This window comes from Chloroflexota bacterium (genome assembly GCA_014360825.1).
Lineage (GTDB): Bacteria > Chloroflexota > Anaerolineae > UBA2200 > JACIWT01 > JACIWT01.
This window is the reverse complement of sequence record JACIWT010000005.1, coordinates 114,443-159,590: the sequence shown is the minus strand read 5'-3', so window position 1 is coordinate 159,590 and position 45,148 is coordinate 114,443. Positions and strand designations below refer to the sequence as shown.

Annotated in this window: 34 protein-coding genes (1 of these 34 only partly in view); all 34 read right to left on the bottom strand. The window is 59.5% G+C overall.

Going from position 1 to position 45,148, the window contains the following annotated elements:
- A partial coding sequence (locus tag H5T64_05190; protein MBC7263738.1) for a CoB--CoM heterodisulfide reductase iron-sulfur subunit A family protein occupies window positions 1–1,582 on the bottom strand: 1,582 nt, incomplete at its 3' end.
- Window positions 1,579–2,715 carry a (Fe-S)-binding protein gene (locus H5T64_05185; GenBank protein MBC7263737.1) on the bottom strand — a complete coding sequence of 379 codons (1,137 nt, stop codon included), beginning with the start codon at window positions 2,713–2,715 and terminating at the stop codon, window positions 1,579–1,581. The genes H5T64_05185 and H5T64_05190, both read right to left, overlap by 4 nt.
- Window positions 2,712–3,101, bottom strand: coding sequence for a hydrogenase iron-sulfur subunit (locus H5T64_05180; GenBank protein ID MBC7263736.1), 390 nt, complete (start codon window positions 3,099–3,101; stop codon window positions 2,712–2,714). Before H5T64_05180 ends, H5T64_05185 begins: the two co-directional genes overlap by 4 nt.
- Entirely contained in the window at window positions 3,098–6,229 is a 3,132-nt protein-coding gene (locus H5T64_05175) for an FAD-dependent oxidoreductase (GenBank protein MBC7263735.1), read from the bottom strand. The genes H5T64_05180 and H5T64_05175 overlap by 4 nt, the downstream gene beginning before the upstream one ends.
- Window positions 6,229–6,771, bottom strand: coding sequence for a transposase (locus H5T64_05170; GenBank protein ID MBC7263734.1), 543 nt, complete (start codon window positions 6,769–6,771; stop codon window positions 6,229–6,231). Before H5T64_05170 ends, H5T64_05175 begins: the two co-directional genes overlap by 1 nt.
- Window positions 6,772–6,790: 19 nt before the next feature.
- Window positions 6,791–7,363, bottom strand: a complete 573-nt coding sequence (locus H5T64_05165; protein MBC7263733.1) for a 2-oxoacid:acceptor oxidoreductase family protein — start codon at window positions 7,361–7,363, stop codon at window positions 6,791–6,793.
- Window positions 7,364–7,429: 66 nt separating this feature from the next.
- Window positions 7,430–7,573 (bottom strand): GxxExxY protein, encoded by a 144-nt coding sequence (locus H5T64_05160; GenBank protein MBC7263732.1) that lies wholly within the window; start codon window positions 7,571–7,573, stop codon window positions 7,430–7,432.
- A gap of 10 nt (window positions 7,574–7,583) precedes the next feature.
- Window positions 7,584–8,441, bottom strand: a complete 858-nt coding sequence (locus H5T64_05155) for a 2-oxoacid:ferredoxin oxidoreductase subunit beta (protein ID MBC7263731.1) — start codon at window positions 8,439–8,441, stop codon at window positions 7,584–7,586.
- Between the two features lie 132 nt (window positions 8,442–8,573).
- Complete coding sequence (locus tag H5T64_05150) at window positions 8,574–9,005, bottom strand: GNAT family N-acetyltransferase (protein MBC7263730.1); 432 nt, start codon at window positions 9,003–9,005, stop codon at window positions 8,574–8,576.
- Window positions 9,006–9,128: 123 nt separating this feature from the next.
- The gene (locus H5T64_05145) at window positions 9,129–10,298 is read right to left on the bottom strand and encodes a 2-oxoacid:acceptor oxidoreductase subunit alpha (protein ID MBC7263729.1); all 1,170 of its coding nucleotides are present in this window, start codon (window positions 10,296–10,298) and stop codon (window positions 9,129–9,131) included.
- Window positions 10,295–10,576 carry a 4Fe-4S binding protein gene (locus H5T64_05140; protein MBC7263728.1) on the bottom strand — a complete coding sequence of 94 codons (282 nt, stop codon included), beginning with the start codon at window positions 10,574–10,576 and terminating at the stop codon, window positions 10,295–10,297. Before H5T64_05140 ends, H5T64_05145 begins: the two co-directional genes overlap by 4 nt.
- Window positions 10,577–10,696: 120 nt before the next feature.
- Window positions 10,697–11,560, bottom strand: a complete 864-nt coding sequence (gene sucD, locus H5T64_05135) for a succinate--CoA ligase subunit alpha (protein MBC7263727.1) — start codon at window positions 11,558–11,560, stop codon at window positions 10,697–10,699.
- Window positions 11,557–12,738: an ADP-forming succinate--CoA ligase subunit beta gene (gene sucC / locus H5T64_05130; protein ID MBC7263726.1), complete on the bottom strand. Its 1,182-nt coding sequence runs from the start codon at window positions 12,736–12,738 to the stop codon at window positions 11,557–11,559. Before sucC ends, sucD begins: the two co-directional genes overlap by 4 nt.
- Window positions 12,739–12,993: 255 nt before the next feature.
- Window positions 12,994–13,872, bottom strand: coding sequence for a carbohydrate ABC transporter permease (locus H5T64_05125; GenBank protein MBC7263725.1), 879 nt, complete (start codon window positions 13,870–13,872; stop codon window positions 12,994–12,996).
- A 23-nt stretch (window positions 13,873–13,895) separates the two neighbouring features.
- The gene (locus tag H5T64_05120; protein MBC7263724.1) at window positions 13,896–14,885 is read right to left on the bottom strand and encodes a sugar ABC transporter permease; all 990 of its coding nucleotides are present in this window, start codon (window positions 14,883–14,885) and stop codon (window positions 13,896–13,898) included.
- Between the two features lie 70 nt (window positions 14,886–14,955).
- A complete protein-coding gene (locus H5T64_05115; protein MBC7263723.1) occupies window positions 14,956–16,296 on the bottom strand; it encodes a carbohydrate ABC transporter substrate-binding protein in 1,341 nt (446 codons plus the stop codon).
- Between the two features lie 198 nt (window positions 16,297–16,494).
- Window positions 16,495–16,833: a type II toxin-antitoxin system HicB family antitoxin gene (locus H5T64_05110; protein MBC7263722.1), complete on the bottom strand. Its 339-nt coding sequence runs from the start codon at window positions 16,831–16,833 to the stop codon at window positions 16,495–16,497.
- Window positions 16,834–16,879: 46 nt separating this feature from the next.
- Window positions 16,880–17,809 carry a formylglycine-generating enzyme family protein gene (locus H5T64_05105; GenBank protein ID MBC7263721.1) on the bottom strand — a complete coding sequence of 310 codons (930 nt, stop codon included), beginning with the start codon at window positions 17,807–17,809 and terminating at the stop codon, window positions 16,880–16,882.
- Between the two features lie 116 nt (window positions 17,810–17,925).
- Window positions 17,926–21,012, bottom strand: a complete 3,087-nt coding sequence (locus tag H5T64_05100) for a TIGR03663 family protein (protein ID MBC7263720.1) — start codon at window positions 21,010–21,012, stop codon at window positions 17,926–17,928.
- Window positions 21,013–21,024: 12 nt separating this feature from the next.
- The gene (locus tag H5T64_05095; GenBank protein ID MBC7263719.1) at window positions 21,025–22,764 is read right to left on the bottom strand and encodes a glycosyltransferase family 39 protein; all 1,740 of its coding nucleotides are present in this window, start codon (window positions 22,762–22,764) and stop codon (window positions 21,025–21,027) included.
- A 25-nt stretch (window positions 22,765–22,789) separates the two neighbouring features.
- Window positions 22,790–23,041 (bottom strand): TdeIII family type II restriction endonuclease, encoded by a 252-nt coding sequence (locus tag H5T64_05090; protein ID MBC7263718.1) that lies wholly within the window; start codon window positions 23,039–23,041, stop codon window positions 22,790–22,792.
- 38 nt (window positions 23,042–23,079) lie between these two features.
- Window positions 23,080–23,331 carry a hypothetical protein gene (locus H5T64_05085; GenBank protein MBC7263717.1) on the bottom strand — a complete coding sequence of 84 codons (252 nt, stop codon included), beginning with the start codon at window positions 23,329–23,331 and terminating at the stop codon, window positions 23,080–23,082.
- A 91-nt stretch (window positions 23,332–23,422) separates the two neighbouring features.
- Complete coding sequence (locus H5T64_05080; protein MBC7263716.1) at window positions 23,423–24,289, bottom strand: EVE domain-containing protein; 867 nt, start codon at window positions 24,287–24,289, stop codon at window positions 23,423–23,425.
- A gap of 318 nt (window positions 24,290–24,607) precedes the next feature.
- On the bottom strand, window positions 24,608–24,850 hold the full coding sequence (locus tag H5T64_05075) for a type II toxin-antitoxin system HicB family antitoxin (protein MBC7263715.1): 243 nt from the start codon (window positions 24,848–24,850) through the stop codon (window positions 24,608–24,610).
- Window positions 24,851–24,909: 59 nt separating this feature from the next.
- Entirely contained in the window at window positions 24,910–27,339 is a 2,430-nt protein-coding gene (locus H5T64_05070; protein ID MBC7263714.1) for a hypothetical protein, read from the bottom strand.
- 5 nt (window positions 27,340–27,344) lie between these two features.
- Window positions 27,345–31,952 carry a glycosyltransferase family 39 protein gene (locus H5T64_05065; protein ID MBC7263713.1) on the bottom strand — a complete coding sequence of 1,536 codons (4,608 nt, stop codon included), beginning with the start codon at window positions 31,950–31,952 and terminating at the stop codon, window positions 27,345–27,347.
- Window positions 31,953–31,954: 2 nt separating this feature from the next.
- On the bottom strand, window positions 31,955–33,928 hold the full coding sequence (locus H5T64_05060; protein MBC7263712.1) for a glycosyltransferase family 39 protein: 1,974 nt from the start codon (window positions 33,926–33,928) through the stop codon (window positions 31,955–31,957).
- 9 nt (window positions 33,929–33,937) lie between these two features.
- Window positions 33,938–38,539: a glycosyltransferase family 39 protein gene (locus H5T64_05055; protein ID MBC7263711.1), complete on the bottom strand. Its 4,602-nt coding sequence runs from the start codon at window positions 38,537–38,539 to the stop codon at window positions 33,938–33,940.
- Between the two features lie 34 nt (window positions 38,540–38,573).
- Window positions 38,574–40,604, bottom strand: a complete 2,031-nt coding sequence (locus H5T64_05050; protein ID MBC7263710.1) for a glycosyltransferase family 39 protein — start codon at window positions 40,602–40,604, stop codon at window positions 38,574–38,576.
- 19 nt (window positions 40,605–40,623) lie between these two features.
- Window positions 40,624–41,424: a class I SAM-dependent methyltransferase gene (locus tag H5T64_05045; protein ID MBC7263709.1), complete on the bottom strand. Its 801-nt coding sequence runs from the start codon at window positions 41,422–41,424 to the stop codon at window positions 40,624–40,626.
- Window positions 41,417–42,583 carry a glycosyltransferase family 4 protein gene (locus H5T64_05040; protein MBC7263708.1) on the bottom strand — a complete coding sequence of 389 codons (1,167 nt, stop codon included), beginning with the start codon at window positions 42,581–42,583 and terminating at the stop codon, window positions 41,417–41,419. The genes H5T64_05045 and H5T64_05040 overlap by 8 nt, the downstream gene beginning before the upstream one ends.
- Window positions 42,580–43,620 (bottom strand): GDP-mannose 4,6-dehydratase, encoded by a 1,041-nt coding sequence (locus tag H5T64_05035; GenBank protein ID MBC7263707.1) that lies wholly within the window; start codon window positions 43,618–43,620, stop codon window positions 42,580–42,582. Before H5T64_05035 ends, H5T64_05040 begins: the two co-directional genes overlap by 4 nt.
- Window positions 43,621–43,662: 42 nt before the next feature.
- Window positions 43,663–44,643, bottom strand: a complete 981-nt coding sequence (locus H5T64_05030; GenBank protein ID MBC7263706.1) for a flippase-like domain-containing protein — start codon at window positions 44,641–44,643, stop codon at window positions 43,663–43,665.
- 136 nt (window positions 44,644–44,779) lie between these two features.
- Window positions 44,780–45,148, bottom strand: the final stretch of a protein-coding gene (lepA, locus tag H5T64_05025; protein MBC7263705.1) for an elongation factor 4. Its footprint extends 1,431 nt past the window's final position; 369 of the gene's 1,800 nt are visible here — the last part of the coding sequence; its start codon lies off the right edge, out of view; the stop codon is at window positions 44,780–44,782.

The following is a 45,148-nucleotide window of genomic DNA, read 5'->3' as shown; positions in this document are numbered from 1 at the left end:
CATCTCTGGCCCGCGAGAGGGTGAGCAGTTTGCGCACCGTCTCGCTGTCACGCCGCGGGATGGCCCCGATAGAGAGCACCACCAGGTCGAACTCGTGCGTCTCCAATCGGCCAGTGGTGGTGTTTTCCACCACCAGGCGCAGGTCGCCAGAGCCGTTGATCTCCGTTACCTCGCCGGGCAGGCCGCGGATGTAGCGCACACCCGCCTCCTTGCTGCGGCGGTAAAGGTCCTCGAAGCCTTTGCCGAAAGCGCGAATATCCAGGTAGAAGACCGTGATCTCGGTGTCCGGGTAATGGTCTTTGAGGAGAAGGCTGTCTTTGACCGTGTTCATGCAGCAGATATTAGAACAGTAGGGATTGCCGCGCACCTCAGAGCGAGAGCCCACGCACTGGATGAAGCCGATGCGTCGCGGGCGCACCTGGTCTTTGGGGCGCACGAAATGCCCTCCCGTCGGGCCACCGGCGGAGATGAGCCGCTCGAACTCCAGACTGGTGATGACGTTCTCGTAGCGGGTGTAGCCGTACTCGTCGAGTTCAGTGGGGTCGTAGGTGTCCATGCCTGTGGCCACGATGATGGCGCCGACCTGCAATTCTAATATCTCATCGCGCATGTCGAAGTCAATGCATTTCTTCTCGCAGGCATCCAGACATTTGCCGCAGGCGATGGGGTTATAACCCAGGCATTCCTGCATATTGATCACATAGGCGGACGGCACCGCCTGGGGGAAGGGGATGTAGATGGCGCGGCGCGTAGACAGGCCGGTCTGAAACTCATCTACGCTCACGACCGGGCACACTTTGGCGCAATCGCCACAGGCCGTGCACTCATTCTCCTTCACATAGCGGGCTTTGCGGCGCACGCGAGCGCGGAAATTGCCCACATAGCCGGAGACTTCCTCCACCTCGCTGTAGGCCAGGAGTTTGATCCGCGGATGCCGACCGGCATCCATCATCTTGGGCCCGAGGATTCAGATGCTACAGTCCATGGTGGGGAAGGTCTTATCCAACTGAGCCATCACCCCACCGATAGAGGGCTCCCTCTCCACCAGATAGACCTGGTGACCGGCATCGGCTAGGTCGAGAGCCGCCTGAATGCCCGCCACTCCACCACCGATCACTAGGACGGCATCGGTGACGGGCAGTTTGACCTCGGGTTGCGCCTGCAGCCAGCGCGCTCGGGCCACCGCAATGCGCACGATGTCCTTGGCTTTAGCCGTCGCCGCCTCACGATCGTACAGGTGCACCCAGGAGCACTGCTCGCGGATGTTGGCCATCTCCAGCAGATAAGGGTTCAATCCCACGGCACTGACGCACTCCCGAAAAGTCGGCTCGTGCAGGCGTGGCGAACAGGAGGCCACCACCACCCGGTTCAGATTGTGCTCCACAATGTGGCGCTTGATCTCATTCTGACCCGGGTCAGCGCAAGTGTATTTGTTGCGCACGGCCACCACTACATCGGGCAACGTGGCAGCATAGTCTTTGACCGCCTCGGTGTCTACGCTGCCAGCGATGTTCAGCCCGCAGTCGCAGACGAAGACCCCGATCCTCAACTCCTCAGAGTTCACAGACACCTCCCCTCTCATCCGCCTAACGCCTCCGCCAACAGCGTCGTCAGATCACGCACCGGCATCCTCAGGCCCGCCGCGTCCTCGTCGGCCAGGGCGCATCGAAAATGGATCTGGCATTTGACGCAGGCCGTCACCAGTAGGTCTGCGCCGGTGTTTCGTGCCTCGGTCAGGCGGTTGACCTGCATAGCCTTCGACACCGCGCCGCAATGAATCCAAGCACTGGTGCCGCAGCAAAGGGCACTCTGGCCACTGTGAGCCATCTCCACCAGCCGCACGCCCATCGCATTCAGCACCTGTCGCGGCGCATCATAGACGCCCATGAAACGCCCCAGGCGGCAGGGATCCTGATAGGTAACCGTGAAGTCCAATGGGCGGAGGGATAACTCCCCCAGCCGCGGGGCAACGAACTCCGAAAGATGCATCACCTTCGCCCGCAACGGCGCTACGTGAGCCGGATAGTCCACGGCCAGCGTACGGTAGCACTCCGGGCAGGTGGTAACGATCACTTCCGCGCCACTGTCATTCAACATCTCTATGTTATGTCGAGCAAGGCGCTGGAAGGTCTGCGGATCGCCTGTCCACAAGGCGTCGTGGCCACAGCAGCGTTCATCAGGCAGGAGAACCGGCCTCACCCCCAGACGATTCAGCACCCGCACCGCCGCTCTGGCGATGTTCACCCCCTCGGCTCCTAAATCCGAGAAAAGCACCTCGTAGTAAGGCAGGCAGCCGGTGAAATACAGCACCGGACCCCGCTCTGCCGTCTCCAGCGCCCCATCCAACCAATCCAGGCGGTTCTGGCGGAGGTTTGCGCTCATGATGTGGCTCAAGGCCTCCATGACGCCCCCGTGGGTGCAACCTCCCTCGCGCCCTTCCTCTCGCGCTCCCACCCGCAACTCGCGGATGAAGTCCACGTAGCCCACATCGGATGGGCAGCGGTGGCTGCACAGGCCACAGGTCAGGCAAGCCCAGATGGCATCGCCGGCCACCACCTCGTCGCCCTGTCCGAGCAAAACTCGCTCCACGGTGAGCCGGGGCGAGAACCCAGAATCCAGCCATGCCACCGGGCAGACCGAGGTGCACTTGCCGCACTCCAGGCAAAGGTAGGCTTTGTAAGCCCGCACGATCCTCTGCACGGCCTCGCGGTTCATTGCCCCACCTCCAGCGTCGCTTTCAGCCCGGCCACAAAGTCCTCCACCTGGCTGGCGAGATCCACCCCTTGCCCAACACCGACGCGCACGAAGCGCAAACGCGACTCGCCCAGGCCCAACAGATTTGCCAGAGCACGCATCTGGGCGAAGAAATCGGTGGCTCGGTCGCTGCCAGTGCGATAGTGGCATTCCCCTTCCGGGCAGCCAACCAGCAGGACCCCATCGGCTCCGTACTCGAAAGCGCGCAGCACTAAGCCGGGATGAAGCCGCCCCAGGCAGGGCATCTTCAGGAAATGCAAACCGTCTGGTAGGCTCAATCGCTCCCGCCCTGCTGCCTCCAACGCGCTGTACGCTCCCCAATTGCAGATAAACACCGCGACTTTCAACTCAGAACCGCCTTCAGCATCCCTTCCAATTGCCGATCCGAGATGTATCCCGCGCTCACTGCGCCCGATGGGCACCAAGCCGCGCATACCCCACACCCCTGGCAGAGCAACGAGTTCACCACGGCATGGTATCTCCCCTTCTCGTCTTCACCCAGGGCAATGGCCGCGAAGGGACACACTTGCGCGCACGTCCCACAGGCCCGACATCGCGCCGGATCTACGACTGCCCTCACGGGCGACACTGGGGCAGCCGATAGCAGGGACAGGACCTCTACCGCCGTCGCCGCACCAGCCACCTCGGGCGATTCGGTGGGATTTAGGACGAAGACCGGCGGCAGACCATTCGCGTGCTCTCCGTCACTGGTAATTACTGCGGCGTAGATCACCTCGCCCACGCGCACGCCGTAGGGAGTTGCCTTAGGCTGACTCGATAACTTGGCGATGCGCTTTACAGCCAGGCCCCGCCCGCGCAATATCTGCGCACACACATCCGCCGCCTGACCCACTCCCGCGATCAAGACCTCTTGTGAAGGCCAAGTGCCCGTGGCTACCGGAACAGTCAGACCCCTGAGCCGCGCCACAGCAGCCGCCACAATCGCCTTGGCGCTGGCAGTGGCCTCCTCAGATTCCCGGTGCACCCAGGCGCACTGCTCGCGCACGTTCACGAACTCTAATCTCCCGGCCAGGGGACCAAAAGAGCCCAGGTTGCCCTTACACCGCAGTCGCTGCGATGTGCAACTGTAGCACACCTGGTCCAGGGCGCAGCAAGAGCACGCTGCCAGCACCGCCCGATCCACTCTCTCCGTGAGGACCTGGCGGATGATCTCCGCCCCTTCCGTGTGGCAGGCAAATGGTAGGATCTCCACGTGAGCCACGCCAGGCAGACCGGCGGCATAGGCGCTCACCGCGTCCAGGTCCACCACGCCCGCGATCTCATCTCCACACTGGCAGAGGAAGACACCCAGCCGTTCGCCCCTCATAGGCGGGGACTGGGCCGGGGTAGAAATAAACCTCCCCAGCCTGGCCAGTGCCAGACCCACGACTGCATCGGCCGCCCGCGGGTCGTCAGCGATCTGATAGAGGCCATTGCCCTGTAGGGGCGCACGGCTGTGCACCCCTACATCGTCGGCCACGATCACCACGGTCGGCTCCAGTTCGCGGTACATCTCCTGGGCATCGTGCTCGATGGCAGCAGGCCGGCAGACGCGGACGCAGGCCAGGCACTCGGAGCAGGGTCCGCAGCGCAGGCAGCGATTGGCCTCGGCCACTGCTGTCTCGGGGTCATAGCCCAGTTCGACCTCAGCGTAGGTTGTCACCCGCTTAGCCATAGGGATGGTGGGCACGGCGTGGCGGGGGATGGACACGCGGTCTTCAGCGCTCAACTCCCGTCGGGCGATAGGCACCTCCGGCATCCTCACAGCCGGGGCAACGGCCTCGCCGCGCAGATAGGCGTCTATCGCCGCAGCCGCCCCTTTCCCCGAGGCAATGGCATCGATCACAGAAACTGGCTGGGTGATAGCGTCACCAGCGGCGAACACACCGGGCCGGCTGGTCATACAGGTCGCCCGATCCACGTCAACTGTGCCTTCTTGTGTGATAGCAATGCCGTGACCCTCGCCCAAGAACGAGAGGTCCGGCGACTGACCAATGGCCGGGATGACCAAGTCGGCGTCCAACGTGAACTCGCTCCCAGCGATAGGCACCGGCCGACGGCGGCCGCTTGCGTCTGGCTCGCCCAATTCCATGCGCACGCATTCCAGTCCCACCACTCGTCCGTCTTCGGCCAAAACGCGCGTCGGCGCTACCAGAAAATCGATGGGCACGCCCTCGTGTTCGGCCTCCTCCACCTCCTCGGGGATAGCGGGCATCTCTGCCCGAGACCGGCGGTAGAGGACGCGCACCTCCCGCAAGCCCAAGCGGATCAGCGAACGAGCCACGTCCATCGCCGTGTTGCCGCCGCCGATGATCACCGCCTTCGTGGCCCGGCCCTTCGGGATGAGAGCCGTCAATTCGGCCCCCCACTTCCGCCTGGTAGGGGCCACGCGCTCCGATACCCCCGCTGGAGAGAGCGCGATGGCTCGCAAAAGTCGCAGGCCGTGCACCACTCCGGCAGCATCTTCTCCGGGGATATTCAGGCGATGGCTGGAATGAGCGCCGACGCCGATGAAGACAGCGTGATAGCCCTGGGCAAATAGGTCGTCTATGGTCAAGCCGGGGCCGATGGGCGTGTTGAGGCGGATCTCTACACCCAGTCGCTCGATGCGGGCGATTTCCTCGCGGATGATGTGGCGCGGCAGGCGATAGGAGGGGATGCCCACCGCGAGCATTCCGCCGGGCACAGGCTGGGCCTCAAAGACAGTAACTGTATGGCCCAGTCGGGCCAGGCGTTCGGCCACAGTCAGACCCGCCGGCCCGGCGCCGATGACGGCCACGCGGTAACCCGTCGGTGGTGGCAACTCGACCTGTTCGTCGTGGCCGGCCGCGATGCGCTCCCAATCGGCCACGAAGCGCTTGAGAGCGCGGATGGAGATCGCTGAATCTACCTCGGTGCGGCGGCAGTTGGCCTCACAGGGGTGATGGCACACCCGCCCGCAGATGCCCGGGAAGGGAATGGCTTCGCGGATGAGAGCCAACGCTTCGGCGAAGCGCCCTTCGGCGATGAGATTGACGTAGCCCTGCACGTGGATGCCTCCGGGACAGGCGTTGGCGCATGGCGACTGACCCTCCTTGGCGATGGCGAGGATGCTGGGCACAGCGTCCGCAGTGGGACGATAGATCGCGCGGTGGTCGGTTCCCGGGACCGTCACCGGGCAGACGGGCAGGCAATCGCCGCACGCCGTGCAACGGTCCAGCCGGACGTAACGAGGGCGAAGATGCAGGGTCACGCGGTAGAACCCGTCTCTCTGGTCTAACTGCGTTACTTCGGCGTTGGTCAGCACCTCGGCGTTCGGGTGAGCGGTGAGGGCCAAAGCGTCGGCACGTTCGTCTGGCGTCGCGCCGTCTGTTTGCAGGAATGGCGCGCGCTCGACGAGCGTGACGGGCACGCCCAGGCGGGCCAGGCGCAACGCCGCCCGCACCCCAGCCCGGGTGCCACCGATCACCAATGCCCCGTTCGTCTTCCCCTGCATCAATGTCTTTGTCTCCGCCCAATGTGCACCGGGTTGTTCCCGTCCCATTGCCATTGCCATGGGTTGGCGGCAATATACCGGCGGATGCGGTTCAATTCGGCCTCGGATCGGATGACGTGTTCGTAATAATTGCGCTGCCAAACCGGCGCACCGGGCGTGCCATTCATTTCGTTTATCCGTTTGGTGGACACCGTCTTAAACGCCCCGATCAAACGACCCAACGGTTTGCGTTTCATCGTAGGGGCAGTTCGCGAACTGCCCCTACCGGGATCATCCACAATCCAAATGATGCCGTGCACATGGTTGGGCATGATCACCCATTCGTCCAATGCGACGTATTCATATTGTTCCGCCAGCCATTTCCACGATTCCTCTACGGCGGCGCCGAATTCATTCAACCGCATTTCCCCATCCACCACATCGCCAAACAGACATTCCCGGTTGCGCGTGCACAGGGTGACGAAATACGCCCCGGCCTGCGAATAATCGTAATCGCGCAGACGAATGGAACGGCGATGATGTTTCTGGGGGTCGTAGGGCATGGGTGTTTCTCCCCTGCCTTCAGGTCGCTGCTCCCGCCAGCAATTCCCTGCCATATTCATACCCCCGCTCGAAGGCGCGGGTATTCAGGTCCTCGGTGCCCTTCTTCACCGAGTCCAGGACGGCTCTCAATAGCGCCTCCTTCGACACCACATCGGTTACCGCGGCGAAGAAGCCTAACATCACCACATTGGACACGATACGCCGTCCCAACTCCTCAGCGAAACGGGTCGCCGGTATGCCCAAGAGCCGTACCCCCGGCGGCAGGTCATCCGTATGCACCAGATCAGAATCAATGAGCACTGTAACCCCGTCCACCATCTCGTCGCGGTACTTGTGATAGGCCTCCTGCGACATCATCACCAGGATTTGCGGTTGGATCAGGCGCGGGTACAGGATAGGCTCGTCGCCGAGTATGAGTTGGGCGCTGCAAGCCCCGCCCCGCGACTCTGGGCCGTAACTCTGGGTCAGTGTAGCGTACCGACCCTCGTAGATGGTAACCGCCTTGCCAATGATGTGCCCGGCCAGGATGATGCCCTGCCCGCCGAAGCCACTCAGCCGGATCTCCTCGCGTTTCACGCCCCACCTCGGCATTTCGCTGTGCTACTTGCGCTTGTTTATCACGTCTTCATCTACCACAAAGGCACAAAGACACGAAGATCACAAAATCACTCGCTTGATGCCATGTTTGATCAATGGCACGTTGAAGTTGATCAGAAAGCCAAGTCGCTTTCCAGTCAATTTCAACTGAGTCAGGAGTTGAGCCAAGAATACCGGATTTATCGTTTCCACCGCGTGCATCATTACAATCTACTCATCTCCTTGGTGCCTTCGTGTCTTGGTGGTTAGACGCAACGCTATGTGAAGCCAAAGAGACTTTCTCCCTTAGCACACGCTCGCGGCATTGGACAAAAGTCGGCTTCTCGATGTTCAGGAAGACGCCGACGATGAAATCCCCGCCCAGTTTGATGTCCGCATCGCGCGGGTCTGCGCCGTGCTGGATGATGCTGTGCTCGCGATAGTAGATCAACTCGTCCAGCCCAGTGCCCAGCCTGTTGGCTCGGCCATACTGGGTCGGACACGGGGCGATGACCTCCACCACACTGAAGCCATCCTTTGCCAGCGCCTCGCCGATGGAGCGCTCCAGCCGGCGGACGTGCAGGGTTGTCCAGCGGGCTACATACACCGCGCCGCTCGCCGCTGCCAGGTACGGGATGTTGAACGGATGCTCGTAGTTACCGTAGGGGGAGGTGGAAGTGATAGCCTCCACCGGGGTAGTGGGCCCCACCTGGCCGCCAGTCATACCGTAGTTGAAATTGTTCACGCAGATGACAGTCATGTTGACGTTACGCCGGGCAGCGTGGATGAAATGATTGCCGCCGATGGCGATCAGGTCACCATCGCCGGAAATCACCACCACCTTGAGGGCCGGGTTGGCCAGTGCCAGCCCGGTGGCGAAGGGGATCGCCCGGCCGTGGGTGGTGTGGAAAGAATCGAGGCGCAAATAACCCGCCGCCCGCCCGGTACAGCCTATGCCCGATACAACGGCCACCTTATCCAGGTCGAGCCTCGACTTGCTCAGTGCACTGATGAAACAGCCAAGCATGGTGCCCAAACCACAGCCCGGACACCAGATATGGGGCAGGCGGTCCTGGCGCAAGAGTGTGTCCATCGGATGCTGCTCAATCACCGCCACCTCATCGCGAAGTGTACTGTTCAAGGGAACTCCTTTTACCGTTCTCTCATCAGAACTTCCTTCACCGCAGAGGATCGGAGAGCACAGAGGATTCCTTTTCTCGCCCGGTCACAACTCTTTGGTCAGTACGAAGGAGGTCTTCAGCCGACGATATCCGAGATGCTCGTAAAAGGCATGAGCCTGGACTCGCTTGATATTCGTCCGCACCCAGATGGTGGAGCATCCGGCCTTCCGCGCCCACCCCTCTGCGACATCCATCAATTCTCGCCCGATGCCTCTCCCCCGCCAGCGTTCGCTCACCACCAACGCTCGCAGGTCAGCGACGCGGTCCACCAAGAGCGTTGATTCCAGTGCCACATGGACGAATCCAACTACCGCTCCATCCGCCACAGCCACATAGACACGTTCTCTCGTCGGGGACAGGCTTCCCCACCGCCGGCGGATATCCTCTGCCTGCGATGGATACCATAGTTGTGTCGCCAGGTCGGCTATTGCCTCCGCATCCTCTCGGGTGGCCAATCGAATCCTGAGACCCTCCATCTGACTCCTCTCATACCGAATGAAAACTGAGGCAAAGCCGTAGGACAAATTGGCAATTTGTCCTACGTTTCCTAATTCATCCCTGTCTCTGCACCTTCAGCGCCTCGGCGGTGCAATTCGTACTTAGCGCCTCGGCGGTGCAGTTCTCGCCCCGCGGCGGATGGCATCGAGGATGGGTTCTGGCTCATGGATGCTGCCGCCCGCGTGAGGCACGAGAATGGTTGCCGCTTTGCCCGCCGCGCAGCGCTCGACCTCGAGCGCGATCTGGCCCATGTTGATCTCTGGGATGACGAAGGCACTCACATGGGCTGCCAACTCGCGTATTTTCTCTTCGGCGAAGGGCCACACCGTCACCAGTTTGAGCAGACCCACGCGGATGCCTTCCTTCCGCGCCAGTTCGATGGGCCACAGCGCCGTCCTTGCCGAGATCCCATATCCGACAACCACCACATCCGCACCCTCGGTATCTTCCTCGACGTACTGGATGATGTCGGCGCGGTTACGGCGAATCTTGTCCACCAAGTGGCGCACCAGCCAATCCTGCGTCTCCGCATCCACCTCTGGGTAGCCCCGCTCGTCGTGGGTCAGGCCAGTGACGTGGATGCGGTAGCCATCACCGGCATTGACCATCGGTGGCACACCATCGGGGTCAGGCCGGTAAGGGAGGTATTCACTGGGCGGCACCTTCGCCAAGCGGCGGGGGTAAACCTGGATCTCCTCCAACGGGGGGATGATCACCTTCTCTGTCATGTGGCCCACCGCCTCATCGGACATCACCAGCACCGGCGTACGGTATTTCTCCGAGAGATTAAAGGCTCGGATGGTGAGGTCGAAGAGTTCCTGGGGCGAACTGGGGGAGAGGGCGATGATTTCATAGGGGCCATGGGAGCCCCAGCGGGCCTGCATCATATCGCCCTGACCAACCAGGGTGGGCAGGCCTGTGGAGGGGCCACCGCGCTGGATGTTGACCACCACGCAGGGCGTCTCGGTCATGATGCCCAGGCCCAGGTTCTCCATCATCAGGCTGAAGCCCGGGCCAGAAGTGCTGGTCATAGCCTTCACCCCACCCCATGAGGCCCCTAAGATGGCGTTCATCGAGGCCATCTCATCTTCCATCTGGATGTAGATGCCCCCCACCTCCGGCAGGCGCTCGGCCATGCGTTCGGCAACTTCGGTGGCGGGAGTAATAGGGTATCCGGCGAAAAAGCGACAGCCGGCGCAGATCGCCCCTTCGGCGCAGGCCTCATCGCCATTCAGGAAAAATTCCCCGCTGAGTATGCCGCGCGCGCTCATAGCGCTTCCACCACCCCCTCCTCTTCCACACGGTAGATGGCGAATTCGGGGCACAGCATCTCGCATAGGCCGCAACTCAGACACCGGTCCCCGTTCACCACCCGCGGTACGTGATAGCCTTTGGAGTTCGATTGGTCTGACATTTCCAGGACCTGGCGCGGGCAAAAGCGCACGCAGAACTCGCAGCCCTTGCAACGCTCAGCAATGATATAAACGCGCCCGTGCGGCGCTTTGATCTGGCCCAGGTCTAATGGCTTCCGCCAGTATCGTGCTGCCACCTATGCCTCCGCTCTGCCCTTCGTTGCCCCACATCCACGCTGTGGGAGCAATCTCCTGATTGCGATCGCCGTATCGCCGTCTGGAGACGGCTCCCACGGTACTGTCTCTATGCGATGCGCTCACAGCGCGGCGACCAGTTCGGTGATTTCCAGAGGGTGCTTGGCCACTCGCACTCCTGCCTCCGAAAGGGCTTTGATTTTGCTCTCCGCCGTGCCCATGCCACCGTCAATGATCGCTCCGGCGTGGCCCATACGCTTGCCGGGCGGGGCGGTTTGACCGGCGATGAACGCTACCACCGGCTTGGTCATTACCTGGCCGATGTATTCGGCGGCCCGTTCCTCATCGGTGCCACCGATTTCGCCGATCAGGACCACAGCATCGGTATCCGGGTCGGCCTCGAAGAGGGCCAGAATATCCACGAAATTGCTGCCGATGACCGGGTCGCCGCCGATGCCCACACAGGTGGATTGGCCCAGACCCTTCTGGGTGAGAGCCCAGACCACTTCGTAGGTGAGGGTGCCGCTGCGCGAGACCAGACCCACGCGGCCCGGCATATGGATGTGACCCGGCATGATGCCCACCTTACACTGTCCGGGGGTGATGACGCCCGGACAGTTCGGGCCAACGAGCCTGGTTCTCCTTTCTTCCAGGTAGCGGCACACCCGGATCATATCCAAGGTGGGGATGCCCTCGGTGATACAGACCACCAAATCCAAGCCTGCATCGGCGGCCTCGTAGATGGCATCGGGAGCGAAGCGGGCGGGGACGTACACGATCGAGGCGTTTGCGCCCGTCGCGGCGACGGCCTCGTTCACCGTATCGAACACGGGCACACCGACGACGGTCGCTCCGCCCTTCCCCGGCGTGACGCCTGCCACCACATTGGTGCCATACTCGATCATCTGCCGGGTGTGAAATTCGCCCTCGCGCCCGGTGATGCCCTGCACAATCAGTCGCGTGTCTTTATCCACCAGGATGCTCATACCACCAACTCCCCTCGCGCTGCCTTGACCGCCTTCTCCGCTGCTTCGGCCAGGGTGGTCGCAGTGATCAGATTCGCCTCCGCCAGTATTTGGCGGGCCTCGGCCTCGTTGGTGCCCACCAACCGCGCTACCATAGGCACGGTGGGCATGGGTTGGCTACCTGTCTCCAATTCGCGCAACGCCTCCACGATGCCCCGCGCGACCTCGTCGCAGCGGGTGATGCCCCCGAAAATGTTGAATAGCACCGACTTCACATTGGGGTCTGAGAGAATGATCCTCAGCGCTGCCTTCACTTTCTCGGCGCGAGCCCCGCCGCCGATGTCCAGAAAATTGGCCGGGGAACCACCATAGAGCCTGGTCATGTCCATCGTGGCCATGGCTAGTCCCGCTCCGTTGACCATACAGCCGACCTCGCCGTCCAATTTCACGTAACTGAGGCCCTCCACCCGGGCAGCACGCTCGGCGGGGTTTTCCTCATCCACATCGCGCATATCGGCCAGATAGCGGTGGCGGAAGAGGGCATTGTCATCCAACACCATCTTGGCATCCAGAGCAATGAGTTTGTTGTCCGCGGTGACTACCAGCGGGTTGATTTCTGCCAGCGAGGCATCGCTGTCCACGAAAGCGTTGTAGAGCCCCTGGGCGGTTGTGGAAAAGGCGCTCAGATGCTCTGCACTCAAACCGATGCCCTTGGCCGTGGCCCGGATTTGGTAGTCGCGCAAGCCGATGAAGGGATCAATTGGCTGGGTGATGATCTTCTCCGGCCAGCGGCGGGCGATCTCTTCGATCTCGATGCCGCCCTCGCCAGAGGCCATCATCACCACGCGCCTGGCCCCCCGGTCAATCACCAAACCCAGGTAGATTTCCCTGGCGATGTCCACTGCCTCATCTACCAGCACCCGCTTCACCGACAGGCCCCCAATTTCCATGCCCAGGATGCTCTTGGCTAACTGCTCGGCCTCGTCGGCGTCTCGGGCGATCCTCACGCCACCTGCCTTGCCCCGCCCACCAGCCAATACCTGGGCCTTGACTGCCACCGGTTCCCCCAGTTCCTTGGCGATGCGCCAGGCTTCGCCGGGCGTGGTGGCCACCTGTCCTTTGGGGATAGGTATACCGTACCGTTCGAAGATGCGCTTGGCCTGATACTCGTGTATTTTCAACCTGTTTTCCTCCCGCACGTTATTTTAGAGCAGTTAGATGGGAAAGGCAACCTCCCGTATGGACAAAAGGGTCTGGGGATTCCAATCCAGCGTCAGATGACGCCTCTGGCAGCAAGCGGAGAGATGGGATAATAAAACCAGGTCTGATGAGAAGACCTCGGCTGAGGAAATCGTGGGGATGAAAGGGGTCGCCTGTGACCCAGGGATATATCCTCGACAATGTAGGAAGTGCCTCCCCCGATATCAGTGTAGTGTGCTGATGGTGAGGGTGGTTTACCCTCTCAGAGAGCCAGCCATAAGGCCGCTCATGAAATAGCGACCCAGGAAGATGTATACCAACAGAGTGGGCAGTGCCGCCAGCAGTGCCCCGGCCATCTGCACGTTCCATTCGACAATGAGGCTCCCGGCCAGGTTGTTCAGGGCCACGGTAATGGGCTGCACTTCGGGGTTGCCAATCACAGTAACCGCGAACAGGAAGTCATTCCAGATGGAGGTGAACTGCCAGATCACCACCACCACGAAACCAGGTGCAGACAATGGGAACAAGACGTGCCGGTAAATGCTGAAGATATTTGCCCCATCTATGCGAGCCGCCTCGACCAACTCCGTTGGCACCGATGCATAGTAGTTGCGGAAAATCAGGGTGGTAATGGGGATGCCATATACCACGTGAACGAAGATCAGGCCGGGGATGGAACCGTAGAGTCCCATTCGGCTTAGCGTCTGCATCAGTGGGATGAGAACGCTCTGATAGGGAATGAACATCCCGAAGAGAAGCAGTGGGAACAGCACCTCGGAACCACGGAATCTCCATTTGGACAGCACATAGCCGTTGATGGAACCGAGCATAGAAGAAATCAGCGTGGCTGGCACGGCGAGATACACGCTGTTCATGAAATTCTTGCCCAATCCACCAAACGTGGCTAGTTCGCCATACCCTTCGGCCGCGATACCCCCCGTCCAGGCTTTGACAAAACTGTCGAAATGCAAGCCGGATGGGAGAGCCCACATGCGAGACAGGCTTACCTCGGCGAAGCTCTTCATACCGGTGATCAGCAGAACGTACACCGGCATCAGATAGAACACGGCGAAGACCGTCAGGGCAAGGTAGATCAGCACCCGTGACCAGCGCAGCCTCGGCCTCATACCCATACGCGGTTCGATGATCTCTGCGTTCATATCTGGGCCTCCCTGCGGGTGCTGGACACCAAGTACGGGACAATGAGAACTGCCACCATCACCAGCAGGATGGTGGCTATCGAGGCTCCGCGGGCGAAACGGTTGCCCTCGAAGGTTGTCTCCCACATGAAATAGGCCGGCACGTCGGTGGAAAAACCGATGCCAGGCCCCGTCATCGCTACCACCAGGTCGTAGATCTTGAGGGAGATATGCCCCAGGATGATGACTGCGCTGAGGGTGATCGGCTTCAGTAGCGGCAGGATGATATGCTGTAGGATCTGCAACTCGGAGGCACCATCCACCCGCGCTGCCTCGCGCAGCTCATCAGGGATGCTGCGCAAGCCAGCCAGATACAGGGCCATAGTGTATCCGGACATCTGCCAGGTGGCAGCAATCACCACGGAAATCATCGCCACCGGTATGCCGAAGTTCGGGCGTGTGAACACGCCCAATCCCACTCGGTGCAACAATTGTCCAATACCCGACTCAGGATGTATGTACAGGACGGTGGGATCGGTGAACCAACCCGACTTGAGGAACCCCAAGCCCATGTGTTCGAACAACAGGTTGACCCCAGTAACACCACCCTCCGCGGTGCCCGGGTTGAGCAGCCAGCGCCAGACCACACCGGTGACAATAAAGGAAATGGCCATTGGGAATAGATAAACGCTGCGGAAAAATCCCTCGCCCCGGATGCGCTGATCGAGCAGCACAGCCAACAGAAAACCGATGGCCAAACACAACGTCAGGAAAAGCACTGTGAATACGACGGTGTTGCGTAAATCAATTTGAAAGCGTGGGTGTGCGAATAACCCCCGGTAATTATCCAAACCAACCAGCGTGAAATCGGGCAAGAGCTGGTTCCATTTGGTCAGCGAGACAAAGCCAGTGAAGCCGATGAAACCATACACGAAAATGGCGATCGCGATCGCCGAGGGGGCAAGCAACAAGACCGACACAACCCGTTCCCAGTTCAACTGTCGCATCCATTTCCTCCAAGACAAGGGGCGAGGCAGCCCCTTATGTTCGGACTGCCTCGCCTGAATGAGTGAAGGCCTACTTGCAGATGCCAGCCTCCACGCACGCCGCCTGCAGGGCCGCCTGCGTGCTGGCCACATCGCCCGTGGTGATGAACAAGGCGATGGCATCCTTGAAGTCAGCGACCCAGGACTCGTAGGCTGCCGCCCCGTGCATCACACTGGGCACAATAGCATCTGTAGCCCAGTCCTTCATGGCCGACTGCAAGTACTCATTGAACAGGGCAGGATTGCAGTCAGTGCGGGCGCAGATGGAGCCCTTCTGCGGGTTGAAGGCTTCCTGGCCCTCCAGCGAGCCACAGACCTTTAGCCAGTTGCGGGCGTTCTCCAGGTTCGGGGCCTTGGCGGGCAGAGCGAAGGAGTCCGACAAAGCCACGAAGATGCCCTTGGTGCCTGGCGGCGGCGCCCAGCCGTAATCGGTAAACGCCTTGGAGGTGAAGTACCCGTTGGTCCAGTCGCCCATGATGAACATAGCGCCTTTGCCGTCCACGATGTACTGGGCGGCTGCGGCCCAGTCGAGGGCTGGGTGATCAGCATTGGCATAGCTCATCATGCGCTTGAAGTACTCCAGCGCTTGAGTTACGCCCGGGTCCGTCCACGGGGTCGCGCCGGTCCACAAGCCACGGTACTTCTCGGCCCCCAGCGTGCCAGCCAAAACGTCCTCAAAGACGTGCGGAGCCTCCCAGCCACCACTGGTGCCTATGACGAATGGCTGGATGCCCTTGGCCTTCAGCGCTTCGCACACCGCAAAGAACTCATCGAAGGTGGTCGGTGGCGTCACGCCAGCCTGCGCAAAGAGGGACTTGTTGTACCATAGCACATTGGAGCGGTGGATGTTGACCGGGACTCCCCAGTAGTGATCCTTGTACTTGAGCAGGGTGAGCAGGTCTTTCGGGAAGACTTTCTCCAAGCCCTCAGAAGCATAGATGTCATCCAATGGTTGCAGGTACTTCTCCGGGCTGTAGCCTTCGACCTCCAGACCAGCGTGGAGCTGGAATGTATCGGGTGGATCACCACCGATCAGACGGGTCTTCAGCACACCTTTGAAGACCGAGCCCGCCCCTCCGGCCACAGTGGCGTTCACGATTTCGACATCGGGGTATTTCTGCTTGTAGATGCGGAACATCCCGGCCAGGCCCTCGGCCTCACCGCCCGCCGTCCACCAGGAGCCGACAACCAACTGGCCCTTAGCCCGCTTGCCGAACAGCAACTCGGGTTTGCCCGGATCATAGGTGGCCAGGAAGGCTGTGGCTGCCTCCGCGCTGGGGATCAGCAACTTCCAGCCGGGATGGATCAGGTCAGCGTTGGTGATGTAAGCGAAAGTCGGGTCTTCGATGTTCTTCTGGTTTGTGGTCGCCATGATGGCTGGCCAGGCGGTGCCACTGCCCAGGTACTTCTTCGCCAACGTCCACAGGTTGTCACCCAGTTTGACGGTATAGGTTACCTCTGCCTGTGGCGAAGGCGCGGCGCTCGCCACCGTCGTGCCCAGCAAGAGCACGGCGAGCACCAGGAACAGACAGGTGATCGTCCTCTTAGACATTTTTCCTCCTCCTTGTGGTTAAAAATTAACCGAAAACCCTCCTTTGCCAATGTCCGACAAACTCATCGCGCGATAGTCATCCCCCCTTTCTTCCCACTCTCTCAGGCAGTTCATTGTCGCTTCGGAACGATACGGTTCTACTGTCAGGGTATATTCTAAAGTCTCTTCCTCCGTTGGTATTTCCTCACCATGCTCCTTTAAACTCTCTATGTATAATTCGATAGCCTGTTTTGCCATCTCTTTGGCCTCTTCTACCGTGTCACCATAGGTGACACAGCCCGGAAGAGAAGGAACTATTGCTGTATAACCACCCTCGGGTTCTTTTCTAAGTAAGATTTTATAGCGCAATAGTCTCATACGATTACCTCGCATTCATTCATGGACGAACGGCGCACTGGACAATCTACCGAGCGCAGCGGAACCCCACATCATCATTGCGCAGATCCACAGTGCTACAACTCCGCTCAGTGGTGCGCACCAGATGTGAGTCGCTGAACCATCCCCCGCCCCGGATCACCCGGTACTTCTTCCCGAAATACGCCGACGTAAAGGTGCTGCCAGGATAGGCGTCATACCAATCGCTCGTCCACTCGGCGACATTGCCCGCCATATCCATCACCCCATAAGGGCTGGCTCCAGCCGGGAAACTGCCCACGATGGTGGTGCCGCGATAGCCTGATTCCTCCGTGTTGGCCTTGTCCAAAGCCCATTCGTTGCCCCACGGATAAATGAACCCCTCGGTACCCCGCGCCGCTTTCTCCCATTCTGCTTCCGTGGGCAATCGCTTGCCACACCACTGGCAATAAGCCACAGCGTCGTTCCAGGTAACCATGACCACCGGATGTCTGGGCTTCCCCTCGGCAAAAGTGCGCCAAGTATGGCTCTCACCTGCCTTCTCCGCCTCCGTCACGTAACCGGTCTGTTCCACAAAGGCTTGGAATTGCTCGTTGGTTACTTCGAACTGGTCTATCTCAAAGGCGTCCACGAAGACCTTGTGGGCTGGCTTTTCATCATCGTCTCCGGCGTCATTGCCCATGATGAATTCCCCAGCGGGTATGGCGATCATAGGGGCCTCGGCGATCCCACTGGTGGGCGCAGGGGTGAGGCCCGCTGCTGGTGTGGCGGTGGGGAGTGTGGCGAATGTGGGCGTCGGCGGAGGTGGGAGTGGTGTGGGTGTGGGGAGCACTTCCATCAAAGTGGGCACGACGACAGGTGGGGGTGTTTCCGAGGCCACAGGCCTTGGCCCGGCTGTAGGAGTAGGAACGGGAGCCCCTCCGCAGCCCGCGGTCAACAACAAGAAGGCAACCAATGAGAGCCACAGCGCTCGTCTCATAGCCCTCTCTCCTTGAGTGGACTCTGACCAACTCGATTGAATTTTCACTCATCTAAATTATAGCACTATTCGCCACAAAAAGCAATATTGCTATCCCAGATTTTCTGCAAATCGCGCTATTTCATTGCGCTGAACACCATCAGGCGATGGTTCTCCGAATCCGAGACGTAGATGTTCCCCACAGCGTCTATGGCGATGCCTGTCGGCATGTTCAGCGATGTAGCATCGGCCCCGTACTGGCCCCAGACGGTCAACAGTTGCCCTGTCGGGCTAAAGCGGGCGATACGATGGCTCTCGGGGATAGTGCAGCACACGTTCCCCTCCGGGTCGGTGGCAAGATAAGGCTTGTTGACCACCGACTGGCTTTCCCAGCCGTAGACGGACCACTCGGTCAGATAAGCGAAGTTCTGGTCGAATTTCTGGATGCGCTGGTTCCAAGTATCGGCCACATAGAAGTTACCATCCGTGTCCACCGCCAGACCTACCGGCTCCTGGAACTGGCCACTGAGCGCGCCCGCGCCACCGAACTGGCCTAATGAATTGCCCTTCCGGTCGAACTTCAACACCCGTTTGTTGCCCGTGTCGCTCACATACAGGTTGCCATCTTTGCCGATGACGATGTCGCGCGGGCCATAGAAGACGATACCTCCCGAACTGGTCATATCGCCGAACACGCCCCACTGGCGCACGAATTTCCCATCCGCATCGAACACTTGGATGCGGTGATTCCATGTATCGGCCACATACACGTAACCTTCATCATCCACCGCCAGGCCCCATGGCTCCTGGAATTGCCCCGGGGCGTTGCCCTGTCCTTGGCCGATCACGCGCACGAACTCGCCGTTCGGCTTGAACACCTGCACGCGGTGGTTCTGGCTGTCGGCGACGTAGATATTGCCGTCGGGACCGATGTCCAAGCCCTTCGGATACATGAGTTGTCCCGGTGCCGAGCCAGGTGAGCCAATGACCCTGGCCGCCGCAATACTCACCCACTTCTGGTCGTACTCTTCGCCGGGCAGTTTGATCTCGCCGGTGGCCACTTCCGGCCCATAGTCCCACAGGCGCACGGCCAAGTCCTTGCGCACGTACATAGCAAAGGTATGCACATACGTCCAAGAACTCACCGGAGTCTCGTACTTCCGGTTCCAGATGATATTCCAGGCACTCTGGCGCTTGGCCGGGTCTCGGGCATACTCGATGATCTTCCTGAGGGTGAGGCCCTTGTAGTCCTCAATCGGCCACCAGATGAGGCGATAGTCACGGCGCAGGTAGTTGTCGCCCAGGTAGGGTTTCACTCCGGGTTCGTTGCCTGGCCCGACAATGACCACATCCGCATCCAGAGGGCCAGCCGGCTGCTTGCCGAAGAACTGGGCGTTCTTGTAATCGCGGAGGTACCAGACGAAGGGCCAACTGGACTCGTCATCGTAGGCCACCTTCAAGTTCTCGCCCAGTTGAAGCCGTGCTTGCATATCCTCCAATTCGTCCATCACCCGGCGCGTATCGGGCGTGGCCGCGGCATAGACGAGGAACTCAGTGGCATAATTGGCATTCTTGAAAGATGCCATCCAGGCGAAACGCATGGTGCACAAGCCCAAGAGCACCAAGGTTACGATGAAAGCGCCGCGAAATACATTCGCGCGCCCCAGGCGGCGGCCTATGAGGTAGAGCACATAGGCCGTACCCACGAAGATCAATAGCGCCAGCAGCCAGCGTGAGGTCTCGCCGAGTTCCATCAGGCTGGTCCCGCGGAAGGGCCGCGCCACGAGGAGGATAACAAATGTGAATATAGCGAGCGGGAGGAGCGCGGTGAAGATAAGCCCTCCCCTCTCTCGCATCGCCTGCCAGTCGGTATTCTCCAGCACCCGCCCGATGTACCAGGCCGCCAGGAAGATGAATGGCACGCTCAAGTGCTGCATCAGCCAGGGCATCTTCTCACCGGCCCAACTGAATAGCGCCACGCTCATCCACGTCCAGTAGATGAGGAAGGGCACAAAGGCTATCGTGCCACCGCCAAGTGCACTTTCCTCCACGGGTGCTCGGAGGCGTCGTTTCGGCTCCATCTCGCTCTCTTGTCGGCCGCGGGTGGCATTGACCGCGTAGGCGAAAGTGCCGATCGTGGCGAAGAGCATGGGCAGGAACTCGTAGAGAGGCATGAGGAGGAGGTAATAGAACCAGGGTTGCCCGCCCCGCTGCACGGGCTGTTGCGACAGCCAGTAAGCCAACGAGCCGATCATCCCCGTGGCAATCCCCTGTCCGTTTGTGAACATGGTGGTAAAGAGAGTGATGCAAATGCCCCAGTAGATGCCTGCTGAGGCCAGCCACTGACGACGTTTCCACCAGATTCCGATTACCGCCGAGGCCACCACAAAGGCCAGGAAAACGAGCAGGTTCAATAGGACAGGTCGCCAGGCTCCACTCTGCAGGTTCATGATTTGGGCCCAATCATGTTGCATGGGGTCAATCCCCAGCACTTTCATGGCGAACGGGGAAAGTGAGGGCAACACCAGGGTGAAGAGCAAGAGCGCCATATCGAATTCGGGGAAACTGACGAGCGAACGACCGCGGGCTCTGGACCAGCGGTACAACAACAGTAGTCCTAAGAACGAGCCGATAATCAGACCGTAGATGAACACCACTTCTTTGCTGCAAAAGGCCAGTGCGAACGAGGCGGCCGCCAGATAGATATACTTATCGCGCGGCTTGTCCAGGTACTGAAAAATAGCGTAGATGAGCAATAGCCCGAATACGAGCAAAAAGGGGTCGTGACGGAAGAAACGCCCACGGTGCATCAGGACCGGCGAAATGACCAGCAGCGCGCAGGCCACCAGCGTGCCCATCCGCCCCAATTGTTTGCGGAACAGGAGGGGAATGAACAAGAGCGCGATGCTGAAAACGCCTGCCCCCAACCGCCCCGTGAAGTCAGTGATACCGAAGATGAGGAAGAGCAGGGCGGTGAAGTGATAACCAAAGGGGCCGTGGTAGATGGGATTGTGGATGTAGCCCTGGCCTGTGGCCAGTTTCCACGATTCCCAGGCGTGGATGCTCTCGTCGTGGTCGTAGGAGCGGCCTCCCAGGTCCCAGAGCCGGGTCGCTATCCCGACGAGGAGGATGATGACGAGGGCGATGCGCCACCAATCCAGCCGCACCACCTCCCATAAAGATCTCTGAAGCGTCGTGGTCTCTTTTCCGATTTCTCCTTGCATAGAGTCCTCTTTCTACCTCTGAACCCAAAGTTCGACGTTCTCATAGGATAGCCCACCCACCGCGTCATGCCAGAGGAGCCACTTCACGCGGTCCACTGCCGACAGAGAGCCGGGCGTCCAGCGCGTGCGCAGGGCGAAGCGCAGGCCCAGATACTTAGCCGGCTTGCCAGCATCCGCCGGGGCGATGACCACTGGCGTAGCCGGCGATGGGATGGGATTATTAGCGAAAGACAAATCCGCGAAATCGCGCAGATACCAAGCCAGGGGGATCTCCAGGTCCTTCTGCAGCGTTACCCCGATGACATGAGGGTCTTTGGCACGCCGCTGGGAGATCTCCTCGACCCAGTGGACCAAATTGAGGACATCGGGCGAAGTGGCCACGGCGACGAAAGGTTCGCGGGGGTCACGGCCATACTTGAAATTCAGATCCACGCTGCCCTTCACGCTCAGCGCCAGGGTCAGTGCCAGGAGCGAGAGAAGTATCACCCGCCATATCCGCTGGGCCAGGGTATTCCAAAACAGCGCGTAACTGGCGACCAATAGCAATAACAAAGCCAGGCCCCGCAACAGATACTCGCGGCGCATAGTGAACAGGTAGTCGCCCAATCGTATCCTGGCGGCGAACAGGAGCACCAGGGTGATGGCCAAGAGGAGCCATTCGTCGGCGCTGAGGCCTTCGGTTCCGAGTTCATCCACCAGCCGACCGATCGCCTTGCCTGCCAGCAGGGTCAGGGGCGCGACGATGAGGACGAAATACTCCGGGCGCTGATAGCCGGGCAGAGAGTGGAACACCAGGGCAACGACGAACCAGAACGCCGCGCACGTGGAGACGAAATCCCGCTCGCGGAAGACGAGATACAGGCCATAGAGCCCGAAGATCAAGGGCAGGGGTTCATAGAGCAAGAGCCAGGTGAAGTGTGCGTACCACGGTTGATCCGTCGGGCGGGCGAAATGGCCCAGCCACTGGCCGAACTGGTCAATGGTCATCTGGATGCCGGCGGGGTTCAGAGCGAAGGCCGTCGCCCAGAGCAGGAGGAAGGCGAGGCCAACGAGGACGGGCTGTCGCCAGGCTCCGCTCGCCGCTGCCTCGCGCCCGGCGGCCACGAGTCTGGCCCAAGTCTCGTCGCCCGCACGGGCACGCCAATACAAGAAAACGGCGAACAGGGTGACGATCAACAGCACGCTATACATCCCCGGCCCGGCCATCAACCCCAGGGCCAGGGAGATGGCCCCCAGGTAGAGATAGCCGCTTTCTCGCGTCTCCGTATAGTTGTAGACGGCAGCCAGGAGCCCCAGGGCGGCGGCGACCACGAAGATCGCGCCGTCGGCGGTGCGAGAGATGAAGATGAGAGAAGCGGAAAGGGCCAAGAGAGCCGACGCAGCGATAGCGCCGTTTGATCCCAGGGACTTGCGCAGAGCGTAGGGCAGGGCCACCAGGTACACGCCGCAGAGGAGAGACAATACCCGGGCCACCATATCACTGGCGCCGAAGGCGAAGAAGAGGAGCGCGTTGCCGTGGACCAGGAGCGGGGTGAGACCCGGCGCATAGGCCCAGCCGCCGCCTTGCGCCCGCCAGGCAGCGAGGGCGATAGCAGCCTCCCCATCTAAGAGCGGCCAGCGACCCAGGGCAAAGAGCCGGATCGCCGCAGCCAGAAGGGCGAGGCCCAGGTAGATGGCCCGCTCCACGGTCAGCCAGGCCCAGGGGGATGCATCCTCGCGTGTGTTCTCGGCAAAAACGTAGGTTGTGGTCATGTTGAAATTTCCCTCAGCAACAGTTTCACTTTGTCTTTTTCTTGCACCGAATGGGAGTTTGTTCCTTCACTTCTGCTATCACATTCAGCAACTCAGTATACGTCCCCTCGCCACCGATCTTATCCCAGAACTCTCCGCCCATCAATACCTCGGCTTCCATGTCCATAATCTGAGCGGTGAACGGATGGCTGTAGGCTTCACGCGTGATGAACGGGTTGTAAGCGAATGCGAGATAAGCTTGAGGATTCTTTGCATGATGTAAGGCCGTGAATGTCAAAATCCTCTTGAGCTACTTCGATGCTGTATTTCACTGCGTCATCCTCTGCGCAATCCCGCCACGTCTCGCACCGAAACCAACCCATTCTCACGCAACACGTAGATTGTCCCTTGAATTTTCTCGTCAGATACTTCATCCTCGTCCAAATCGAATTGGCGTCTGACTCGCTGAGTGATTCGTTTAAGATTTTCTGACAGCGCCTGTTCTGGCGTGTCGCCTTCCACACCGTCGAGCAGGTAGTAGGCTGGCATCGTGCCCCATCCGTCAAAGAATAGCACTTCGTAAATCATCGGATTGCTCAACTCCTAAAGATCTTATCAAACTTCAGAGCCTGTAAATCCCGCGCTTTAACACTACCAAACTATTAGATTAATCCTATCTTCACGGGATTAACCCTAAATCCTTCTCAATTTGATGAATATTCTGCTTAGATTGATACAGACTCTGAATCTTTCCTACCTCAATGAATCTGAGTACGGGTTGTATTTCATGGAATGTCCCCGAAAGCAATTTATTGACAGCACCCAAAGCATCGGCTGATGCTACCAGGAAAATCCGGCTGTTCCATATGTCGTAAGCATGTTTTAATTTTCCCATTGCGTGATACAGGTCACCGCCTACTTGAACTTCAAAAGCATATGTTGGAACAGACTCTGGGAGTCTCCTCCATGTTACATCTAACCACTCTGTGCCCATCGGAAATTCAAGATCTGCGACATAGCCTTGCAATTTTCCAATTTCCAGCAACAAGTTTTTAATATTCTCGTGTGTTGGGGAGAGAAAATCTACTTTCACGGGCGGAGGGAGTATGGAAATTTCTCGCAGCAATTCCATAGAGACGTTGGGATTTAATGCCTGAATGATTGGTTCTACCTCTTCCCCTTCTTTGAGGATTAACGGTTGCCTGAATTCCCCTCCCCGAGGTACTGATATCTTTTTATCCTTCCACCTGTTTTCAGGTAAAAGAAACTCTACGTCGAATTCAAACCTAAGAGGCCACTTTACACGCCCTTCTTCTATCTCAGCATTCCACAAAGGGACATCTTGGTAGAACTTGCGTCTGACGATTCCATATCCAACTATCCCCTTCACTTTGCCACTTACATAGAACAGTATCACATCATTGGGTGCAATCGCTAGCCAATAAACCTTGTCAAGTTTACTCTCTTCAAGTCCCCAGATCCCTCTGGAGATAAGTGCTTGTCTCCAATTTGTTTCCGATCCCGTTACAATCCAAAAGTTTCTCATCTACACAATCACCTCCTCATTATCGCAGCCTACCGAATCAATGCCCAAAACCGTGGCCTCTACTAGCGTAATGCCGGAGCCACAGAACGGATCACACACTGACTTTGGATTAAACTTAGGCAGGAAGATCTCAGCCAACTGGGGAATAAACTTCCCAAGGTACGGGTGGAGGCGGTGGACATGTTTTGTCCTTTCCCGCTCCGGTAGATCTTGTTCCCGCCAGTTCAGGTTGAGGGACTCAAGAGGTGTTTCAGGTCTAACAGAGGCGAAGTCTGTAAATGGCCTTGCACTATACACGGGATTGTAAGACAATTCCGCTTACCCCCAAACTAGGTTCATCTTCTCAATGCCGTCAACGACCGGCAGAGGGAGATTCCGAGAAACGCGGAACAGAATCCATTCCTCTAAAACTTCCTCTAGTTCATCACGGCAGGCTTCAAGGGTCTCGGCGTTACCGTATACGCCATCGAAGCCTGGGATCTCTCCGTAGAAAGTGCCGTCATCGGGAAGGATTTCGTACTTAGCCCTCCGCATCGCCGCTCGAATATAGGATGTCAACATACTGGCTCCTCCTATACACCATACATTTTAGATCAGGCGGCATCTCGCTTATCTTCCTCTCACCGCACCCGATAAATCGCCACACCCCCGCCAGAATAGACCCGATCCATAAACAGGCCGAAGCGCGCTGCCATCTCCGGCGAGAGGCCGAACTTGCTGCGCTCCAGGTCCCCCACGTACACGTACATTATCGCATACTTGTCCAGCAGCGTCAAAACCTCGTTCGGGTCGCCCGACTGGTAGATTCTAACGATGTCGGGCTCGCGGCGGCCTGGTTCCGCGTAGTTGCCCCGCCACTGCAACTCGTGGAAACCCCAACCCAACACCGTGGGCAGCCCGGTGAACGCCGAGACCATGTTGTGCAACTCAGGGCTGTAGGAGGGGCCGTTCGCCTCTACAATATAGACGGTGCCACGGACGTTGCGGTTCAACCATTCCACAGCGGCGTAATCGTCAGGGCGGAGTTGCTGGTAGAAGGCGGTGCCATCCAGCGTCGGTTTCCCGGCGAAGCCGCCCGCCTTGGCCCAGATCGCGCCCAGGGGATAAACCAACTGGGCGACGAGCAGCACTCCCCAGCACAATCCCCATGCCAATCGTGCCCCTGTCCGGAGGTGCTCGAGCGTATAACCCAAAGTCACCGGTGCCGCCACTGCCAGCAGCACCCAGGCCTGATAGTAGAACTTGAACACTGTGTTCATCCGCGTGCCGAAGGCGTCCCGCAGGTAAACGAACTCCACTCCAAGCGACAGAAGCAGCGCCACGACCACCAGGAGAACACAGAAGAGAACGGCGGCGTGGGGTGTCCCAGTCTCGCCCGTCTCCCGGCTTCGGGCGAGCAACGTTATCCCCACTGCGATGCCGAGGGCCAGAAATAGCGCCAGCCAGGGGTCCCCCAGGCGCATGGCCAGAACCTGGCGGGCCACTTCACCCAGCCCTCGTCCGGCCAGTTGCTCTCGCACGACTTCCTCCTGCAGCAAAGAGCGCCCCAGCGGAGTGAAAACCAGCCCCGCCGCCAACCCCCCGAGGAGCATCCCAGGCCCCCCGATACAGATAACAAGGTACCATAGTACTTGTTGGAGCACTTTCCGCACCCCAACTCGCACCCCCAAGTGAGCCAACTGCACCAACAAAAAGCCCGCCGCGGTGAAGATGAGAAGGCCGAACATGATCAGGTATTGGTGTAGCCGCGTGCCATTGATGAGATTGGGCAGTAGTCCCCCCGCCTGGGAGCGGAAGCCGATGTAGAAGGGTAGGTATAGCAGGACCCCACCAACCCCCAGGAGGAGCGCGAAACCCAGTGCTTCATCCCAGGGCCACCGACCTTCTCGCCAGAACCGTCCCAGGGTGTGGCAGGCTACGACGATCAACAGATAGACGGGGAAGTCCCAGGTGTTCAGGAAGCCCAGGCCGCCGAGGATGAGACAGGCCAGCAGCAAATCGCCCAGTTGACGTCGGACAAGAGACTCCATATGAGCACGGACGCCGGTGGCGTCCGCCGGTGCCTCTTGCATTGCATTCAGCAGGGTACTGAACCCCAGCGCCAATGCCAGCAAGACGAAGGGTAGTGCCAGCACGTGGGGATGCACGTCGCCCAGGACGAAACTGAACAGGGGGAACTCGTCAATGACCTCCATCGAACGCCCCAGTAGATCCCGGTCGTGGATCACCCGCGAGGCCCGCCACCACCACCAACCGTCAGATGGAAACCACGCGCCGGTCACGGGCGCATCGGCCAGGCCCTTCACGTCCACCCACTGCCAGAAGGAAAGCGAGCCGAGCCCCCTGGCGTGCAGCACCTCCAACAGACCCTCCACGTTGCCGATCTCGGTTACCAGGAGAGCCCCCACCAATCCCCAGGCCAGCGCGCGTTTCATCCCGCCGTGGTATGAGGCCACCAGGTTCGTCACCAGGCTGAACGCCCCGCTCATGGTGGCGGCGAAGAGCGTGGCCACGATGAGATTGAAGGCCACAGCAGTCCTCACCCCGGCCAGGACGGTCAGTAGGGCCATCAGGAAATAGCCGAAATAGTAGTAACTGATGGCGAAGCCCGAAAGCCAGGGGTCAGGTGGCGGCACGGTTCCTGCGCGCACGATGGCGTTCAGAAAAGCGAACTCCATGGGCTTTTCGGTGGCGGCGATGTCGGGATTATAGGCCCGGTAGAGGACCCAGGCCAGGAAGGAGACAGTGAACACCAGTTCGGTGACGATGACCAGGCGGACGTTCTGGCGAAGGAAGGCGACGACCTCAGCAGTGTGCCGCAGACAATAGAGCGCCGCCAGGATGATCACCGTCAAGATCGTGGCCCGCGTCAACCGCAGGAAGCCGAAACTGCCGCCGATCCAGATGATGTATCCGGTCAGCAACAGCCCCAGCAATTTCGAGAGGCCATAGCCCCGCTCAGGCAATGGTCGGAAAAGGCGCAGGGTGATGGGTAGGGCCCCCAACCCCAGCGCCTCAAATGCCAGCCACCAACTCGCGACCGACAGCAAGTCCCTCATCGCACGTGGAATATCTGTACCTGCTCGTTTCGGTACACCAACTCTAACAGTCCCCGCTCTGCCATATCCTCGAACCTGGCGCGAGCCTCTGGCCCATAATAGGCCTCTTCCATCTCCCCGAAGTAGATGTACTCGACGTTGTACTTGCGGATCAACGCCCGCAGGCGGGTTTCATCGGCTGTGGTGTAGAACTCGCGCACGTCGTTCAGCCGCCGATCCACCACATCGTGGCCCACCACCTGGCGCTGCTGTTTCTGGTGCCAGTTGTAGCCCACAATGGTCGGCAGCCCGGTGTAAACGGATACCCGCGAGCCCCAGCGGTAAGGCTCAGCGTTACCCTCGGCCACCACCGGTGAGCCCTCGACGTTACTCAGCATCCACTCGATGGCCTCCTGGTCCCAGTGGAGTTGCAGGTCGCGCCCGGCGTCGTTGTAGACGGCTGTCTGCATGAAGGCCATGCCGTCGAGTCCCGGTCCCAGGCTGGGGTCGAAGCGATCGCGGATCTTGGCCTTAGAGGCCAAGATAGGGTAGAGCGCCGCGCAGAAGACCAGGACCGCGAACACCACGCGCCACGCATTGCGAAGCCCGGGTTCCCAACCCTCCAGATGTGGCCAGAAGTCCACCAGGCAAGCCGCTGCCGTCACGCCCCACAGTACCCAGACCTGCAGGTAGAACTTGAACACCGTGTTCATCCGCCCGATATCGCCCTTGAGTACCAGCACTTCCACTGCCATCGTGATGCACAACGCCAGGCCGATGAGGAACACGAGGGTGCGTCGTCGCGTCTCCGCATTGCGGCGCAGACCCAACGACAGGGTCAAGACGAGGATGAGCAACCCAAAGGTATACACGTACTCCCGGGCCGCAATGCCTTTGAGGGCAACGAGAAGAATGAGTCCCGCCACAACCCCTGGTCGGAACCAAGCATTGGTCGCCCGAGAGTACAGATGCCAGGCTCGAGCCGGGCGATACCACCAGCGGGAGAAGAAACGCACCGTCCGCCCAAATTCCGTCCTGCGCAGGAACTCGGTGATCAGCCAGGAGACAATAACGAAGAGGAAGACGCCGTGAATGAGAAAATATTCGGTGAACCCAGTGCGTGGCCCTTTCCAGCGCTCGAAGGCGGTGTAGGCCGCGCCGTAGTAGGCGTCAAACGGGCGGAAAAGCAATACGCTAAGAACAGCCACCGCTACCGCTTTGAGCCCCGCGGATTGGATGCCCTCCGCATCTATCCGCCCACGCCGTCCGTATTCTCCCAGGGCCAGCGCCCCGACTGTTACCAGCAGGTAGGTTGGCCAGTCCCAGGTATTGATGCAACGCAGTGCCCCGACGGTCAACGCCGCCAGGAACACCTCTCCAACCCCAGCCCAATCCACTCGCTCCAACCAGCCACACTGAGCCTTCAGCCCCTCAACCCAACGGCTCACCTGGGGCCAGCGGCGCAATACGTCCCAGTCGTCCAGGCAGGCGCTGCTTCGGTCTGAGCCATTGATCCGCGGCAGGACGTAGTTCAGCGCCAGCCCAACCGCCAGCAGCGTGAAAGGCAGAGCGATGAAGTGAGCGTGCAGGTCAGCGTAGAGGATGGTGAAGAAGGGGAACTCGTTGATCTCGCCATGGACCATCACCCGCGATGCGTTCCAGTACCACTCCTGCAGTCCGATGGGCAGCGGGGTGTGATGGACCAGCGCCTCTTTGAGCCCGCCCAGGGTCTGATAGATGCCTCGCAGGACGGGCAGTGAGGTTTGAATTTCCGCCTGGTTGAGTTTCCGCAGTGCGCGCACGATGAGCGCGGCCTCACCTAAGTTGCCGAGCACGGCCACGAAAAGCCCTGCCACCAGACCGGCGATCTCCGCCCGTCGCTCGCCCCAGCCAGCCATCAGGTTGTAGGCCACTGAGAAAGCCCCTATGGCAATGAGTGCGGCCAGGAGCGGCACAGTCAGGTTATAGGCCACCCAGGGCACGATGCCCGTGAGTTTGATCAGGGTGCCCACGATGATCTGCCCGAAGTAATAATAGTTCAGGTAGCCCCCGGCGAACCACGGATCGTAGGGTGGGAAGATGCTGCTCTTCATCACCGCGTTGAGGTAGGCGAAATCCATAGGCTTTTCGCCCCCGCGCCAGGCGTGCCAGAGATCGGGATTGCCCCAGCGCAGGAGCAGGAAGCCGAGGAAGAAGGCCAGGAAAGCCACCTCCTCCAACAGGATGATGCGCCGCTTCTCCTGCCAGAGGGCGCGATAACCATCGCGGCGAGAGTACACCAACGCCCCAGCCCCTGCTGCCGTGAGAAATAGTGAGAGGAGAATCGTCCCGCGGGTGTAGCGAAACAGGCCGGTGTTCACCAGCATCCACGAGAGCCAGGCCAAGAGGAGCAGGCCCAGCGCCTTGCTGAGGGCCCAGCCTCGGTCGGGGAGGTTCCGCCCCACTGCATTCATCCATGGGAACGCCGCCAGGCCCACCACCTCGACAACGAGAAGCCAGACGAGCAGGGGTAGCCTATTGGCCAGATCGCCGGGGTGGAACATCGCCGACCATGTGCCACCCTCGCGCTGGATCTTCGCCTGCTGCGCCGTGAGCATCAGGCCGTTCTTATACGATGGCAACTCGATGGGCGTCAGTTTGCGCACCGCATCCCAGTCCACCACGTCCAGCAGTTCCCGCGCCCGCTCGCGGGAGTATTCGGGCGTCTTCTGCCAGATAATGACTTTCGGGTGATCATAGACGGTGAAGGACTCCTCCGCCTCGTCATCCACAAAGCGAATGGGTCCCAGTGTGGGATAGGATGTGAAGACCTTGATGATCTTGAAGCCCAATTTCTCCTGAAACATCAGGTTGTAGTAGTTTATCTGAAAGGGGAAGCGCATGGGCAACTGGATCACCGACCCGTACACACGGTTGGAACTGGAGACGATGTAGTCGGCCATATCCAGCCAATCCAATGTCTGTTCGAGCAGAGGCGGGTCGTTCTCGGAGTAAAGTTGCATCTGCACGCCGACGAACATCCCTGTCCCATAGGCATCCTTGCCATCCACGCCGCGCCAGGGCAAGGCATCATCCCAACTGGTCTCGCTGGCGATTTTGGACCCCTGCGGGATGTGGTCGTACATCCAACTGGAGGCTTGCACGCGGGTCAAACGGCGGGTGTAGATACGGGTGAAGGCGAAGGCATACAGAAAGGTGCCTAATAGCACGAAGAGGCCCAAAGATGCTGCCACACCCATCCAAATGAGACGGAGCCGTTTCTCACCGGTCGAGGCCGCTTTCGCCCGCGCTGCATCCCAGACTCTCACCACCAGATAAGCGGCAAACATAGCCAAAAAAGGATAGATGGGCACCATATATCGGATGCTGCACACGAATTGGGACCCTTGGTAGAGGAACCAGAAGCCCACCCAAGTGAAGGGCACGAGGTGAACGAACTTGCGGCGACGTAACAACTCCCACCCGGCGATGGCCCATCCCAGCCACGCAGCGGCTCCAAGCGGGAACCCCATCGCCCACTGCACCATATTCTTGAACGGGAACCATAGTGGAGTACGACCTGCCCACTGGTGGCTCGGGGGCCAGTCAATCAGGCCCGAGGCCATGCGCTGTGCCTGGCCCATCATGCTCAACCAGTACATCGTTGGTTTTATGTCAAACAGGCCGGGGCCCTCAAAAGAGTAGGGCTGCGCCAGGCGAAAGGCCAGGAAAGCCACCAGCCCAGCACCCATCAGACCCAGACCGACGGCTATCAGTCCCCTGACCCTCGTGGAAACAGCCACGTCCAGCGGCCGAACCTCGACCGAGACCCGCAACCCAGCGATGACCTGTCGCAGGGAGACCAGCGGGCGCGGTTCCCCCTCTCCGGCATCCTTCCATCGGCGGTAGAGGCGCAAGGCACAGGCCAGCAACATAAACGGCAAGAAGAACGCTGCACTGATCTTGCAGGCCACGCCCAACCCATAGCACAGGCCCATCAGCAAGAAATCTCGCCAGTTGCCATCATCGGCAACGCGGGCCGCGAAGTACGCCGTGGCCACAATGAAGAAGCCCAGCGCCATATCTACCACGTAGAAATGGGACTGCTGAATGTGATAGACCGTGGTAGCGGCCAGGAATGCCGCCACGACGCCTACGCGCAGGTCGTACAATTTTCTAGCCAACAGGTAGACGAAATAGATGGTGCCCAGGTCGAACAGGGCGGAGACAAAGCGCCCCACCAATTCGATATTCACCGGGTTGGACTTACTGAGCACCTCATAGGCCCAGCGAGTGAGGAAAATGGGCAGTGTGCCGTAGACCAACCCGCCGTAGCCATGGGTGTAGGGATTGAGAGGAGAGTTGGCAGAATCCAGATACTCCGAGAAACTCTTCGGCAGATGGATCGCCCCAGTGAGCATCACCATGAAGCGCTCGTCGGGGTGCAAGAGCGTCCCTTCGTCCCAGTTGCGACCCAAGAAGCGGAAATACGCCCCGAGCAACAGGATGATGACAAGCGAGGCGATCAAGAGCACTCGCTCTCGCACAGCCGGGTCACGCAACCTGGCTATTTGTTCCCAGAGATCCGGCTCTTCTGGATACGATGCCTCATGGAATCTCCCCGCGTTCATACCACCCTCAACCATCTTTATGCCTCAATCTGATAGAGGATGAAAAGCAACTCGTGCTCCCGACCCTTGCCTTGCAAGTGATAGCGCCACTCGTAGCCACCAGGGTATTGGCTCACCACCCATTCGTAATCACCCAGGCGCTCGGGCACGAAGACAAATACTACCACGGCATCTTTTCTCAAGGCATCCGGCTGTACCTGCGCCAGATTCTGTACGTCCTCCCCCCATAGATTCGGATCGAGGTAGGGCAGTGTCGCGAAACCCAGGAACAGGCGTGGCAGGCCGAAGAAATACACGTAGTGGTCGCGATTTAGGTCCCGCAGGTAGCGGCCCACCTCGGTGGCGATCTCGGCCTGCGGGCTGCCATACACCCGCAGGGGCGTGAAGGTGAAGAAGTAATAATGGGCGCTGGCAATGGCGATGGCAGCGATGAGAACCACCATTGCCAACTGCCGGACCCAACGTCGCAGCCGCCATATTTTTTGGATATACTCCAACACCTTGCTGAGCCCCACCACCTGAAAGAGACAGATCCCCGGAGTCAGACCCGTCAGCCGCTGGCTCGAGGGCGGTGAATCGGTGAGTGCGCCGCCAAAGATGACAGTGCTCATATACCAAGCCAGGATCAGGAAATATGGCAGTTCCAGGCCATGGGCCACCGCGTAGGCAAAACCCAGCATGAAAAGTGCCGCCGGGACGAGGGGCAACAGCGGTCGCGGCGAATTGTACCATACTACCCGGTCGGGGTAATAATTGGTGAAAAGAAACGCCCGCCGAAACTGGTCGAACAGCAGGTAGGCTTTGCTTTTGCCGGTGATCTGCACTTCGCGGTCCAGCCAGCCAGACTGGAAAATGCCCACCGAGTTCAGCCGACCATTGAACTCGTCCGGGTGCTTAGAGTACCAGGCAAACAGGGGAGCGCCGACAATGAGCATCCCCACCACCAGGATGAATAGCCCATCCCGATGCTGGGAGAGAAAATCACGTTGTCGGAGAGCGAAATAAGCCAGGGTTATCACCACCAAGACGGTAGTGAGCCGCGCCCCGGCATAGAAATACCAAGACAGCCCTAACACAATGCCGGCCAAAGCCCAATCCAGCCTCCGCTTCCCCTCCACCGCCCGGAGCAGGAAATAATAAACGGCTGCTGTGAACAAGGGGTCGGCGATCTGATTCGACCCGAGGCGGCTGTAATGGATGTGATAATCGAAGCAAGCAAGCAGAACGCTCGTGGCCATCGCCCATCCAGGATGGAACAGCCGGCGAATCAGCAGGTACACCATCAAGACAGTTGCCGTGCCCACGAGCGCCCAGGGCAATCGCAGACCAAATGCCTCCCGCCCGAAGACCTTGATCCACGGCGCATTCCAGAGCATCGAGAGACGGGGCACCGATAACCAGCCCGTGGCAAAAATGTTCCCTCGGTATCCCGGCGTTATCATCTGGATGGCTTCCAGCCCCTGGGAACACTCATCGCCGCCGATGTTCTGTGGGATACTCTGCAAGTGGACCACCCGCAACAGAAAGGCAGCCAGAAGCAGGAAACAAACACCCACCACCTCGTAACGATGAGCCTGTAGGGCTGTCCAGGAGAACTTAGGCACACCCTCGACGAAAGCGAGGGCATAGGCGACCACGCTAACCAGCCAGAGCCGCCAGGCCCACCAGTAATTGGGGTCGCGGGCGATCTGGGTGATGTATAGGGTGGCAGCAGTGGATACCAGCGCCACCGCGAGACAAGCGGACTGCCAGGGACGCTCCCTCATCCCCACCCAGAGCCGTGACCAGATGGCCTCGCCTTCGCTGCGGTCGGCCTGGGATATACTCTCCAGACGGCGCGAGAGAAGGAGAAAGGCGAGGATCGCGACGCAGTATAGCGCTACCGCATCCCAGAAGAAATCTCGCTTTTGCAGGAAGTAGTATTGCCCAGCCAGGGCAAAGGCAATGGCGACAGTGAGCAACAACGCAGCCGAAAGTTGCTTGGATCTCAACTCACTCCCTCACAGCACCCGATATATGCGCACTCGCTCGTTGTGATAGACCAGTTCCAATAGCCCCATCGAGCGCATATACTCGAACTTGTCGGTGGCTGCTGTGCCATAGTACGCCTCTTCCAGTTCGCCCATATAGATGTAACTGACGTCGTATTTCTGTAGCAGGCGCATGGTTTCCTGGACATTGGGATTCGTGTATGTCTCACGCACCTCGGCGACGCGGTGATCCACCACTTCGCGCGGCATCACCGAGCGCTGTTGGGCCTGGTGCCAATCCCAACCCACAGTGGCGGGCAGGCCGGTATAGATGGAAACCCGCGAGCCCCAACGATAAAGTGGCGTGTTCGCCTCCAGAATGACGGGCGAGCCCTGGATATGGTCCAGCATCCACTGGATGGCCTCATAATCCCACTTGAGTTCCAATTCACGGTTTTCGTCATAGTAACGAGAGGTGGTCATATAGGCCATGCCGTCGAGCCCCGACCCAAGCTGTGGGTCGAAGCGGTCGCGGATCTTGGCCTGGGTCGCATACAAGGGATAAAGTGCGGCGCAGATGAAAAGCACCGTGAAAATACACCACCAGACCGTTCGCACCTCTTGAGACCAGCGCGACGAAGCCTTGACCAACGTGTCCAGTGCCGCCGCCGCTACGATACCCCACAGGACCCACACCTGCAGGTAGAACTTGAACACGGTATTCATACGCCCGATGTCGCCGCGCAGCACGACCCACTCCACGGCCACGGTCAAAGCCAAAGCAAGCGCCCCCAACACCCACATAAAACGCTGTCGAGGGTCGGCTCGGGCGCGCAGGATAAGCGCAACGAAAAGCGCGCCCAATGGTAGGATCACCAAGTACAACCACATCCCGGCCTTCATCGCCAGGAGCAGCGCCAATACGAGCACCCCGTAGGCCAAGGCAGAGGGCACCAGCCACTCCCGCCCCCTCACCACCAAGACGTCATAGAGGGACCACAAGCGCGGGATTCGATCCCAGAACCTCACTGATAACCGGAGCATACGTATGCTGCCACCACTGCGCCTTTGTCCGAAAACGCTCCAGAAGACAAAACTGCCGATGACAAACAAGAACAGACCGTGGATAGTCAGATAATCGCTCAGGGCAGTGCGCTCGTGTTCCCACAGTTCGATGGCCGTGTAGCCAGTAGCGTAGTATCGCCAGAACGGATAGTACAGGGCAATGCTCAGGACCGCCACCACACCGGCGCGAACGATCCAGGCGACGAGACCATCCAGATCCACTCTGCCACGCCGTTCGTACTCGCGGATGCCCAAGGCGAGGGCGGTGACGAGCAGGTAGGTAGGCCAATCCCAGGTGTTGATACAGCGCAGCGCCCCCACAGCGAAGGCCAGGACGAGCAATTCCAACCCCTCTGTCCAATCCACGCGGTGGGTGAGAGCCTGCAGCCAGGCCCGCCAACCAGCGATGGTTCTCCCTACGCCGGACCTTGCAGTGGCCGCCCCCAAACGAACTTCTCGAACCAGATTGACCGCCATGCCCAACACCATCACCGTGAAAGGCAACGACATCAAATGGGCGTGGAGGTCCGCATACAAGAAGGTGAAATACGGGAACTCGTTGATCTCCCCGTGGGGCATCACCCGACTGGCGTTCCAGTAGGGCCATTCGGGACGGAAGGGAAACGGCTGAGGCTGGCGAATCCAATGCCAGAGCCCATTGAGTGTTCGGATCAGACCACTCAGGCCAGGGATGGCACTTTTCACCTCGCCGATGGCGCTGAAACTCTGGAACCCCGTGGCAATCAAGCCCGCTTCTGAGAGATTGCCCAGCACGGCGACGAAAAGCGCTCCCGCCAGCCCGCAAAAGAGCGCCGTCCTATCTTGCTGGTCATCTACACTCGCACGTTGGCTTGCCACCAGATTATAGGCCACGGTGAAAGCGCCCATTGCCAGCAGCGCGAAGTAGAGGGGTAGCGCCAAATTGTAAGATACCCAGGGCACGATGCCGGTGAGTTTGACCAGCGTTGCGGTGATGATCTGGCCAAAATAATAGTAGTTCAGGTAGCCGCCGGCATACCACGGGTCGTAGGGCGGGAACTCCGTGCTCTTGATGACCGCATTCAGGTAGGCGAAGTCCATCGGCTTCTCGCCACCCATCACCGGATGCCAGAGGTCCGGATTGCCCCAGCGGACCAACAAGAAAGCCACGAAGAAGAGCAAGAACAGCCCCTCTTCGATCAGCAACGTCCGCCGATTGACACGTAGCCACGCTCTGATCTCGTCGCCTCGTCGCCAGAGGAGATAGCCCCCCGTACCGGCGAGGAGGCACAGAGCCAGGAGAATGGTCCACTGCTCGTAGGTCAGCGGCGTGAAATTGACCAGCATCCAGGTGACCCAAGTGAGCGACAGAATCCCCAGGGACTTGGCGAAAATGTAGCCCCGGTCAGCCATGTGGCGGAGAAAGGCGTAAGTCAGAGGGAGACTCAATAGCCCGATGACCTCGACCGCAAGCAACCAGAAGAGAACAGGCCACTTGTTGCTGAGGCTATTGCGATTGAAAATGCTCGACCAAGTGCCACCTGTTTTCTGGACTTCCCAAGTACGTTCGTCATACACTAACCCGTTTTTCCACGACCCCGCCTGGATGGGCCACAGCCGTTTGATCTCATCCCACTGGATGCCCTCGCTGAGGATCTGGTACACTCGCGTGTGGGAATAGTCGCTCGTCTTCTTGAAGATGAGCACTTTGGGGTGGTCGTAGACCGTCCACACCTCCTCTGCCTCATCGTCGTTGAACTGAATGGGACCAAGATTAGGGTAAGAAGTGAAGGTCTTGATAAGTTCGAAGCCCAGTTCCCCGGCAAATAGTTTTTCGTAATAGCGGGTCATCATCGGGTAGCGCATGGGCAGACGGGGGATGGACTTATACAGTCGGGTGCTGGTGATCATGATATAGTCGGTAGCGTCGAGCGTGTCCACGAGTTGGACCAATTTGGCTGGCTCGTCCTCCGCATAGCCCTGGATCTCGTGACCAACATACCAACCCGCGCCGAAGCCATCCTTGCCGTCTATTCGTAGCGGTAGGCCATCGTCCCAGTGTTCATTGGCGATGTGGCTCCCCGGTGGAATGTTCTCGTATATCCAGCGCGAGGCGGCGATGCGCGTAACGGGGCGGGTGTAGATGCGCGTGACCGCGTAGGCCCAGAGGATGCTCCCGCCCACCACCACGAGAGCCAGTGCTAAGGCAGCGATGGGCAAATAGCGCCGCCAGCCACCCTTCCGGTACCAAGCCAAGGCCCGCTGCCAACACCAGACCACCAGCCACCCGGCCATCAGCGCCAGAAAAGGGTAAATGGGCACCAAGTAGCGCAGCGATTTCACGAACTGGCCGCCCTGGTACAGGAAAAATAGGCTGATCCATGAGACGGGCAACAAATGCGCCAAATTTCGCTCCTTATAGATTTGCCAGGCGGCGATGACCACCCCTGCCCACGCCGCCAGTCCAAGAGGCAACCCCAACCCCCAGAGGAGCATGTTCTGCAGCGGGTAGAGGTAGGGCGTGCGCCCCGTCCACTGGTGGCTGGGCGGGTAATCTATCTGGCCACTCACCAGTTTGCTGACGTAGGACATATTGTCCAGCCACATCTTGGAGAACTTGAAGTTGAAGAATCCAGGCCCCTGGAAGGCATAGGGCTGGGCAACGCGGAAAACCAGCACGGCAATGATGCCGGCAAAGATAGCCCACCACAACGCAGGGGTAACCAGAGAAATGAGCGTTCTCTCTTCCGTCGTCCGGGTGGGCGAATTCGGCGCTTCCAGGCGCAGGGAGATGTCATAGCCGACCAGGGTGCGCTTCCACTCCAGCAGTGGGCGTGGTCGGACCGATGGCTCCGGACCTTTCTGCCACTGGCGGTATATCCGCACCACACAGGCCAGGCCAATGATCGCCACGAATACGGCCAGGTTGATCTTGCTGGCCACCGCCAGCCCATAGGCGATCCCCAGGGCAATGAAATCACCCACACCGCTGCCTTCCGAAATTCTGACCGCATAGTAAAGGGCGACCGCTATCAACGTCGTGGCAAAGGTGTCCACAGTGAAGAAGTGGGATTGTTGGATGTTGAAGGCCGTGGCCGCTGCCAGCAGTGCCCCCACTGCCCCTACCCACGACCCGTACAGCCGCCGCCCGATCAGATAGATGACGTACACCGTGGCCAGGTCGAAGAGGCCGGAGAGGAGCCGGCCCACAATGGTGATCTCATCGTAGCCGGTTTGGCCCACCATCTCGCCGATAACGCGGACCAGGAAGACGGGAAACGTCCCGTAGACAAAGGTGGTGTGGCCACGATTGAACGGATTGAGTGGCGAGTTCGCGGAATCGAAATACTCGCCCAATGATTTGGGCAGACTGATGCTCGTCTCCACCATAGTCAGGAACCGCTCGTCGGGGTGGAGGTGCTGGTTCTCATCCCAATTCACTCCGGTGAAACGGAACCAGGCTCCCAGGAGGATGGCAAGCAGGAGCAACCAATGTGCGAGGTGCTGGTCGGTGAAAAAAGCCCGCACCCTCACCAAGCAGCGGTTTTGTCTGCAAATTGTCATACCAACATCGCGCTGCGTATCCATAGCAAACCCTTAGCGTTCGTGGGCGGCGCCTCGCTCACCGCACTGGCTGGCCAGGCACGAAGTAGATGACGAAGTCTTTGCCCGGCGTCTTGGACCTGTAAAGCCGCACCTGACCGTTGGGGAAATTCTCCTCCAACCAAGCCAGACTCTCCGCATCATCAGGGTGGAGAATATAGAGCATATTGTTGGGATCACCGATGTAGACTGCCGCTTCGTGGATGTCCATGAACACGTTGGCTGGCGTGTCGAAGTGAACGTTGCCGGCAACGATGCCCACGTTGCGATTGTCCACCCAATGTGGCCACGATTTCACGAAGGCGTGTTGCATATCGCCCACCGAGTTCACGAAATCCCGTATCACCCCGCCGATCTCGGAGGTGTTCCAGGAAGACTGGCGGTAGTGCTGGTCATACTCAACGAAATACTGCTTGTAGTCGCGCTGCGCCGAGTAGATCCCCAACAGAAGCATGATGGCTGCCCCCACGAGCAGGCCCGCTCTCCACACCAGAAAGCGCCGGATTTGCCATACTACAACCACCAAAGGCACTCCCACGATGGCGAAGACGAAGGGGATAGCCCCGCCCATACGCACTGCGCTGGGGTTCTCGCCAGGGAAAGCAATGCTGAGAGTAGATGGGAGCAACATCACAAATAAGCAGACGAGCAAATACCCGCCCATCGGTTCACCGAAACGAAACAGCCGGAAAAGGAGATAGGCCAGCCCGAGGACAAACAGCGCCCCCGCCACTACCTCCAACAGGGGCTTGCCTGGCACCTGAGCAAGCCACACCACATCGCCCTTCACATTGAACGCCAGAAAGCCGTTCTTCACGTTGTCGAGAAATATCTTTCCCCCCTGCCCCGGAATCGCACGCTCGGCATCCGTCGAGCGCGTGAGCACCCGGGACCAGAACATCTTTGGCTCCTCCAACATATAACGGCCCAACGGTAGGAAAACCAGGGCGCACATTATGACCAGGAGAATGCTATTCTGTACGTACTTGCCTATGCCCGCTGCCCAGACCCGCCGGTGAATGAGCAGGTGGATCGTTAAGACGATCACGATCAGGAGGGGGACCACACGGATCGGGATGTAAGTGTGCAAGCCCGCCCCGAGGAAGAAGCCGGCCAGGAGGAAATCGTTGCGTCGGTTGTATCGCATGGCGCGGAAAACGAAGAGCATGGGCAGCGCCGTCCACAGTGGGCCGAAGGGATGACGTAGTCCGATGCGGCTCATAGAAACGTGCCACTTGGAAGTGGCCATGAAAAGGCTGGCCAGCAGGCCCACTTTCTCGTTGAACAACAGGCGCGCGAGAAAGAATGTGACCAGCACCGCCAGGATGCCCACGATAGCCGTCCCGACTTTGAGCGCCATAAAGCCAAAAGGAATGCCACACACGCGGATGAGGAATGCCGTTAAGTAGAACTGCATGGCTTCGCGGCCCGTGTTGCGGGGGAAGAAAATGGGCCTCATCCCGTTCAGCACATCGTTCACGTCCAACAACTTCTCCGCGTGGTCACTGGTCATCTCTGCGGGGGTGGCATCCAGGCGATAGACGCGGAAGAAGACCGCCAGCAACATAATGAGGATGAGGGCTACGACGGGCCACCGGATGGTGATATGCCAAGCGGAGGCGCCCAGCCGCGCCCGCCATTCTGTCAGGCGTTCGCGCCACCGGCCGTCCTCGCGCTGCCAGAAGGCATAGAGGAATAGGCCGCAAGCCAACCACCAGGCCAGCACGCCGTTGCGCGTGAACTGATTGTGGCCGGAATGGACGAAGGCATATAAAGCCGCGAAAACGCAGGCGATCGCTGCGATGCGCCGCGTGCCGATTATATCGGCGAAAGGCGCAGGTTCTTCTAAAGCGAATGGCTGGGCGGATGGTGCATAGATTGGGGATTTGCGTTCACTGCCTGTGCTCCACAAGAAAAGGAAGACAGCAGCGAGGTAGAAAATGGCTCCATCTACCACGAACTCGCTTTGCAAGCGAACCTGAGCCACCAACGCGAACCCCAGGGCTAAGATGCTCATCAGTGCGTTTCGTGCCTCACGCCGCGTGGTCAATGTGTGCCACCTCCCACCATCAGAAAGTCGATTCCCGCCGCTCTAATGTCGTCCTCTCCTCCGCATCTTTCCGGCAAACCAACAGCAGATTCACCCCGTCCTGGGGAGCATCCCGCAAATAATGCGCGTATAGGATGCGCTCGGTAAGCCGGACCCCTGGCCCATCTGGCCAGAGCACCCTCCGCCTTATCAGCGGTTTCAACAACAAAGTGTGCACCGACAAGTAATGGAATAACTCAAAGACCACTACTGTTTGCGGCGAGAAATACCGCTCTTCGCGCACGACGCGCAAACCCGCACGATGAAGCCGCTCTCGCCAGACCCGGGGTGCATCCAAATGGTAATGCACTGACCGGCGGTTCCACCACCGCCCGTAGCGCTCGCCGAAGAGTCTGGTGCCCAGAAGCGCACCGGTAAAGCGGTCAGTGGGCACGGTGGTAACAAAGGTGCCCCCAGGTCGTAGCACCCGTGCGATCTCCGTCAATGTCCCATCCACGTCAGGAATGTGCTCGATGACGCAGTTCGCCAACACCGTGGCGAAGGCTCCATCGGCACAGGGCAGCGCCGTCCCGCTGGCTTGTGCCAAGAGTCGGTGTATCCCCCGTCGTCGGGCATCGGAAAGGGCTGTCGAGGAGGGATCCACACCCATCTCCACGGGCCGGTCGAAGACGGTGCTAGTGAAATAACCGTCACCGCACCCCAGGTCCAGGATGGGTCGCTCCCACGGCCAGCCATCGAGTAACCGAGCCTCTATGCTTCGCAATAGCGCCAAAAACGGCGGCATGCCTCGCAATAGCCGCCGCAGATGGTTCTCAGGCACGCCCGCTGACCCTCTCCATCTCTGCAGCGAAGAGCTCCTCGTACTCCCGTAGGGTAACTTCGAGGTCGAAGATAGCCTCGATTTCCCGGCGTGGGCGCACGTACCTCTCCCGATGCTGGACCACCTCCACCACCGCATCGGCGATGGCGACCGGATCGCGGATGGGCACTACCTGGCCCATGCCGGTCATGTACACTGGCTGGCGCACGCCGGGCAAATTGCTCGCCACCACCGGCGTCCCACAAAGCATGGACTCCACTTGCACCAGACCAAAGGATTCCGTGGAGTTCACGCTGGAAACCACCAGTACATCAATGGCAGAAAAGAAGTTTGCCATCTCCTGCGGGTCGAGCACGCCCAGGAATTTCAGATAGCCTTGGTTCGCCTGAATGAGGGGCTCCAACTTGCGGAAATAGGCGTTTTCACCGAGCACATCTTGATATGGCCCGGCCAACAACAAATAGGCGTTGGGAATGCGCTCCCGGATGAGCGGGAGAGCACTCAGAAGGTACTCGACGCCCTTCTCGGCGGCCACCCGGGCGGCGAAACCAATCACCACCCGTCCGTTCAAATCGTATGCCTGGCACAGAGCCGCACGACCCTTCGGATCCACCGCTGGCATCCGTACCGGAGGGGGGATCACCCGCACCTTCTCCAGGAACTGCGACAGGTAAGGTGAGTGTTCCGCATAGTCCTGGGTATAGGCCACAATGCGGTCGGCCAATTGGCCAGCGATCCAGTTGCTCACGAAAACTACTTTGTCCACGAACCGGTTGAACAGGCCGTGCGGCAGTTGCAAATCACAGTGGTAGGTGAGGATGACCGGCCGGCGAGTGACAAAGCGCCCCAGGAAGCCCAATAGGCTGGCCTCGAACTGCGGGAGGTGCACGCTCAGCACATCATGCTCGGCGATCAGTCGGTGGGCGTACAAGGGGAAGCGTGGCATAATGCAGCCTTTGCTGATGCGGAACCAGACTGGCACGCGGACGATGCGCACCCCATCCATTTTCTCCTCGGCAGGCAGAGCCCGATCGTACTGCGAAGTCAATACGGTAACGCGATGTCCTCGGGCAGCGAGGGCCTCGGCCAGGCGCTGCACGTAGATGGTGAGCCCGCTGACGTGGGGGCGATAATAGGTGAGCACAAAGAGGATCTTCACGGCTGCTCCTCGAACAATGTCCGGTTGTCTTGTACCCACTCCAGAAGGCGCTGGATCCCTTCTTCTTTTGAGACGGTGGGTTGCCAGCCGAAATCACGGGCTGCCTTGCGGGTATCGCTAATGTAGACGGGCTGGTCACCAGGGCGCCAATCGCCCCAGGCTGCAGCCTCGACTGGCCGACCCAATAGCGAGGCCAGAATACGGTGAAACTCCGCCCAGATAGACATCGCCCTTTTTGGGCCGCCGCCAATATTATAGACTTGCCCGGCAGTAATTTCGATGTGCTCCACGGCAGAAACGAAAGCGGCCACCAGATCATCTACCCAGAGGATGTCGCGCACTTGTTTGCCATCGCCATAGATGGTGATGGGTCGGCCCATCACTTCGGAGATGATGAAATGCGCCACCCAGCCTTGGTCTTCAGTGCCAAACTGGCGCGGGCCGTAGATGCAACTCATGCGAAAGACGATGGTGGGCAAGCCGTAAATGCGATGATAATCGCGCACGTATTGATCGCCAGCGCCCTTCGAACAGCCGTAGGGTGAGTGGAAATCCAGTGGCCGGTCTTCGGCGATGCCCTCTGGGTAATCGCGGTACTCGTAGCGAGAGTCGCGTTCGACCACAGCCACATCTTCCATGCTGCCATACACCTTGTTCGTCGAGGCGAAGACGAAGATGGGGTTGGTCTTCGCCGCGCGGGCTGCCTCCAGGGCGTTAAACGTCCCCAGGGCGTTGATCTCAAAGTCGGTGCGTGGGTCGGCGACCGAAGTGGTAACGGCTACTTGGCTGGCAAGGTGAAAGATCACGTCCGTGCCCGCCGCTGCCTGGGCCAATGCCTCGGCATCACGCACATCGGCGCGCATCAGGCGGAAACCGCATCCATGGCGCTGGCGCAGCCATTCCACATTTCGCTCCACGCCCCTCCGCGAGAGGTTGTCGAAGAGGATCACCTCATCTCCTCGGCGCAGTAATGTGTCGGCAAGATTGCAACCCACAAAACCGGCCCCGCCGGTTATCAATACCTTTCGCGCCCCCATTGGCGCATTGCCTCCTTCGCTAATTGCACTGATAACATGCCCTCAACCTGCCTCGGCGACTTTCTCCCGCAGTTGTTCGTAGGAGATGCTCTCCTTCCATGCGCCGAACAGGCCAAAGATGGCGAACAATACATAGTTCAGGGCGTGCATGACCAGCGCGTAGGTCAATGCAACTCCCTCCTCCACGCCAAACAGGCCTAACGCGACCACCGTCAGAGCCTCGAAGACGCCGATGTAGCCCGGCGACGAGGGGACGGTCATCCCCAGCGAAGTGAAAACTATCACCGCCACCCCAGCAGCGAAAGGCACTGATAGGCCAAAGGCAAGTGTGCCACAATACATCATGAGTGCCAGCAGTGCCCAGATCAGAAGGGAGGAGGCGATCAGGCCGGGGCCTTGTCGCGGCGACCTCAGGACCGCCAGGCCATCGAGGCCAGAGGCGATAAATTCATAGATGCTCGGTTTATTCAGCGGCGTGCGTCGCAATACGGCGCTCACCAGTGCCATGGCCCGCTCCTTCTGCCACGAGAGGACCATCAGCACTAAGATCACCCCAATGGCGACCACGCTCACCACGCGGCCAGATTGCATCAGTGCCGGAGAGAGCGGCACGAAGGGGATGAGTGCCGCTAGAAAGGCCACTATGGTCAGCGTATCCATCACCCGATCCACGATTACCGTGGATAGTGCGCGGCCCACGTTCACTTTCTCCAACTCGGCAATCAGGTAGGATCGTACCAGGTCCCCGGCCCGGAAGGGGAAGATATTGCTGACCAAGTAGCCAATATTGATCACATTCAGGAGGCGACCGAAATGCAAGCCCTGCAGGGGATAGAAGAGCACTTGCCAGCGGTAGGCACGCGCCACCAGTGACGCCAGCAGAAGGAGGGGCACAGGTAAGAGCCACCACAGATTCACCTGCCGCAGGGCTGAGAGTACCGTGGCGAAGTCTATCCCCCGGGTGGCCAGATACAAGCAGAGGACGCTGATGACGATTCCGATCCAGAACCGGGCTTTTTTCATTGCAAGGATGCTCCTTTCCTTTAGACTTCTATTATAATGCCAGATAGACTGATTGGCAAAGACTTACTGATTTTGATACAACATAAATCCCCGCGCCCCTCCGCATCACCGGCGCGGGGACACGTCCAAACTCCCGCTATTCGCTCAACCTCAACACCGCCATAAACGCCTCCTGCGGTATCTCCACGTTGCCAAATCTCTTGAGGCGCTTCTTGCCGGCCCTTTGCTTCTCCAACAGTTTCTTCTTGCGCGTGACATCCCCGCCGTAGCACTTCGCCAGCACGTCCTTGCGCAGGGCCTTGATCGTGGTCCGAGCGATCACCCGCTTGCCCACCGCCGCCTGGATGGGCACAGCGAAGAGTTGGGAGGGGATGACCTCCTTGAGTTTGCGCACCAACACGCTGCCCTTGGCGTAGGCCTGGTCGCGGTGCACGATGACCGAGAGCGCATCCAGGGGCTGCTCGTTCACCAGCACCTCCATCTTGACCAGATCACCGGGGCGGTA

Bases quoted from the DNA above. Each gene is read 5' to 3' on its own strand.
- H5T64_05185 (MBC7263737.1), bottom strand. From the start codon at position 2,715: ATGAACCGCGAGGCCGTGCAGAGGATCGTGCGGGCTTACAAAGCCTAC.
- H5T64_05175 (MBC7263735.1), bottom strand. From the start codon at position 6,229: ATGCAGGGGAAGACGAACGGGGCATTGGTGATCGGTGGCACCCGGGCT.
- H5T64_05170 (MBC7263734.1), bottom strand. From the start codon at position 6,771: ATGCCCTACGACCCCCAGAAACATCATCGCCGTTCCATTCGTCTGCGC.
- H5T64_05165 (MBC7263733.1), bottom strand. From the start codon at position 7,363: ATGCCGAGGTGGGGCGTGAAACGCGAGGAGATCCGGCTGAGTGGCTTC.
- H5T64_05160 (MBC7263732.1), bottom strand. From the start codon at position 7,573: ATGATGCACGCGGTGGAAACGATAAATCCGGTATTCTTGGCTCAACTC.
- H5T64_05155 (MBC7263731.1), bottom strand. From the start codon at position 8,441: ATGGACACACTCTTGCGCCAGGACCGCCTGCCCCATATCTGGTGTCCG.
- H5T64_05150 (MBC7263730.1), bottom strand. From the start codon at position 9,005: ATGGAGGGTCTCAGGATTCGATTGGCCACCCGAGAGGATGCGGAGGCA.
- H5T64_05145 (MBC7263729.1), bottom strand. From the start codon at position 10,298: ATGAGCGCGCGCGGCATACTCAGCGGGGAATTTTTCCTGAATGGCGAT.
- sucD (MBC7263727.1), bottom strand. From the start codon at position 11,560: ATGAGCATCCTGGTGGATAAAGACACGCGACTGATTGTGCAGGGCATC.
- H5T64_05125 (MBC7263725.1), bottom strand. From the start codon at position 13,872: ATGGGTATGAGGCCGAGGCTGCGCTGGTCACGGGTGCTGATCTACCTT.
- H5T64_05120 (MBC7263724.1), bottom strand. From the start codon at position 14,885: ATGCGACAGTTGAACTGGGAACGGGTTGTGTCGGTCTTGTTGCTTGCC.
- H5T64_05115 (MBC7263723.1), bottom strand. From the start codon at position 16,296: ATGGCGACCACAAACCAGAAGAACATCGAAGACCCGACTTTCGCTTAC.
- H5T64_05110 (MBC7263722.1), bottom strand. From the start codon at position 16,833: ATGAGACTATTGCGCTATAAAATCTTACTTAGAAAAGAACCCGAGGGT.
- H5T64_05105 (MBC7263721.1), bottom strand. From the start codon at position 17,809: ATGAGACGAGCGCTGTGGCTCTCATTGGTTGCCTTCTTGTTGTTGACC.
- H5T64_05100 (MBC7263720.1), bottom strand. From the start codon at position 21,012: ATGCAAGGAGAAATCGGAAAAGAGACCACGACGCTTCAGAGATCTTTA.
- H5T64_05095 (MBC7263719.1), bottom strand. From the start codon at position 22,764: ATGACCACAACCTACGTTTTTGCCGAGAACACACGCGAGGATGCATCC.
- H5T64_05085 (MBC7263717.1), bottom strand. From the start codon at position 23,331: ATGATTTACGAAGTGCTATTCTTTGACGGATGGGGCACGATGCCAGCC.
- H5T64_05080 (MBC7263716.1), bottom strand. From the start codon at position 24,289: ATGAGAAACTTTTGGATTGTAACGGGATCGGAAACAAATTGGAGACAA.
- H5T64_05075 (MBC7263715.1), bottom strand. From the start codon at position 24,850: ATGTTGACATCCTATATTCGAGCGGCGATGCGGAGGGCTAAGTACGAA.
- H5T64_05065 (MBC7263713.1), bottom strand. From the start codon at position 31,952: ATGGTTGAGGGTGGTATGAACGCGGGGAGATTCCATGAGGCATCGTAT.
- H5T64_05055 (MBC7263711.1), bottom strand. From the start codon at position 38,539: ATGGATACGCAGCGCGATGTTGGTATGACAATTTGCAGACAAAACCGC.
- H5T64_05035 (MBC7263707.1), bottom strand. From the start codon at position 43,620: ATGGGGGCGCGAAAGGTATTGATAACCGGCGGGGCCGGTTTTGTGGGT.
- H5T64_05030 (MBC7263706.1), bottom strand. From the start codon at position 44,643: ATGAAAAAAGCCCGGTTCTGGATCGGAATCGTCATCAGCGTCCTCTGC.